Annotated in this window: 43 protein-coding genes and 1 pseudogene (1 of these 44 running past the window's edge); 19 read left to right on the plus strand and 25 right to left on the minus strand. The window is 68.2% G+C overall.

Annotated elements, in window-relative coordinates:
- Positions 1 to 1,262: 1,262 nt before the first annotated feature.
- Entirely contained in the window at positions 1,263 to 3,035 is a 1,773-nt protein-coding gene (locus tag ACWGN5_RS17320) for a hypothetical protein (RefSeq protein ID WP_453515810.1), read from the minus strand.
- Positions 3,036 to 3,715: 680 nt separating this feature from the next.
- Here ACWGN5_RS17320 and ACWGN5_RS17325 point away from each other — a divergent pair.
- Complete coding sequence (locus ACWGN5_RS17325) at positions 3,716 to 5,014, plus strand: hypothetical protein (RefSeq protein WP_453515813.1); 1,299 nt, start codon at positions 3,716 to 3,718, stop codon at positions 5,012 to 5,014.
- Between the two features lie 539 nt (positions 5,015 to 5,553).
- Here the strand turns inward: ACWGN5_RS17325 and ACWGN5_RS17330 are convergent.
- Together ACWGN5_RS17330 and ACWGN5_RS17335 are read right to left on the minus strand one after the other, a co-directional pair.
- A complete protein-coding gene (locus ACWGN5_RS17330) occupies positions 5,554 to 5,958 on the minus strand; it encodes a DUF4265 domain-containing protein (protein WP_453515815.1) in 405 nt (134 codons plus the stop codon).
- Between the two features lie 131 nt (positions 5,959 to 6,089).
- Positions 6,090 to 6,886, minus strand: a pseudogene (locus ACWGN5_RS17335) (IS5 family transposase); the annotation flags it as partial.
- Between the two features lie 224 nt (positions 6,887 to 7,110).
- Here ACWGN5_RS17335 and ACWGN5_RS17340 point away from each other — a divergent pair.
- Together ACWGN5_RS17340 and ACWGN5_RS17345 are read left to right on the plus strand one after the other, a co-directional pair.
- A complete protein-coding gene (locus tag ACWGN5_RS17340; protein WP_453515818.1) occupies positions 7,111 to 9,075 on the plus strand; it encodes an ATP-dependent nuclease in 1,965 nt (654 codons plus the stop codon).
- Positions 9,072 to 10,907 carry a UvrD-helicase domain-containing protein gene (locus ACWGN5_RS17345; protein ID WP_453515821.1) on the plus strand — a complete coding sequence of 612 codons (1,836 nt, stop codon included), beginning with the start codon at positions 9,072 to 9,074 and terminating at the stop codon, positions 10,905 to 10,907. The genes ACWGN5_RS17340 and ACWGN5_RS17345 overlap by 4 nt, the downstream gene beginning before the upstream one ends.
- Before the next feature lie 208 nt (positions 10,908 to 11,115).
- Here ACWGN5_RS17345 and ACWGN5_RS17350 read toward each other — a convergent pair whose 3' ends face one another.
- Positions 11,116 to 11,259 (minus strand): hypothetical protein, encoded by a 144-nt coding sequence (locus ACWGN5_RS17350; RefSeq protein ID WP_392864182.1) that lies wholly within the window; start codon positions 11,257 to 11,259, stop codon positions 11,116 to 11,118.
- 22 nt (positions 11,260 to 11,281) lie between these two features.
- Between ACWGN5_RS17350 and ACWGN5_RS17355 the strand changes: the two genes are divergently transcribed.
- Positions 11,282 to 13,408 (plus strand): hypothetical protein, encoded by a 2,127-nt coding sequence (locus ACWGN5_RS17355; RefSeq protein WP_453515824.1) that lies wholly within the window; start codon positions 11,282 to 11,284, stop codon positions 13,406 to 13,408.
- Positions 13,409 to 13,467: 59 nt separating this feature from the next.
- Here the strand turns inward: ACWGN5_RS17355 and ACWGN5_RS17360 are convergent, their stop codons facing one another.
- From ACWGN5_RS17360 to ACWGN5_RS17375, 4 genes are all read right to left on the minus strand, one after another.
- Positions 13,468 to 14,598 carry an AAA family ATPase gene (locus tag ACWGN5_RS17360; RefSeq protein ID WP_453515826.1) on the minus strand — a complete coding sequence of 377 codons (1,131 nt, stop codon included), beginning with the start codon at positions 14,596 to 14,598 and terminating at the stop codon, positions 13,468 to 13,470.
- Positions 14,595 to 16,916, minus strand: coding sequence for a transposase (locus ACWGN5_RS17365; protein ID WP_453515828.1), 2,322 nt, complete (start codon positions 16,914 to 16,916; stop codon positions 14,595 to 14,597). Before ACWGN5_RS17365 ends, ACWGN5_RS17360 begins: the two co-directional genes overlap by 4 nt.
- Positions 16,913 to 17,551, minus strand: a complete 639-nt coding sequence (locus tag ACWGN5_RS17370) for a TnsA-like heteromeric transposase endonuclease subunit (RefSeq protein WP_453515830.1) — start codon at positions 17,549 to 17,551, stop codon at positions 16,913 to 16,915. The genes ACWGN5_RS17365 and ACWGN5_RS17370 overlap by 4 nt, the downstream gene beginning before the upstream one ends.
- A gap of 250 nt (positions 17,552 to 17,801) precedes the next feature.
- Positions 17,802 to 18,827, minus strand: coding sequence for a TniQ family protein (locus ACWGN5_RS17375; protein WP_453515833.1), 1,026 nt, complete (start codon positions 18,825 to 18,827; stop codon positions 17,802 to 17,804).
- Between the two features lie 154 nt (positions 18,828 to 18,981).
- Here ACWGN5_RS17375 and ACWGN5_RS17380 point away from each other — a divergent pair, with 154 nt between their 5' ends.
- From ACWGN5_RS17380 to ACWGN5_RS17405, 6 genes are all read left to right on the plus strand, one after another.
- Positions 18,982 to 21,315 carry a Helicase associated domain protein gene (locus ACWGN5_RS17380; RefSeq protein WP_453515835.1) on the plus strand — a complete coding sequence of 778 codons (2,334 nt, stop codon included), beginning with the start codon at positions 18,982 to 18,984 and terminating at the stop codon, positions 21,313 to 21,315.
- Between the two features lie 399 nt (positions 21,316 to 21,714).
- Complete coding sequence (locus tag ACWGN5_RS17385) at positions 21,715 to 23,226, plus strand: DUF2397 family protein (protein WP_453515838.1); 1,512 nt, start codon at positions 21,715 to 21,717, stop codon at positions 23,224 to 23,226.
- A complete protein-coding gene (locus tag ACWGN5_RS17390; protein WP_453515841.1) occupies positions 23,223 to 24,515 on the plus strand; it encodes a DUF2398 family protein in 1,293 nt (430 codons plus the stop codon). Before ACWGN5_RS17385 ends, ACWGN5_RS17390 begins: the two co-directional genes overlap by 4 nt.
- Positions 24,512 to 29,812 carry an SbcC/MukB-like Walker B domain-containing protein gene (locus ACWGN5_RS17395; RefSeq protein WP_453515843.1) on the plus strand — a complete coding sequence of 1,767 codons (5,301 nt, stop codon included), beginning with the start codon at positions 24,512 to 24,514 and terminating at the stop codon, positions 29,810 to 29,812. Before ACWGN5_RS17390 ends, ACWGN5_RS17395 begins: the two co-directional genes overlap by 4 nt.
- A complete protein-coding gene (locus ACWGN5_RS17400; RefSeq protein ID WP_453515844.1) occupies positions 29,812 to 31,083 on the plus strand; it encodes a TIGR02679 domain-containing protein in 1,272 nt (423 codons plus the stop codon). Before ACWGN5_RS17395 ends, ACWGN5_RS17400 begins: the two co-directional genes overlap by 1 nt.
- 297 nt (positions 31,084 to 31,380) lie before the next feature.
- The gene (locus ACWGN5_RS17405; RefSeq protein ID WP_453515847.1) at positions 31,381 to 32,355 is read left to right on the plus strand and encodes a hypothetical protein; all 975 of its coding nucleotides are present in this window, start codon (positions 31,381 to 31,383) and stop codon (positions 32,353 to 32,355) included.
- A gap of 823 nt (positions 32,356 to 33,178) precedes the next feature.
- On the opposite strand, the gene ACWGN5_RS17410 is transcribed toward ACWGN5_RS17405, so the two are convergent.
- Together ACWGN5_RS17410 and ACWGN5_RS17415 are read right to left on the minus strand one after the other, a co-directional pair.
- Positions 33,179 to 33,919 (minus strand): hypothetical protein, encoded by a 741-nt coding sequence (locus tag ACWGN5_RS17410; RefSeq protein ID WP_453515849.1) that lies wholly within the window; start codon positions 33,917 to 33,919, stop codon positions 33,179 to 33,181.
- A gap of 74 nt (positions 33,920 to 33,993) precedes the next feature.
- Positions 33,994 to 34,926 carry an oxidoreductase gene (locus tag ACWGN5_RS17415; RefSeq protein WP_453515852.1) on the minus strand — a complete coding sequence of 311 codons (933 nt, stop codon included), beginning with the start codon at positions 34,924 to 34,926 and terminating at the stop codon, positions 33,994 to 33,996.
- A 234-nt stretch (positions 34,927 to 35,160) separates the two neighbouring features.
- Here ACWGN5_RS17415 and ACWGN5_RS17420 point away from each other — a divergent pair, with 234 nt between their 5' ends.
- The 4 genes from ACWGN5_RS17420 (at position 35,161) to ACWGN5_RS17435 (ending at position 38,506) form a co-directional block, all read left to right on the plus strand.
- Complete coding sequence (locus ACWGN5_RS17420; RefSeq protein WP_453515854.1) at positions 35,161 to 36,201, plus strand: alcohol dehydrogenase catalytic domain-containing protein; 1,041 nt, start codon at positions 35,161 to 35,163, stop codon at positions 36,199 to 36,201.
- A 32-nt stretch (positions 36,202 to 36,233) separates the two neighbouring features.
- Entirely contained in the window at positions 36,234 to 37,076 is an 843-nt protein-coding gene (locus tag ACWGN5_RS17425; RefSeq protein ID WP_453515857.1) for a helix-turn-helix transcriptional regulator, read from the plus strand.
- A 44-nt stretch (positions 37,077 to 37,120) separates the two neighbouring features.
- Entirely contained in the window at positions 37,121 to 37,813 is a 693-nt protein-coding gene (locus tag ACWGN5_RS17430) for a PaaI family thioesterase (RefSeq protein ID WP_453515858.1), read from the plus strand.
- 264 nt (positions 37,814 to 38,077) lie between these two features.
- Positions 38,078 to 38,506, plus strand: a complete 429-nt coding sequence (locus ACWGN5_RS17435) for an ATP-binding protein (RefSeq protein WP_453515861.1) — start codon at positions 38,078 to 38,080, stop codon at positions 38,504 to 38,506.
- 442 nt (positions 38,507 to 38,948) lie between these two features.
- Here the strand turns inward: ACWGN5_RS17435 and ACWGN5_RS17440 are convergent, their stop codons facing one another.
- Together ACWGN5_RS17440 and ACWGN5_RS17445 are read right to left on the minus strand one after the other, a co-directional pair.
- Positions 38,949 to 39,623 (minus strand): TetR/AcrR family transcriptional regulator, encoded by a 675-nt coding sequence (locus ACWGN5_RS17440; RefSeq protein WP_453515864.1) that lies wholly within the window; start codon positions 39,621 to 39,623, stop codon positions 38,949 to 38,951.
- Positions 39,620 to 40,252, minus strand: coding sequence for a GTP cyclohydrolase II (locus ACWGN5_RS17445; RefSeq protein WP_453515865.1), 633 nt, complete (start codon positions 40,250 to 40,252; stop codon positions 39,620 to 39,622). The genes ACWGN5_RS17440 and ACWGN5_RS17445 overlap by 4 nt, the downstream gene beginning before the upstream one ends.
- Positions 40,253 to 40,605: 353 nt before the next feature.
- Between ACWGN5_RS17445 and ACWGN5_RS17450 the strand changes: the two genes are divergently transcribed.
- The gene (locus ACWGN5_RS17450; RefSeq protein ID WP_453515867.1) at positions 40,606 to 41,067 is read left to right on the plus strand and encodes a hypothetical protein; all 462 of its coding nucleotides are present in this window, start codon (positions 40,606 to 40,608) and stop codon (positions 41,065 to 41,067) included.
- A gap of 115 nt (positions 41,068 to 41,182) precedes the next feature.
- Positions 41,183 to 41,434 (plus strand): amidohydrolase family protein, encoded by a 252-nt coding sequence (locus ACWGN5_RS17455; RefSeq protein ID WP_453515871.1) that lies wholly within the window; start codon positions 41,183 to 41,185, stop codon positions 41,432 to 41,434.
- Between the two features lie 419 nt (positions 41,435 to 41,853).
- Here ACWGN5_RS17455 and ACWGN5_RS17460 read toward each other — a convergent pair whose 3' ends face one another.
- From ACWGN5_RS17460 to ACWGN5_RS17470, 3 genes are all read right to left on the minus strand, one after another.
- Complete coding sequence (locus tag ACWGN5_RS17460; protein WP_453515874.1) at positions 41,854 to 43,548, minus strand: amidohydrolase; 1,695 nt, start codon at positions 43,546 to 43,548, stop codon at positions 41,854 to 41,856.
- Positions 43,549 to 43,713: 165 nt separating this feature from the next.
- Positions 43,714 to 44,478, minus strand: a complete 765-nt coding sequence (locus ACWGN5_RS17465; protein WP_453515876.1) for an SDR family NAD(P)-dependent oxidoreductase — start codon at positions 44,476 to 44,478, stop codon at positions 43,714 to 43,716.
- Positions 44,479 to 45,211: 733 nt separating this feature from the next.
- Entirely contained in the window at positions 45,212 to 45,748 is a 537-nt protein-coding gene (locus tag ACWGN5_RS17470; RefSeq protein ID WP_453515878.1) for a hypothetical protein, read from the minus strand.
- A 645-nt stretch (positions 45,749 to 46,393) separates the two neighbouring features.
- Here ACWGN5_RS17470 and ACWGN5_RS17475 point away from each other — a divergent pair.
- The 3 genes from ACWGN5_RS17475 (at position 46,394) to ACWGN5_RS17485 (ending at position 49,213) form a co-directional block, all read left to right on the plus strand.
- Complete coding sequence (locus tag ACWGN5_RS17475; protein WP_453515880.1) at positions 46,394 to 46,657, plus strand: helix-turn-helix transcriptional regulator; 264 nt, start codon at positions 46,394 to 46,396, stop codon at positions 46,655 to 46,657.
- Positions 46,658 to 46,814: 157 nt separating this feature from the next.
- On the plus strand, positions 46,815 to 47,675 hold the full coding sequence (locus ACWGN5_RS17480; protein ID WP_453515882.1) for a DUF6083 domain-containing protein: 861 nt from the start codon (positions 46,815 to 46,817) through the stop codon (positions 47,673 to 47,675).
- A 134-nt stretch (positions 47,676 to 47,809) separates the two neighbouring features.
- Complete coding sequence (locus ACWGN5_RS17485) at positions 47,810 to 49,213, plus strand: UvrD-helicase domain-containing protein (protein ID WP_453515883.1); 1,404 nt, start codon at positions 47,810 to 47,812, stop codon at positions 49,211 to 49,213.
- Positions 49,214 to 49,326: 113 nt separating this feature from the next.
- On the opposite strand, the gene paaE is transcribed toward ACWGN5_RS17485, so the two are convergent.
- The 10 genes from paaE to paaN form a co-directional block, all read right to left on the minus strand.
- Complete coding sequence (gene paaE, locus ACWGN5_RS17490; protein WP_453515884.1) at positions 49,327 to 50,445, minus strand: 1,2-phenylacetyl-CoA epoxidase subunit PaaE; 1,119 nt, start codon at positions 50,443 to 50,445, stop codon at positions 49,327 to 49,329.
- Positions 50,445 to 50,960 carry a 1,2-phenylacetyl-CoA epoxidase subunit PaaD gene (paaD, locus tag ACWGN5_RS17495; protein WP_453515886.1) on the minus strand — a complete coding sequence of 172 codons (516 nt, stop codon included), beginning with the start codon at positions 50,958 to 50,960 and terminating at the stop codon, positions 50,445 to 50,447. The genes paaE and paaD overlap by 1 nt, the downstream gene beginning before the upstream one ends.
- Entirely contained in the window at positions 50,954 to 51,784 is an 831-nt protein-coding gene (gene paaC / locus ACWGN5_RS17500; protein ID WP_453515888.1) for a 1,2-phenylacetyl-CoA epoxidase subunit PaaC, read from the minus strand. The genes paaD and paaC overlap by 7 nt, the downstream gene beginning before the upstream one ends.
- 8 nt (positions 51,785 to 51,792) lie before the next feature.
- The gene (gene paaB, locus ACWGN5_RS17505; protein WP_453515891.1) at positions 51,793 to 52,095 is read right to left on the minus strand and encodes a 1,2-phenylacetyl-CoA epoxidase subunit PaaB; all 303 of its coding nucleotides are present in this window, start codon (positions 52,093 to 52,095) and stop codon (positions 51,793 to 51,795) included.
- Positions 52,092 to 53,075, minus strand: a complete 984-nt coding sequence (gene paaA, locus ACWGN5_RS17510) for a 1,2-phenylacetyl-CoA epoxidase subunit PaaA (protein WP_453515894.1) — start codon at positions 53,073 to 53,075, stop codon at positions 52,092 to 52,094. The genes paaB and paaA overlap by 4 nt, the downstream gene beginning before the upstream one ends.
- A gap of 77 nt (positions 53,076 to 53,152) precedes the next feature.
- On the minus strand, positions 53,153 to 53,983 hold the full coding sequence (locus ACWGN5_RS17515; protein WP_453515896.1) for an enoyl-CoA hydratase/isomerase family protein: 831 nt from the start codon (positions 53,981 to 53,983) through the stop codon (positions 53,153 to 53,155).
- Positions 53,974 to 54,858, minus strand: coding sequence for a 3-hydroxyacyl-CoA dehydrogenase family protein (locus ACWGN5_RS17520; RefSeq protein ID WP_453515898.1), 885 nt, complete (start codon positions 54,856 to 54,858; stop codon positions 53,974 to 53,976). The genes ACWGN5_RS17515 and ACWGN5_RS17520 overlap by 10 nt, the downstream gene beginning before the upstream one ends.
- On the minus strand, positions 54,855 to 55,595 hold the full coding sequence (locus ACWGN5_RS17525) for an enoyl-CoA hydratase/isomerase family protein (RefSeq protein WP_453515899.1): 741 nt from the start codon (positions 55,593 to 55,595) through the stop codon (positions 54,855 to 54,857). The genes ACWGN5_RS17520 and ACWGN5_RS17525 overlap by 4 nt, the downstream gene beginning before the upstream one ends.
- A gap of 5 nt (positions 55,596 to 55,600) precedes the next feature.
- Positions 55,601 to 56,824 (minus strand): thiolase family protein, encoded by a 1,224-nt coding sequence (locus ACWGN5_RS17530; protein WP_453515900.1) that lies wholly within the window; start codon positions 56,822 to 56,824, stop codon positions 55,601 to 55,603.
- Positions 56,817 to 57,671, minus strand: the 3' portion of a protein-coding gene (gene paaN, locus ACWGN5_RS17535) for a phenylacetic acid degradation protein PaaN (RefSeq protein ID WP_453515902.1). It continues 858 nt past the right edge of the window; 855 of the gene's 1,713 nt are visible here — the last part of the coding sequence; the start codon falls outside the window, past its right edge — the gene reads right to left on this strand; the stop codon is at positions 56,817 to 56,819. The genes ACWGN5_RS17530 and paaN overlap by 8 nt, the downstream gene beginning before the upstream one ends.

The raw sequence follows: 57,671 nt of genomic DNA on the forward strand, positions 1-57,671 counted from the left end.
GTGTTTACGGCACGCCACAACAGGGCCGAGTGACGCTCTGACTCGGTCAGCCAGCCATACCAGGATCGCCTGTCGACGGGTGACCACTCCCAGGACACGATCTTGACGGTCGACACGCTCCACCAGTTCATCCACGAAACACACTCTGGCAGAACCCACTGACAACGCCGCTTCTCGGCGAACCGTTCTCGGAACTCGACAACATTCTGGACCGCTTGATCAACATCTGTTGCCCGAACTCGGCGTCAACCGTTCCTGCGTTACACCAACGAAGCCAGCCGCTCCCTGGGGACCCCACCGACCGTGGCAATCCAAATGGAACGACGCCGCGGATGGCCCTTCCGGTACCCGCGGCGTCGCTGCACCCCAGCCCCACCATCACCTGCTCCCTGCGTCTGTGGGGGATGTGTACTCGGGTCGCTTCGGTCGCTGTGTTGCGTGGGGTGTGGTGAGTGCTGCCGGGGTGCTGACATGTCCTGCGGTCCACTTACCACTGTGAGTTCTTGTCTCTTGCCGGACAGTCGCAGTAGGTCTGATCTGCTGTTCCGTGATTTGAGTTGGACAGTTGAGGTGGGGTGGGGGACGCGTCTGACCAGGGGATCTTTGGGCAGTACCTGTAGCTGGAGGGATCTGACCTGCGGCTCCGTTGAAAGGACGGGATTTTCGAAAGTGTCGCGGGAATCCCATGGGGTCGCCTACCTGTTTGAGCAGGTCAGAGGCGTAGTGAGGGGTGGTCGAGTCTACTGCTCAGGTGGCGGCACTCCTCTTCTCCGGGAGCCGGCCGCCGCCCTAGGGTCTGGCGGACTCTTTTGGGGGCAGGCGCGAGGCCCTGAAGAACGCTGCCCTGAGAATGCGGCGGATGAAGGTCCTCCATGCATCCCACTCGCCCCCGTTCCGGACGAGCCAGGCATCAGTACGCTGAAGTGGGCGAATTCTCCATAAGCTGTTCCTGGACGAGTTCGCTCCTTACCCATCAGCCTCGATATCCGCGACGCTACACCGCGTTACGTGTACTGGCTGGAACGGCAGTATCGTCGCAGGCGCGCCTGGACCGGTACTTCAGTGACTCACGGCCCGTGAAGCGGCGCTGCTGGTCACAGCCCCTCGTCGATGGCTACGACCAGCACGATGGCGCGTGACCCTTCGCGGGAGCAGCTGAAGACACCAGGCTCCGACCCGCTCTCGCGGTGAGCCCGGGTGCCGACAGGCCAGCTTTCCGGTCGGGGTCCCAGCGCTGCATCTCGGCTGCCGGTCAAGGCGGATCAGTCCAGACCGTGCACCGGCCGGGCTGTGTTGTGAACTTCCAACGCGCGATGCATCAGGCCTATCGAGTACTCCCGGCCTTCGTCGCTTCCCTGGGTCAGCATCAGGCCGGACCTGCCAATCAGGGTGGCGCTGCCCAGGCAGGCTGCGTCCAGTGCCAAGGCAAGCATCTCGGGGGAGATGTCGCCGCCGGACAGGACTTGGTCACGGTAACGGGTCATGTGCATGAGGCCGATGGGTGTGCTGTGCGTGACCTGACTCAGGAGCGAGTAGGCCGCAGGCAGCCAGCCCGGCTCGGGGAAGTTCGCCCCCATGAGCAGAAGCATTTTCTCGACAGACGGCAGCCTCTTGCGGCCCTTGGTGATCGTCTGCGGCACCTCGATGACGTGGTCGGGCATCTTCAACAACCGGGTGGCGGCCGCAAGGGCTACTCCGTTGCCTGTGAACGCGGCGATCGTGCTCTTCTTCTTGGCTCGGAACTCGTCGAAGTACTGGGTGGACCGCTGGACGAATGCGTCCTCGTCCTGGGGGTCCTGGGTCAGCCAGGTGAACCGGGCGGCCTCTTCCAGAAGCATCCGGGCGGCGAAGACCGCCGTGACAGCGGCCCCTTCCTCGAAGGTGTCCATCACGGTCGCGAAGGTGGAGCGGGCCCCGTAGTGCGTGAGAGCGTTCGCCAGCTTGGGATTGCCGTGAGCCCACGGGCTGATGATCCAGCTGTGCACGAAATCTTCGTACTGTCGGGTCGCGGCGACGACCCGACCGGCATCGAGGACGTCCGGGAGTATGTCGTGGTGTGCCACCAGGACATCAGGACGAAGACGCCGCGTCCGCGTCTTCACCCTGACTTTCGAAGCGTCCCTCGTCGCAGGCTTGGGATCGCCCAGACCGTGCACCGCGCTCGCCGCGGTGACGACATCCTCGGTCAGCCGCATCAGCGTGCCCAGAAATCCTGCCTGTTCGACCTCCGGCGGCCAGCACTCTGGTACAGCCGCGCACGTACCCAGAAGCGTCACCGTGACGCCCACGGCGGCGACGTGCATAAAGAGAGCCTCGTGATCGGCCCGCAGATCATGCCCAACAGCCCCGCCGGCAGCCACACTGCTCTGCAGCCCCAACAGATTGCCGTGACCGGCGTGCGCGAGCACCATCACCGCTCCGCGCAGTCCGGGCATCGCCAGCATGCCCCGGGCAGCCTGCAGTAGGTCCTCGATTCGGCCTCCGAGCAGCGAAGCCGCGCCCGCCCGTGTGGGCGAGGAGGCGAGGAAGAGGTCCAAGAGCTCTGCCGTATCCGGAAGCGAGGGCGCGGCCAGCGCCGCTAGGGACGAGCCCGTCAGGTCAGTGACGTCGTACAACGGAACGAACCATCGGGCCAGGTTCGGGCAGCTCGCCTCGTGGTCGGCCAGAGTCCCGCAGATCCGGTCACGCTCCTCGAGCATGCTGCCCACCAGACCCGGCCGCCTCTCGGAGGGGGACTCGGCGATCCACTGCCAGAGCAGACCGTCGTCGAACAGGCTGCGGGCTATAGCTCCCACGACAGTGCCGCCGATGCCCGAACCCAGCAACGAATCGGCACAGGCGTACCGCCAGCGGGCGTGGGGAAACGCCGCCTCCGCAAGGAACTGGTCAGCCGGCCCACCGAAGTGGAAGACCGCAGACAACGTGTCCAGATGCAACCGCAACGCTCGCGTCGCTGCTCGCAGGGATGCAACGGATTCAGTGACCTCCCGCCCATCAGGCCACGTGCCCTCGGCCCCAGACCACTCCTCGCTCATCCCCGCCCCCACCTGCCAGACTCGTGTCTCCGCGATTGTCTCGCAGGAGCACATCCCGGAAGGAGCCCCGTGCCCCGTGCCCGTCACGTCGATTCGCTACGCGCTTTCGGCGCCGCCATCACCTCCGACGGCCGACCATCACCGTGCAGGGCCCTCCGCCCTCACCGCAACCCACGTCGCGGGCGAGGGCATCCGCACCGTCGCCGCCCTGCTGACCGCAGCCCTCGCCGGCCGATGGCAACTCGACCATCCAGGGCCTCTACCACCTCCAACGCGGATACAGCGCCCTGCTGCCCAAGCTCGCTGCGCTGGACGCCGAGCTGACACAGCACTAGGAACCACGGGAGCACACCCAAGCGCGACCGCTGACCGCGGTCGCGTTCAGGCGGGCACCGGTATCCGCCAGAAACGGCCCAGCGCCAGACGCAGGGACAGTCCGGGGCGCCGAGTGCGAGACCCGATGCAGCCACACGCAGACCGCCCTGACCACGCCCCCAGGCACCGAGTACCAGTGCAGCGCTCCGCGCCCGTTCCGATGTGGGAAAACCGCTGCCCACGGGTGAGGTAGACAGCTAGTTTCGGGTCCTATGAGCAAGGAACCTGTCCTTCGCGAGGCCGTGCTGTCCTGGCTCGAGCACGCGGGCGGCGTGTCGCCGAAATCGCAGTCCCCCGGGATGTTGATGCTTCAGCCTCACTGGAAGGACGTGGTGGCGGCAACGGCCGCCGCAGCGCCCAGGGACGAGCACCCCGACCTCTACACCCTGGGCAAAGGAGACGGGACTCTGAACCAGTGGACGCTGCTGGTGGAGTCAGGCCTGGCGTACGCGGCAGGCTTGATAGCCGTAGACGCGCCGCTCTCCCCGGCCGAGGTCGCAGACGACTTCGTCGCCTTCTGCACCGGCCCGGCACCGGTCGCCGAGCGATGGCTGCTCCTCAACGGCACCTTTCCCCAAGGAACGCGCATCCCGCTGGGGCAGTACACCCTGCAGACCTTCACCGCAGATGAGCTCCTCAAGACAGTCCCGATGCCTGCCCTGCACAGCATCCAGCCCTGGAGCCACGCTCTCGACCTCATCACCGGCGCACCGTTCCTCCACCTCCCGGAACCCGGCCACAAGGTCACCCGCCCACCGGACCGGTCCGACGCCACCAGCCCGCATCCGGAAGCCCAGCACTGGCAAGCCCTCCTTCCCCTGATGCTGTGGGACGAGGAACTCCTCCAGGTGGACTCCGTCTTCACCGTCGCGCGCGGACGCTACTTCGACCTCAACCACCAAGACGTGCCGACACGTCAGGACCAGCACACAGGAGATGCAGAAACCGAGGTCCGCGCCACCGGCGACTACCGAGTCCAGGCCGCAGATCTGCCCGCCCTGACCGCCTTCTGCACCACGATCTCGGCGAAGATCGACGCCGTCATGGCCGGCAGGACCCATAGCCGGAGCATCCCCAAAGAACGCGCCCAGCGCCTTCAGGACGCCGCCACACGCCTTCTGGACGCCTACCAGCGCACCCGCCACCATGACAGCGTTGGGGAGACGGACTACGGCAAGCTGCTCCTCGACTACGTGATCTGCCTGGAACTCCTGCTCCGCAGCTCAAACGACAGAGGAGGCAGAGGGATCTCCAGCACCCTCCAGAACCGTGCCTCCGTACTATTCCTCAGCCCCGAGGAACAGAACCACGCCCGCGCCCTCACCAGGGAGGCCTACAACGCCCGCTCCTGCTACGCACACGGCAGAGCGATCAAGGAACAGACGGAGAAGGAACAGCAGGAGAAGCTGCAGGCCGTCAGACTCCTGACCCAGAAGGTCATACTCCGCTGGCTCATCCTGACGCCTTCCGGCCCCGAAGACCTCGCACCCCTACTCGACGCCGCCCCGGGCCCCGGCCGTGAAGAACACATCGACCAGCCCCTGCGCATCTTCTTCACCACCACCCCGCCCCGCAGACGCCCGGCCGACATCGCCCCCGCCTAACCCGTGGGAAGGCACAGGGCCATAAGCGAGTGCCTCGCCTACCAGGAACGTGCACCGGGCCGTGCCGTCGCCCGGACCCCACACCGTGGCTGGGAGGCCGGAGCCCCCGCACGTGCCATGTGTCCGTCCCTGCTCAGCACGCAGCAGCCACACAGGGACCGGAGGTCCTACGTGCCGCTCACCCGTGATGCCCTGCGTGGTGGAGAAGCACCGAAGCGCCCGACAGCGGCCGGCGCAGACCACTACGTGCCGCTCGGCAGGACGCGCACCGCCCGTCGCCGCCGCTGCATCCCCGCCCGCGCCGGGGACAGCCCTGACGGCCAAGGCCCCCACCCGGGCCTGCGGTATCCCCCCGCACGACTGCGGGCAAGCGCGGGATACATGGAGAGACAACCGCCATGCCACGCAACCAGTCCCGTCCCGCCCAGCGGGTCCGTCGCGCCCAGGTAGGGAACTGCCCGGCTGGTCAGGTCGCCATTGGCGCGGTCGCTCAGAAGTGCCCTTTTGCCTAAGAACTCCTAACGAAATGATCTTTCAGGTCAGGCGTCGATCTCCCAGTGGAGGGTGCCGGCCTGGGCAAGGGGTTCCAATGCCTCGACGAAGGGCGCCTCGTCCGAGCCAGGCGGGAGGTCCACGGCCAGGTAGGTGCCCTGGAGCCACTCATGTGGCAGGCCGGCGTGGACGGTCTTGCCGTGCAGGAGCTCGTGCACCTGGTCTCGGTCTGCGTGTTCCACGGCGAGTGCGACGCGAAGGGTCCGGTGGCCGGACTTGCGCACCACTCTGGTCACCAGGTGGTTGCTGTCGATGGTCACCACGTCGCGGTAGCAGATTCCGTAGGTGAAGAAGGGCAGACAGGCCACCTCGAACGTGTCCTCGGTGAGCCGGCGGGTCCACAGCTGCTCGCGCCAGCCGTCCTGCCGGTCCGACAGGTCGGCGTGGATCATGTAGTTGGTGGGGCCCCGGCCGATCGGGTCCTCGTGCGTGATGATGGTGATGGGGTGCCTCCCGGAGCTGGATCCCGACTCCGAGATCCTGCAACAGCTGCCTCGGCCTCGATGCAGCGGGGCGCGTTCAGACGTCGCCAGCAGATCAGTGCGCATCCGAGGGCGAGGAAGGCTTCGTGGATGTCGTCGCGGATCTCCCAGCGGATCCGCAGGCGCCGGAACCAGTGCAGATGGGCGAACGCGCGCTCCACGACCCAGCGCTGAGCGCCCAGTCCGGAGCCGTGCTCGGTGCCCCGCCGGGCGACCAGCGGCTTCACGCCGAGGCCCCGGACCAGGCGCCGGTACTTGTCGTGGTCGTACCCGCGGTCAGCGAGAACGACATCGGGGCGCCGCCGTGGACGGCCACGCTTGCCCCGCACGGGCGGCACCGCTTCCAAGAGCGGGATGAGCTGGGTGACGTCGTTGCGGTTCCCGCCGGTCAGCGTGACGGCGAGCGGGATGCCGGTGGCGTCGGTGATCAGGTGGTGTTTGCTGCCCGTCCTGCCCCGGTCGACAGGGCTTCGTCCCGTCTTGGGGCCCTTTTTAACGCCCGGATGTGGGAGCCGTCGACCGCCGCCCGGGAGAAGTCCAGCAGGTTCGCCCTGCGGAGTTCGGCCAGGAGGACCTCGTGGAGCCGGGGCCAGACGCCGGCCTCGGTCCACTCGGCCAGGCGGCGCCAGCACGTCATGCCCGAGCCGAAGCCGAGCTCCTGCGGGAGGTGTTCCCAGGCGATCCCGGTGTGCAGCACGAACAGAATGCCCTGGAACACCAGCCGGTCCGGGTGCCGCTTGCGCCCGGGATAGCGAGTGCGGCGCTCCACCTTCGGTAGCAGCGGTTCGATCACCGCCCACAGCTCGTCCTCGACATGCCACGGCTTTGGCCGAGCCACCCCACACCCCCGGATCGTCACTCCCGGAGCGATCCAACCACCTCGAAGATCATTTCGTTAGGAGTTCTAAGGCGCAGCAGGGGCGCTCCTGCCGGGCTGGCGCCCTTCTTCTCGGCGTTGCCGAACTCGGTGCCGTGCGGTCACGTCATATGTCTGCGGCGATTGGGCTGGAGGGAGCGTCGTGTCTGGATAGCCTTGGGCCGGGGAACCTGAGGGGGTGTGGGGTGTATCTGGGGCGGGTGCGTGCCAAGGGCTTCAAGTCGCTCTTGGACACCGACGTTGCGCTGCGGCCGGGCGTCACGGTGGTGGTGGGGGAGAACAACGCGGGGAAGTCCAACTTCATCGATGTCCTGCGGCTGCTGACTGATCCGTTGGATGACCGGCGTACGCGCTGGTGGGACGCCGAGGACGTTCATCCGTGGGTTGATTCGGCCGAACTGGTCGCTCTGTACGCGGGTCTCTCGCCCGAGGAAGCCGGGACGCATCTACAGGCGCTGATCTCGCCGGCGGACGACTCAAGCGTGCCTATCGGGCGTAATGCTCGCTACACGGCGCGGTTCACTCGTCCTGCGCCTGGGGCCCGGGCACAGCGGCCCGTGTGGTCGGCCGGACGCTTGCCGGATGATCCCGAGCCCGAAGCACGCCGCACCATCCGCCATGTCTATCTGCCGCCCATGCGTAATGCGCAGCAGGAGCTGGCTTCCAGCGCGGGCAACAGGCTCCGGCTGATTCTCGCGGCAGAGCTCGGCGCCAAGGAAGCGATCAAAGCCTTCGAGGAGGAGCAGGCAGAGCACTTCCGAGGCCTGGAGTCCCATACGAAGATCCAGGCTGCTCGCAAGCGGATCAACGAGCCCTTGGAGCTGCTGACGGCGGGAGCGCACCCCCAGCACATGGGGCTGTCCTTCGCCGAACCCAGCCTTGTCTCCATCGCGCGAGCCCTGCGTACCCGCATGGGCGACGAAGGCCTGGACGCGGAGGACATCGGCCGCTCGGGCCTTGGCTACGCCAACCTGCTGTACATCGCCACTGTGCTTGCCGAGCTTGATGCTGCCCAAGAAGCGGACCTGACACTGTTCCTGGTGGAAGAGCCCGAAGCGCACCTCCATCCTCAGCTCCAGATCCTTCTGCTGGAGCACCTGCGCGCGCAGGCTTTACGGTCGCAGAGCGCCCCGCCACGTACAGACGGAGCCCCTCAGGGACACATTCAGGTCGTGATCACCACCCACTCGCCCGTGCTGGCGGCCGCGACCACAGTGCGGGACCTGGTGGTGCTCAAGCGATGCCGTACGCCGGCGCCGGCCTCGTGGCAGGAGCCAGCTCTCCCCGAGACCGAAGAAGAGATGCCGGGGAAGCGGAAGAAGCCGATGTTCGCGTTCACCACGGCCGCGGTCCCCGTGAACGAGATCCCTTTCGCAGATCATGAGACCGCCAAGCTCGACCGCTATCTGGACATCACCAAATCGGCCATGCTGTTCGGATCCCGAGTGATCCTGGTCGAGGGACTTGCGGAAGCTCTCCTCATTCCGGCCTTCGCCGACATCGTTCTATCCTCCCTTCCCGAGGCCGAGCAGCGCCGGGCGAAAGCCGTCTTCCGCGGCACGTGCATCGTGGCGGTCGACGGCGTGGACTTCACCCCCTACCTGCGTGTGCTCCTGGCGAAAGCCGGCGACGCACGGATCGCCGACCGTGTCGTCGTGATCACCGATCAGGACCCCGGAAAGAAGACCGCTGAGACCACCGACGACTCCCATGCGGCCGCGGATCTTGAAGCTCCCGACCCCGAAGGCGCGGCAGCAGTCCGCTTCAACCGTGCGTCCTGGCTGAGGGAAAACCTCCTGCAATGGCGAGTACCACAGCAGTTGTTCCACATCGCGGAAAGCAAGCCGACCCTTGAGCCGGAGCTCATGAGGCCTGACGGAAACCAGGAACTGCTGGCCGACATCTTCTTCGACCTCAGGCCCAAGTCCCAGCACCACTGGAAGGCCATCACCGAGGCCGCCACGACGGACGAGAGGGCCGACGCCTTCGGCGCTCTGTTCGCCAAGGGCACCGGCATCGGTCTGCCGAAGGGGGATTACGCCTACCGGCTGGCCGAGCGACTCACCCAACACCCAGGCAGGTTCAAGGTTCCCGATCACCTTGCAACCGCTATTCGCTGGATCAGCGGAGTAGACGGAACCGAAGCGTGAACGACATCGACGAACAGCGCGAACACGCACGCAACCAACAGCAGCAGGCCGTCCATGCTGGGGCACCCGTCTTCATCCGGGCGTGCCCGGGAGCCGGGAAGACCCGGACCCTGATCGACCGGCACTGCAACACACCAACCGGTCACCGGCGCAGCGGACGCGCCCTGCTCTCCTTCACCAACGTCGCAGCGGACGAACTACGCAACCGCTGCACAGGAGAAGCCAACCGCGCGGACCTGACCGCGTACCCCCACTACATCGGCACCTTCGACAGCTTCCTGTGGCGATACCTCGTCCGCCCGCACCTGCCGGCCACCCCGGCATGGCAGCACATCCTGTCCTGGGACCACATCCCCTCAGCCCGCGTCCGCCCCCGCGACATCCCTCTCTCCTCCTTCGACTTCAGCTACGACCCCGCCACACGCCAGACCAGCGTGCAGTGGCCCAACGCCGCAACGCACCTGCAGAACTCGACCCTCACAGAGGACGACTACCTGGCCCGGGCGAAAGCGACCCGCGACCGGCTGTGGCAGGTCAACGGCTACATGACGGGACTCGAAGTACGCATCGCCGCACTGGAACATGCAAGCGACCCCTCCTGCACCGAGCTCCTGAAGCACCGGTTCTTCGAGATCGTCGTCGACGAAGCGCAGGACTGCTCCGCCCTCGACCTGCTCATCCTCGCCCGCCTCCACCATGCAGGCATCCCGTTGGTGATCGTCGCCGACACCGACCAGGGCATCTACGAATGGAACGACGCCCGCCCGGAAGAACTGCACACCTTCACCCAGCACATCCCCGAGCATCTTGAGCTGACCGGCAACTGGCGCAGCAGCACTGCCATATGCCGACTGGCCGCCACACTCCGGCCACCAGAGCGCACCACACCAGACGTAGCAGTGGGGGAGTACCACGACAACAACCTCCCGCTGCTCCTGCTGCCCTACGGCAGACACCGCAACGAGATCTCCCACTTCACCGACATATCCACCGTTGGCGAGGCATTCACCGCCTGGGCCGCCACCTGGGACATTGACGCAGACAACTGCCTCGCTCTGGCCTACAAGAACAGCGCCATCCCCAAAGCGCGCACCCAGCCCGCTCCCGAATACCCCAGGGAGCCCAACACCAGGGCGCTGGCCTGGGCAGCCGCCGTTTTCACCGCGGCCGACGTCTCCACCTCGGCGCGCACCCACGCCCTGTCGATAGCCACCACGTTCCTCCGCGACCACTGGTACCCCGACGAGCCGGGAACGCTGAATGAACTCCTCACACGACACAACCTCACAGCAGCCCTGTTCCGTCGGCGCGCCGCATCCTTCCTCGCAGAGCTGCCTCCGGTGGACCACACGCCAGCCCGGGACTGGCGCAAGGCCGCCCGCAAGGTCCTACAGACTCAGACGGCCCCCACCCGTACCGATGGCCAGCAGCCGACAGCCAGCCGCATCCCGCTTGCCATGGGAAACCTGGACGAACCAATCTCTCGTCTCATCGGAATGATCCCCCGCCAGGACAACGCCCCTTCAGACCCCGCCATCCGGTCTTCCACCATCCACCGCGCGAAGGGCAGCCAGGCACAAGCCGTCCTCGTCCACCTCCCCAAGGCGCAGGACATCAACGAACTCATCACAGCCTGGACAGCCCCGCACACCAGCACAGCGACAAACGAACTGCTGCGCACCTACTACGTCGCCTTCACCCGAGCCCAGCGCCTCCTGTCCCTCACCTATCCGTACTCCAAGCATGCAGACATCACGCGGCTTCTACAGAACAACAAGATCGAATACCAGCTGGAGACCACACTGCCGCAGGACCGGCCCTTCCTCTTCTGAAGCCGCCCTGACTTGCTCTGCCAGACGGACAGGCCCCGGGCCGGGGAATACGTGGGGCGCACGCCCCACCCGGATCGACAGGAACAACGACTCCCGAGGCCGCTCGGTCGCACGGCGATGTCCCGGGCTGATCCGCCCGGATCGGCAGGCCTTGGATGAGAGACACTGGGCGGGTGTCTGAGCAGTCTTTTGCCTTTCTGCCTCTGTCCTACGCGGCCAGGCCGCCCAGGGTGGTCCTGGTGGCGCCCCACGATGATGACAACTGGGTGGCTTGGGCCGCGGCGGGTCTGGCACGGCTGTCCAGGGTGTGGGGGTGCAGCGGCAGCGTGGTCATCCCGTCTGTCGCCGTCACGCACCCGGCTGTGGAGCGTTGCTTGACGCGTTTCAATCCTGATCACGTGCTCGCCTACGTGCCGTCGTGGGCTACGGCCGACGGGGTGCGGCCGGGCACCATCGATGGGCTGATAGCTGGTCGAGCAGCCGAGGCTGCTGGCGAGCAGTTCGAGGAGATGCTGCGTAAGGAACCGTGGAACGCGCCCATCGTTCAGGAGGCCGAGGCAGCGGCCGACGAACTGCGAGAGCTGTGTGGTACGAACAGGCGCGACGAGCATGTGCAGAGCAGCCACCTGTTCGACGCCGACGTGCACGACCTCACGCCACTGTCTGCGGTCACGAAGGCAACGGCCGTCGGTGTCCCTCGGCGTCTGGTGACGACGGTGGACGCCCTCGCCTATGCGATGCACGTGGGTATCGGTGAATCCGAAGTGGAAGGCCAGATCACGGCCGTCCAGTGGCAGGAGGCCGCCGCCCGCGGCAATGAGTCGCCTATGCTCTCGCAGCTGCATCCAGGTGTACTTGGGGATTCTTGTCCCGCCCGCTCGCAGGAGGCGGCGCTGTGCGTCTCGGTCTCAAGAGCGTTCCAGCGACGGGAGCCCGTTGTCGTTCTGGGGGACCGCCCGGAGGACTTTGCCCTTGCTGAAGTGCTGCGCCAGATCCGTGGCGTGGTGACGTGGATTCCGTGGGCTGAGTCTGGCCTGTACGACATGTGCTTGTTCTCGCCGCGTAAGCGCGTGCTGGTGACGAGCGCGTCGCTGACCGTTGACGAGACTCGACAGCAGATCGAGGAGAGGTGGCACAAGCGCTCCTTCAGGTCGATTCCACCGGAGGAGGAAGAACGTCCCTTCGAAGCAGTGCACCCTGACGCCATCGACATTGACCACCCGTTGATGGTGGTCCTGAAGGACAGCTGGGACCAACCGCGTTCACTGCCCGTCACCAGGGAACCTGATGGCACCCTTCAGGCATCTCTCTCGTTGGCCGCGGAAGTCCCGAACGGTCTGCATCCCGACAGGCACCGCTGGCAGGTCACCCTCACCGCCCCCAGCCACCCCGTGCCGCCCCTTCCTGTACTGGGTTCGCACGCCGTGATTGCCGCAGGGCAGAACCCGTGGGAGACCTTTGTTCGAGCTGCGGACGGGGGAGTCACCTACTGGTCGCATCGTTTCGACTTTGTCCCCAGCGGGGCTTCCCTGGCAGGTTCCCTCGCCTCCCCACGGCTGGCTTGGCCGGGTATCAAGAGCACGCTGAAGGTCGCCGCATCTGCCCAAGGTGCAGACGTCCGCCCGAGTCCAGCAGGGAAGCGGGCAGCCATCACCGAACGCCTCCTTGGTTCCAGGACAGCGCTGGAAGATCTTGCTGCCAGCCCTGGGTGGGCCCTGCTGCGCATGTTCATGTCTCCAGCCGTCCCCGGGGGCTGCCCGGTGGGCAGCTGGTGGAAGCTCAAGTCGGCAACGGTGCTGTCCTGGGAGGCCATCGCCGGCCTCGATGACCGTGGATGGGAGCCGACGGCGCGGCGAGAGCAGGTGGATCAGTGGACGTCCCAGGGCGTACTGCGCCGCGGGCTGATCCTGGGCTGCGTCCACTGCCCGATCCTCGAGTTCTATCCTCTGTCGGAGATCAGCCAGAGCTATCTGTGCCGGCGCTGCGGGGGGACCAACCGGCTGACATCTGGCCGCTGGAGACCTGCGGCACCAGAGCCTCGATGGTTCTACGACCTGCATCCGGCAGTCATGGAACTCGTGGTGAACGACGGGGACGTCCCCCTTCTGGCCACACGGTTCCTCCACGGCGAGCCCTGGGCGCGTCAGGCACTGGTCTGCGAGGAGTTCGAGCTCCTTGTGGACGGCAATCCCTGTGTCGAGATGGACTTCGCGCTCGCCACCGCCCAGGGACTGTGGCTGGGGGAGGCCAAGAAGAATGACTCGCTCGCAAACACCCACAGAAAGCGGAAGGAGGAGGCTGCCAAGCTTCTTCAGGGGTGCGCCTTGGCCGGCGCGGCCGGCCTGGTCCTGGCCACGGTGCAGGAGCAGTGGGCGCAGACGACTGTGGATGCTGTAAGGGCTGAGGTTCTAGGACGCCGCAAGGCGAACAAGCCCGTGCCCAAGGTCAGCCTCCTGACAGGTCTTGGGACGTCACCGAAACTGATCCCTCTCATCCTGTGACGACGTGCTCGCGACCTTCCTTTCATAGCCGGTAGCTTCACAGTGCGCCGTACCTCACCTCAGTGCCCGCGGCCGATGTGGATGGCGTCGAGTTCGGTGCGGGTGATGTTCTCGGTTCCGGTCAGGATCGCGAGGGTGGCTGCTTGGCAGATCAGTTGGGACAGGGCGAGGAAGTATCCGCCGGTGCGGTTGTGAAGGTACTCGTGGTGCTCGGTCAGGGCGTGTTTGGTCAGGTTGTGCAGGCTGAGGTGTTTCTCGTACCCGGCCAGGACCTGCAGCCATGAGTCCTTGTCCTGGGCGCTGAAGGGGATGGGGTCGAGCCAGGTGATGGGCAGCAGGGAGTGCGCCTGCTCCTCCTGTGGCGCGTCCTGTTGGCCGGTGCCGCGGTGGCCGCGGCGTGTGAGGTGCCTTTGTACGACGACTTGATGCCGGTCGGCGATCGCGCGGGCTTCGTAGACGATGTCGCTGGCACCGGTGCCGCAGAAGATCGTGGTGATTCCGAGCCGGTTGCGCAGATAGTCGAAGTAGTGCAGGACCGGGGCGAGCTGGTGGGGCTGGACGCGCTGGATGTCGTCGACGAGCAGCAGGCGGGTGAGTGCGTTCTCCAGCACGTAGTTGACCGGCGCCGTCAGGTCGGGATAGCTGCGCCAGCGCAGCAGGTCGTTCTCGTTGAGAGGCTCGGTGTTGAGGCCGAGGAAGCAGGCGATCTCCCACACCCAGTTGATCTTGCTGTCGGTGTCGGCCGGCGCGAGGATGTGGACGACCGGGATCTGTGTGCCCAGCTCGCCTTCCGTGCGGTCCTCGATGTCCCGCTGGACCGTGCGGCCGATGGCGCGCAGCAGCAAGGACTTGCCAGTGCCGCTCATTCCGTCGATCACCCGGTCCAGGACCCCCTCACGGCGGTCTCCATTCACCATCACTGCTCGAAACGCCGCCAGCAGAACCTCGTCGTAGCCCTGGTGCGCCACCAGCTTCAGATGTGCGTGGTAAGGCAGGCGAGGGTCGCCGAGGCGTTCCTCCTTAGTCGACAGCGGGGGATGGGCGGCCAGGTCGGGCTGGACGATGTCTTCACGCGCGAAGCTGTTCCACCCCTGCCGGCGGTAGATCCATTCCGGGCGCATCGGCGCCAGCTGCGCCCGGTGCAGAGCCCGTTCCTCCTGCTTTTTCTGCAGCGCCGTGGTGGCCTTCACATCTCTCCTTCAACGCTCTCGGGCATTCCAGGCAGGCCGAGTTCGGCACCGGGGAACGGATCTTCGTCAGCGTCAGCGTCAGCGTCAACGTCGTCGTCGGTCGGGGTGTCGCCGAACAGGGCGGCCAGCCCCTCCCTGTCGGAAGCCGGGGGGAGGCCGCGGGCCGGTGCGGCGGTCAGACGCGCCGGGATCGGCAGGGATTCGTAGGGAGTGATCGCGTCCAGGTCGATCTCACCGATGCCGGCGTACGGGTCGACTGCAGGCTCGTGGACGTTCAGCTCGGGGCCCTGGAAGGGGATCCACGGCCCGGTGCGGGTGTGGCGCGGGGGAGCGGTGCGGGTACGACGGCGCCGCTCCTTCACGGCGAGGGCGATCGCGGCCTGGTGCTCTTTGCGGCCGCCGTCGGCCAGGACCACGGCGGTGGCCTCCTCCCAGTGATCCACGGTCCAGTGGATGTCGGTGAGCAGCCGCCGGTGGATGAAGTCCGCCTTGATCCACCGTCCCGGGCCACGGTGGTCGTACAGCCAGGCGATGTCGGGGCGGTAGGGGTTGAAGCGTGCTTCCCACCGGCCGCCCTTGCCCGGGCCGGCCAGCCCGGAGGACAGGCCTGCCAGCAGCCTCAGCTCACCCGCCTCGTTCTGGTAGGTGCGGTTTTCGATGTCGAAGCCCTTGTCGTTGACCGTCACCCAGGCCGGCAGCAGCAGCTGACGGTTGTCCGCCGGTGACAGGGGCCTGGGCCGGTAGCCGGCGCCGGGCACCAGCGCCGCGTACATCTCGTTCGGGGACAGCGTCACGCCCGGCAGCTCCGGGTGCTGCAGCCCTTCGTGGGGCAGCTGCTGATGGTCCAGGGCCACCCACTCGTGCGCCATGTGCTGGACCTCGTTGATGGTCCACAGCGGCTGGCGCTCGATACCCCGCCCGCGTACCGCGTGACTGCGGCCGGTCCAGCCGGCGACGTACTGGCTGAAGGAGTCGGCGAACGAGGAGAAGACCCGCTCGACGATCGGCTTGTCGTCGGGCTGCTCCTTGCGTGCATAGAGGAGGGTGATGCCGAGGAAGTTGCAGACGTCCTCGAAGTGCTGGCTCAGATACTGACTGCCCTGGTCGACGATGATCGTCCTGGGGTGGATCACCGGGCGGGCCGCGGCGGCCTCGGTGAAGCGGGGGTCCGCTTCACGCAGCTTGATGAACGGCAGCGCCGAGACACTGGCCGCGGTCAGCGGGTCCCAGCCGGGCAGCGTCGGCATGGGCGCGTAGGCCTGGGCGAGCAGGAGGACCAGGTCGAACGTGCGTGTCGCCCGGCCGCCGACCCGCTGCCCGGGTCTTCCCTCGCCCGTGACGACAGGCACGATCATCAGCGCGACGATGCTGCGGGTCGCGACGTCGATCAGGATCGTCATCTCCGCCGACACCACCTCCCCGTCATCGCCCAGGACCTTGATCCGCAGGGGAGTGGTGTCGATCTGCATGATCTGCCCGGGCCGCACCGCGTACGAGGGGGTGTAGGGCTTCTTGGGCTTGCTCGCCTGGGAGGCCCGCTGCCGGGTCGTGCCGAGCAGGATGGCCGACAGGCCGAGCTCGTGCATCCGCTTGTAGAACGTCGAGCGTGGCAGCCGCAGCCGCTTCGCCTCCTGCGGATCCTCGAGCTCTTTCGCGTACCGGGCCTCGACGCGTTCCTCGACCAGATCGAATGCCCGCCCGATCCTCCCGCCCGACTGGCGCGCCAGGATCGCGGTCACCTCCTGCATGATCTCCAGCAGCCGCAGGTCGGTCCTCCCTCCCGGCGAGGGCGCCCGCCCCTTGCGCCCGTCGATGATGAGGACCAGCGGGTTCTCATCCGCCCGCTTCCACCGGCGCCGCTTGTCGTCCAGCGTGCGCCAGCTGATGCTGATGTCCAACTCGTCGAGCTCGGCCGCCTTACGTTTCAGCCGCTGCTCCATCGTGGTGGACGCCGGGTCGTAACCCGCCCGCGGAACACGCCGGCCGGGCCGGATCCCGGTCTCGACCTCCTTCATGTGCCGGTGCCACATCAGCGCCTGCTTGCGGTCCTCCTTGCCGACGACCAACAACTGTCCGAGGGGAGGCAGCCTGGTCCGTTCGACGGCATTTCCCGCCTCGTCCAGGACGGCGAAGTCCGCCGACCCCACCATTTCCGCGTACGAGGCTTCCACCAGCGCAGCAGGCTCCCGCAGGGGCTGGAGCGTGACGTGGGGGCCGGCGAAGGCGATCACACGGAACTCCCGCCCCCGCCAGCGCACCCGGTCTTCCAGGCTGACCCGGTCGCTCTCGAACCAACCCCACAGCTTCCGCTGAGTCACGCCGCCCCCTCCGCCGCCCACACCACCGGGCCCCGAGGCAGTGGCTGGTCCCAGTCGAACAGCAGCCGTCGCTGCCACATCAGCCCATACACAAGATCAACAGCGACCAGTACCGGCACTCCGCACGCACCGGCACCCTCGAACAGAGGCCGCCCGCGCCGAAAAGCATTGAGAATGGCCTGCTCCTGTTCAGGGTCCACCCGGTCCGCAAATCGGTAGTCAGCCAGCCACATCAGGTTCTCCAACCGGGTACCCCGCGGGACGGACCGAATCCGAACCTGCCAGCCCGCGGACTGTACGACCTCGTCGAGCGCCGCCAGGCGCTCATGCCACTGCGGCCCGATGCCGCGCGCCGGCCGCACGATCACGGCACACCGAGAACCGTCCCGCATCCTTGCGACGAAGTCCGGCCGCCACCGGTGCCGGGTGCGCCCTGACTTCCAGTGGAGCTCCACTGGTTCCCCGCTGAAGCGGACAACCTCGGGGTCGAAGTCCATCTCCACCGCCACCCGCAGCCGGCGCAGCGACCCGCACACCACCTTCGACCGTGCCGACGACGGCCATGCCGTGATTTTTCCCTGCCGCCCGTGATACGCCACTGGATCCGTCGGCGGCTGTCTCTCCTCGAGTGCCACACCTGCCAGGGCAACCGCAGTTGAGACGGTCAACTCACCCCACTCATCAAGGTGCCAGGCCCGCACGTCCCGCATATCCCTCCCCATCCCGGCCCTCGCCCGCTTCGCAGAGCCACCCGGCGCGCTGCCTTTCGAGCCCTGTCCCAGTGGGGTGACCGCGCACGCTGGCTCAGCACGTCACAGCCCGCCTCCGTGGGGCCGGTTTCCCGGGGAGGCGGGGCGCACCTTGGGCCGGCGGCCGAGTACCAGGTCACGACAAGCACGAGCGCTGTTCCAACGGCCCACTCGTCGAGGCGAGTCGGCGGTGGCCCGGGGTAAGCGGCAACCGTCCCCGCCTGGACCGGGCGGCCGGCTCTGCTTCCGGGTCCGCTGGTAGCCGGTGGCGGTGCAGCCAGTCCAGCAGCGGCCCTTTGCCTGCCTGGACGTCCAGCTCCCACGACACCATCAGTGCCTCGGCCTTGCCGAGCCACCGGCCGCGGGCTTCGGTGTCGCGGAGGTCCGACTGCTCGAACTCGACCATCAGCTGCGCAAGGCGTGCCGCTTCCGGGTAGATCACCAGTGGCATCACCCGGGTGCTGCGGTCCTCCAGTTCGCACGCCCACGCCCGGTGGACCCAGCGCAGCACCGTGGGCATCGCCCGCCACCATTCCGCCGCCACCTGGAAGGCGTCGGCGAACAGCTCCTCACCCGACCCGCCGAACTGCCTCTGCAGCCGGCCACGCTCCAGATGCGCCTCGACGACCTCGGGGAGCTCCGTCAGGGACAGCCCGTCCAGCGGCTCCGTCCGCGAGTCGTCACACCACCGTCCGTGCCGGGTGCACACCCGCCAGCTGTCCGACAGCAGCCACCAGGCCGGCTCCCTGACCCCGCGGGCCTCCGCACACCTCGTGCAGCAGCGCACCAGGTGGCCCTCCGGCGGCTGCCAGGGCCACTTCCACACCGCGTCCCCGTCACCGGGCAGCCGGTGGCGCGGCGCCAGCCCGGGCAGGGCCCGTCGCAGCACGGCCGCCGGCTGACCGGCCAGCATGGCCAGATACTCAAGGCCCGGCCCGTTCACGTACATCTCCGTGCACTGGGGGTACTTCGCCACGCGGGCCGCATCGTCCGACGATGATCCCGTGCCCTGGCCCACACGGTGAAGGAAGTCCCAGAGTTCCAGCCCGTTGGCGTGCGCCAGCCGGTTCACGAACGACCCCGTCGACTCACCGGGCAGAGGCAGCACACGCATCGGCAGGGGCTGACGAGGACCGTAGAGCCCCGGCATCTGCAGCACCACGCCGTACCCCTCTTCTGCGACCGCCCCGCACGCTTGCGCCCTATCGTCGCCAGCCGCCGCACAGCCCGGTCAAGAGCCCGTAACTCCTTCGGGTGAATCCGGCGGCAACACCCCGACAACCTCCACGGCACGGGTCTGAACCTTGATCCGCAACGTGACGATCCGCTGCCGGGAGGGCATCGTGGCCACGCTGACGAGCAACGGCCTCAGAACACCGCTACGCGGCCACCAGACACTCGCCGTCGACGCCTGCGTCCACGAGTTCACCGATGGCGCGCCCCGAGTCAGCGTCGTCATGGCCACCGGCACGGGCAAGACCCTCGTTGCCCTCAACACCGTCCAGGAGACCGCCCCCCAGGGCAACGCGCTGATCGTGATGCCCACCCTGGACCTTCTCGAGCAGACGGCCGCTGTCTGGCAGAGCGAAGACCGCCAGGGGATCTACCTGGGCTACTGCTCGCGTGAGGACACCCACGTCCGCTCCCTGCGCGGAGTTCTCACCATGGTCCACGACCCGGGCGAACTCGCCCGCCGCGCTTCGCTGACCGACGGCCCGGTGAACGTCTTCTGCACCTACCAGTCACTGAACCACCTGGCCCAGGCCCACCGCGATCACCACCTGCCGCGCTGGGGCATCGTCATCTCCGACGAGGCCCACCGCACCGCCGGCAACCGCCACAAAGCCTGGGGCGTCATCCACGACAACGATCTCCTGCCCGCCCGCCACCGGCTCTACATGACCGCCACCCCGCGCATCTTCGACGAGAAAGCCGGCTCCCAGGTCTCAGTCGGCTGCGAAGTGGCCTCCATGGATGACCACAGCCTCTACGGCCCCGTCGTCTACCGCATCTCCCTCGCCGAAGCGATCGACCAGGGCCTGCTCGCGGACTACCGCATCGTCGCGGTCGAGATCAGCGACGCCGAACTGCACCGCGTCCTCAGATACGCCTCCATCGCATCCGTCGGCGCCGAAGCCCTGCGTGTGGCAGCCGCCCAGATCGCCCTGCTGCGCGCCCAGGAGCGATACGACCTGCGGCGGACCCTGACCTTCCACCGCCTCATCGTCTCCGCCGGCATGTTCGCCGAGACCCTTCACGAAACAGCAGCGCTCATGCCCTCCGGGACACAGGCGCCTCTCCTCGTCGGCACCGTCAACGCCGACCAGGCCCCCGCTGTCCGCAGGAAGATGATCGAGACCTTCGGGTCCGTCCCGATCAACAGCCCCAGCCCCGACGCCGCACCCCAAAGAGCGGTCCTGACCAACTGCCGCTGCCTGGGCGAGGGCATCGACCTCCCCAGCACCGACTCGATCCTCTTCGCCGACTCCAAGCAGAACTCTCTCGACATCACCCAGGCCGTCGGCCGCGCACTGCGCCAGAACCCCGGCGACAACAAGATCTCCACCATCATCGTCCCCGTCTTCATGGAACCCGGACAGGAACTGGAGGAGGGAGTCAAAGGAACCCGCTACCGCCTCCTCTACCAGGTCCTCATCGCCCTGAGCACCTACGACGAGCACGTCATCCACCGTGTCGACTGGGCCCTCTACCGCGACTACGAGGACAACCCGGGAGTCGCCGCCCGGCCTGAACGCGCCGACGAGATCATCCCCCTGCTCGACCTCCAGGCCACCGGAGCACCCAACCGGGTATGGCAGATCGGATTCGAAAGCGCCCAGCGCTTCCTCGACACCTACGGCCACCTCGACGTCCCCAGCCGCTACCTCGGCCCCGACCGCTTCTACCTCGGCTGGTGGCTCGGCCAGCAGCGCTCCTTGCGCATCAACCGCATGCTCCTGCCCGAACGCATCGACCAGCTCGACACCCTCGGCATGATCTGGCCCCACCCTCCTCACAGCATCGAGCACAAGCTGCAGATCGCCCGCGACTACAAAGACCGCCACGGCCACCTCGCCCCGCACCCCGAGGAATCCTTCGGCGGCATCCGCCTCGGCCGCTGGATCGCAGACCGCCGCCGAGAAGCAAACAAACGCACCCTGCCCTACGGCTACCAGCGCGCCCTCAACGAGATCTACCCCTGGTGGAGCACCCACTGGCCAAAACACTGGCACCACACCTACGCCCAGGCCCTTACAGCCGCCCGCGCCGGCAACCTGCCCTTCCCCGACCTGCGCCCCGACACCGACGACACCCCCCTCACCCGCTGGCTCGACCAACAGATCGACGCTCTGCCCACCCTCCACCCGGACCAGCACGAACTCCTCGGCGCCCTCCCGCTGCGCCACCCCCTGGCCCTGCTCCTGCGCCGCCCCCGCGGACACGCGGCATGGGCTTTCACCAGAGGACTGCTCGCGGCACGCGCCTTCTGGCGCAGCCACCAGCACCTCGATGTCCCCTACGACTACCTCTGCCCCGACACCGGACTCCATCTGGCGTCCTGGATCGCCGCCAAACGCCGCGACCCACTGCGGCTCACTCCCGAACAACGCCACGCACTCGAAGCCCTCGACTTCCGCTGGATTCGCTGACCGTGCCGCCGACCCCCGGTCTCCGTACCAGAGGGCATCAAGTGCCGGTGTCGGGCCGACGGTTCGGGCAACGAGCATCACCTGCCGTTCCGTGGTCCCAGGTCGGGATCGCCGCCGGGTCACCCGGCCCAGGGGCAGCACTCCCGGCCTTCAAGGAGGACCGCCGCCCCAGGCCCTTCCCGGTCCTGACCGAGCCGACAGTCTTACTGCACACCTGCCATACCGAAATTCGCCAAAATGATCTAGATTCGGTGTTGAGTTCTATTTGACGTGAATGTCAGACCCTCCCTCTATCGTCCCTGATGTCGCTGCCCGGGCTTCCCGGCAGGGGCTGCCCCGCCCTGCCCGGCCGCCGACGGCAGCCCGGCAAGGGACGTGAACGAAGGGAAGGAAGAACGTGTGGCAGAGGACTGGTGGACCGTCCTGGAAACCGACCTCTTCGACGTCTTCACGGACGAAAGGCAGGCAGGAAAGCAACGCCTGACCGGCGCCGTCCTGGCCGCTCTGCTGGTGGCGAGCAGCCGTGGCCCCATGTGGGCGCTGGCAGACATCAGAAAGTTGCTCGCCGAGGTCGGCTACGAGCACTCCGCCAGCAACGAAGACCTGAGCGACGTCCTTGAAGCCCTCAAGCACCACGGATACGTCACGCCGAGCGTGGACCACAGTGCAGCCGTGGAGAGTCTCAGCGACGGACGCCGCCGCCGGGAGGCATGGGCCCTTACACGGCAAGGCCGAGTGGTCGTCGCAGGCCTCCGCGACATCACCCGCCGCTTGAACAGGACCCTGCGGCTTCCCCCGCGCCTGCTCGACGCCATCGAGCAGACACTCCAGACCTTGCTCCACCACTACCACCACGACGTCGAAATGCTCGACCCCACCCTCGACCAGATCCGCTCTCACCTGGAACAACTCCAAGAAGCAGGAGGGGACTTCTACAGCGCGGTCGGCGCCCTAGCCCAAAACGACGTCACCGACGACACCGTCTTCGCCACCAGCCGCGCCCACATCCTCCGCGCCCTGCAGCACTTCGCCCGGCGAACCGAACAATCCCTCACCCAGGTCAAGGCCGCCTTCGACGCCCTGACAGACATCGGCCGGCACAACCTCCTGCACCGTGCCGTCTCCGGCGCGGGCATCCTCGACCCGGCAGAACAGCAGGCATGGACCAACGACAGGGAACAGGACCTGGCCGACCTCGAAGCCTGGTTCGTCCCCAACGGCTCCATCGAACGCCTCGTCCACGCCGCCGCCGACGCCATCCACGCCCTCCTGGGAGCCATCGACCGCCGCTTCTACGCCAGCGCCCGCGGCAGCGACGTCGGCGAAGACTTCCGCCAGCTTGCACGCATGTTGCACGCCCAGCCCACCGAAGCAGGCACGCAGAAAGTGTTCGCCGCCGCCTTCGGCGTCTGGCCCGCCCGGCACGCGGTGGAGAGCATCGAAGAGGACCTCGCCCCCCACCACGCCGCAGACGCCGCGACCAGCCACCCCATCAACGTGGTCCTGCGGCCCCACGACCGAGGGACGCGATCCGCCGGCGCACCCCACAAGGTCGCCGACCTCGCCGTACAGCGGCAGGCCGCCGAAGCCGCCGAACAGGCCGACATCGCCAGAATCCAACACGTCGCCGCTTCACTGGCCACCCCCGGACCAGTCCCGCTGACCCACTTCACCGGCCTTGACGCCAACCACACCGGAGTTCTCATCGACCTCGTCGAAGAAGCCCTCAACAACTTCGACGATCAGACCGGGACAGGAACAGCCGCCACCCTGGGCGCCGAACTGACCCTGCGGATCGGCCATCCGCAACGCGCCGTCAGCGTCGCTTTCGAGGAAGGAACACTCACCATCCACGACTTCCTCGTACACATCCAAGCCACCGGAGAGCACCGAAGCGGGGAAGCCGCATGAGCACCCCCCGCCCAGACGAACTGCCCCTCAGCAGCGAAGCCGAGACCGTCGTGGCAGGCCTGCTCCACCACCAGTTCCTCACCGAAGAGTCCGATCCCGAACCGTTCCGCCTCGCCTGCCACCACCGGCACGAGATCACCCACTGGTTCAGCCACAACCCCGGCTGGCGCTTCCACACCGACCGCCAGGCCGGTATGTGCCGCCTCTACAAGCGCAGCCTCGACCCACCCGCCGGCCGCGGCCCCCTCCTGCACCGCAGCAAGCCCTCCGCGCGCCTGCCCATCTCCCCCCTCGTGCAGGTACTGGCCGCCCTGATCTGCGAACAGATGTGGCGTGCCACCCAGACCACTTTCAACCAGCTCCAACGCGCCGTCATCCAGGCATGCGGCACCGAATCCGCGACGGGCCGCCTGCCACGGTTCCAGCCGGTCGCCCCCGCCGGACACAAACAGTCCACCGCAGCCGCACACCGCATGGCCTTCATCGACGCCCTGCGACTCCTGCAGTCCTGGCACATCCTCGCCTTCGGCCAGCCCCTGAACATCCTCGAACAGGACCTCGGCGCGGACCTGGACATCAGCGCCCGCCGCGAACGCCTCGCCATGCTGATCGCCAGCCCGCCGCCCTCCCTGCTCACCGTCGACCTGGACGACCCGGAAAGCCACGTCGCCGCCCTGTGCCCGGACCAGACCCCACCACCCCGCGACGCCACCTCGCTCGACACGGCACGACACCACCGCCACACAGCACTGCGCGCCGTCCTGGACGACCCCGGCCTCGCTTTCGACCCCGACAGCGGACCCGGCCGCTACCTGGCGACAGACAACGGCCGCGAGCACGCACTGACAACAGCTGCGACAGCAGGCCTCACCTGCACAGTCCGACGCGACTGGTGGATGATCACCGATCCGGCCGGCCACACCACCGACGCCACATTCCCCCGCAGCCGCACCGTCGAACAGCAAGCAGCCCTGGTGCTCCTGGACACCCTCAAGCGCCGAGGAAACCCCATGGCCTGGTTCGGCCTCCACTGGGCCGCCGAAGCACTCGACGGACACCTCAGACAGCGCCCGTGGTGGGCCCGCGCCTACCAGAACCCCGGGAAAGCCAAAGACCTCGCCACCGCGGCCGTGCTCCACCTGACCTCCGCAGGCCTCTGCGCCGCCGACCCGCCACCGGGCACCGGATGGCAGCCGACACCCGCGATCCACCTGTGGCAGCCCAGCATCACCGACGCACCCCGGCCCCACACCACAACACCGACACCTCAGGAAGACACCCCGGCATGACCGACCCCACCGCCCCAGGCCACCACAACCTCCCCGATCTTGCCGGACCCTTCACCAAGACACCGACCCTCGACCCCCACCCCACCGCCCACGGGCGATGGCAGCCGACCAGGGCCGGAGCGGTCAACTCGTGGCTGTGGGCCAGAGAGGAGTTCGCCTACCTCAACGGCAATCTCGCCCTGGTCGGCCAGAACGGCTCGGGAAAGTCGCTGAGCAGCTCCGTGCTGTGCCCCACCTTCGTCGACGGCAATGTCACCGCCAAAGGCCTCTCCGCAGCCGCGGAAGCCGGAGGAACCCTGACCAACATCCACACCCTCGGCAGGCCAGGACCACCCAAGAGCGGTACCTGGTGGCAGGAGTACGGACGAACCGACCCCACCAGCCCCGCCCCCACCACCCGCTGGCTCACAGCAGGCCTGTGGCTGCACAGCGGCGGAGGCCAGCGCACCAGCCTGGAACGTGCCTGGTTCCTCGTACCCGCCCGCGTCCACGCCCAGATCATCCTCGAACGCGACGGCATGCCCGTCACCATCGCCGACCTCGCCGCCCAACTCGCCGCACACGACGGTCTGCTGTTCACCTCATCCACCCGCCTGGAACAGCAGTGCCGCGACCACGCCTCCGTCCTGCGAAAGGAAGAGGACTACGCCCAAGCCGTCCGCGAACAGCTCTACCAGCCGCTCGACACCACCCAGACCGACGCCCTCGCCACGGTCCTGCGAGCCCTGCGCAGCGTCCAGGCCGGGGACAAGATCAGCCCGCGGGTGATGGAGGAGACCCTCACCTCCGCCCTGCCCGCCCTCGAGACCCGACGCATCCAGAACCTGGCCGACGCCCTGAGCAAAGCCGAACAGCTCCGGGCCCACCTGCAAGCCGCTCACACCGAACACGACATCCTCTCCGGCATCCGCAGCACCTACCGCCGATACGTCGCCGCAGCCGCCACCACCACCGCCACCGCCTACACCACCCTTCACGCCCTCCACACGGACGCACACACCGCCCACCGCACAGCCCTGCGCGAGCAGGACCAAGCGCACGAACACCACGAGAAGACCGGCAGCGCCCTGCACGAGGCACAGGCACAGACAGAGCGGCTGGAAGAGACGGTCCGCAGGATCCGAAAGCGGCTCGACGGCCACCCGGGATCGAACCTCACCGACCTCGGCGACCACGCCCAAGAGGCCGACGAACGCGCCGCCCAGAGCCATACTCACGCCGAAGAAGCACGAACCGTCTTTCACCAGCATCAGGCCCGCCACCGTGCCGACAGCCACGACGCCGAAACAGCCATGGCGGCCTGGAGAGGCACCACGAGCCGCCTGGGCGCCCTCGCCCGTGACCTGAGGGCCGAGCCGTTCTACCAACCCCTCGCCGCAGCCCTCACAAAAACCCTCCACCACGACAGCGACACCGCAAAGACAGCCCGTGAGCCCGCCGCGATCTGGGCCCGCGCACAGGCCGAGGCAGCCGAGAGCGTCCACAGCGCGCTGAACCACCTCGCACGGGAACAGGAAAGCCACCTCGAGGCCCAAGACCTCTACGAGGGCAAGCGGCAGCACGCCGCCGAAGCAGCCCATCACTTCCAGGACGCGACCGAGACCCTGGAACAGACCGAAGACACCGTCCGGGAAGCACTGACCCGCTACAGCCGGCAACTCAAACGACTGCCCCCACTTCCGCCAGAACTCTGCAACGCCACCCCGCTCAACCCCGCCGCCATCCGAGCCTGGGCCGACGATCAGACCGCTGGCATCCTCGCCGGCCTCGACATCCGAGCCCGCGAGGAACGCGCAGTCCAACGAAGCAGCGCCGCCGAACAAGCACAGGCCCGCACCACAGAAGCCGCCGAGCTAACCCAAGAAGCCATGCGGCAATCACGACGCATGGCAGACACACTGACCGCGAAAGCCGACACCCTCACCGACGCCCCCGCCTCCCTGCACACCCTCGCCGACGCATCCCGCACAGCAGGCACCCAGACCCACGCCGCCATCCCCGACACCGCCGAACAGGACACCCTCCTCGACTCCCTCGAGCAGACCGCCCATCACGACCTCACACAACGCCGGCTCCTCCTCCAGCACGCCGCACGCGACCTGACCGCCGCCACCCACGCACAAGACCAGGCCATCACCTCACTCACCCACGCCCGAAACACCCAGGCCGCCGCCCACACCGCCCAACAAACAGCACGCACCAGGCGAAGCAGTGCCGACCAGCAAGCACACACCTGGGCCCGGAACGTCCACGCATGGGCAGCCAGCCTGAAAGTCCTCGATGCCAGCCGCCTTCGTCTGCCCCACCTCACCGACACCACCCCCGACCTCACCGCGGCTCACCACCTGACACAGGACACCGCGGCAGCCCACCGCCGCGCCGTCGAATCCCTCACCGGACGCCTTGCAAAAGCCGAACTGCGCCTCAGGGCCGACCGCGCACATCTCGAGGACCTCGACGCCGAGATCCGGCACGCCCACACGACGAGCCCCCCTCCCGCATCAGCCGACTGGAGATCGTCCAGGCAAGGCAGGCCCGGCGCACCCTTGTGGCAAGTCGTCGAATTCGCCCCACACATCACGCCCGAGGAGGCCGGCGCACTGGAAGGCGCCCTGCTCGCAGCCGGACTGCTGGACGCGTGGGTCTCACCCACAGGCGAACTCGCATCCGGCGACACCACCCTGCTGCCCACCGCCGAGGGGCACGGCCCGACCCTGGCAGACGTCCTGCAGCCCGACGCCCACACGCCACTCGCCAAGACTCTCGTGCACCGCCTCCTCGCAGGCATCCCGCTTCTGAAGCCCGGCGAGAAGCCCGAGCCCGGGCAGACCGCCGTCTGCCTGGACGGAACCGCATACCTCGGACCCCTGGCCGCCGCATCACCAACCACCTGGAGCGCCCGCCACATCGGCTCCGCGGCCCGAGCACGCGCCCGCCTGCAGCGACTCGCCGAACTGAACGAAAAACGAGAGCACGCCACCACAGCGCTCACCGCGTCCCAGGAGCTGGTCAACCAGCTCAACAGCAGCCTTGCCGCCGCCGACCAGGAACAGACCAGCCCCGACCCGACCCCATGGCTCCGGGCCGAGGAAGCAGCCGCCACCAGCGCCCTCGAGGCCGAGATCAAAACAGCGGCCGCAGCAGACGCGGGGAAGACCGCCGAAGCCGCAGAAGAACACCGCAAGGCCACCACTCGCACGGCCCGCAGAGCCTGCGACAGCGCTCGCATCCAGACGAACCAGCAAGCCGCGGAAGACACACAGCATCTCTGCAACGAGCTGACCGGACACATCGGCGGCGCGGCAACCGCAGCAAGGACCGCGCACACGGCCGCCCGCACACTGAGCCAGACGCGCGAACACGCCGCGCAGGCCCGCGCGCAGGCCGCCCAAGCCGAACACGAACTGGCCACGGCCCGGCAAGCCGTAGCCGAGACGGAGCAGGACCGCAACGGCCTTCCCCGTGAACTCGGCCTCGTCCCTCCCGCGCAGGAAGCGGCCGCACACGCCCATCAGCAGGCCCAGGAAGCCGCTCATCAGGCCCACGACGCCGAGGAGGCACTCAGCCGCCACACGAGCCGGCTCACCCACGCCAAAGCCGACGCGGCCGCCCAGGCCCGCCGCGCCCCTGTCGAGCTCCCCGTGAAAACCGAAGACCTCGCCAGATACCGCGACAACCTGAGAGCCTTCACAGCGGCCCTCGAGGAGTGGACAGCCACAGCCCTGCAGGCACACTTCACCGCCCGCACCGCAGCCGGCAGCCTCCAGCATGCCCACACCGCCGAACAACAGCTGGAGCGGCTTGTCCGGCGCTCCACCGCCGATCAGCAGGCTGCCCGCCAGGCGCGCTACCGGTTCGACGAGGAAACTCGCCAGCACGGGCGCCCCTACCAGGAGATGTCCGCCGAACTGGAGAGCCGTCTGGGAGAACAGCGCGACGCCCACACCTGCCTGGACAAAGCCCGAAAGACCCGGGAAGACGCACTCATCGACCTTCTGCGCAAGCAGGACGCGACCCGCGCGTGCCAGGAACACCTCACCACCGCAGCCGAGGACCAAAAGGCCGGCCTCACCCGCCTGCAGGAACTGTTCGACCATGGCCTCGTCGCCGAGCTGGCGGACAGCGAAACCCTGCACAGGCCAGAGCAGCCCGGCGAAGCACTGAAGATCGCGACGGCGCTCATGCAACAGCGCGGCCTCGACAGAACTCCGGACCGCGTCCAGGCCGCAGAAGCCGAGAACAAGGCCAAGGCGCAGCTCGACGGCCGCATCCGCCACGAGGTCAGCCGCCTGCTGCAGATCAACCGCCACGTCACCGCTGAAGACATCCCTGACACCACCTGGAGGCGGATCACCGTCACCCAACTGGGACACACCGGTGAAGCCGGCACCGCCCGCAACCTCACACAGTCACTCAAAGAGATCCTGGCCGAGCTCACGCGCATCATCACCCGGCTCGAAAGCGACTTCGACGAGCAGGTCCAAAACGAGGTCAAGGGTGTTGTCTTCTCCGAACTCAGGCGGGACATCAACCTCCGCATCGACATGGCCACCCGCATCGTCGACGACATCACCACAACGCTCGACGGCGTCCGCACCGGCGTGGCCAACGTCGGAATCCGCCTCTCCTGGAAGCCCAAGAACGACCCGATCGCCCGCGAAGCCCTCCACCTCATCCAGGACGCAGACCTCACAGGAAACTTCAACCGCATGTACGACTTCTTCATCGAGCTTCTGAAGACCGAAGAAGGCGCCCACCCCACATGGGCGAAGAGAGTCGAAAGCGTCTTCAACTACCGGAACTGGTTCGCCTGGGAGATTGCCCTGACGCACAAAGAGTTCCGCGACGATCCCTCCAGCGACACCGAGGTCTTCCGCACCCTGACCACCCGCAGCAACCCCCTCGCCACCCTGTCCGGGGGAGAGAAGCGACTCGTCACGATGCTGCCGCTCCTCGCAGCAGCGCACGCCTTCTACTCGACCGAGGGCTACACAGGACCGCGCATGATCTTCATCGACGAACTCAACGCAGCCCTCGACTCCAAGAACCTGCGCAAACTACTGGAACTCCTGCAGACCTGGCAGTTCGACGCAATCGTCACCCTCCCCTCCATGCGCCCACTCCTGGTCGCCGAGACACCGGGCATCGCAATCCACCACATCCACAAAACCGACACAGCCCGCTACAGCATCCCCAGCATCTGGACCGGCTCAGGCGCCCCCCGCACCATCCGCATCCACGCAGACGTCCCCGCTCCGCGGTCACACCAGACGCCCCAGACCGAGACGAGCACCTGATGCCCAGCGACCTGCAGGACCCAGCCATCCGCCCCCTGTGGCAGTCCCTCGCCGACCGCCTGGCCCGCGGATGCGACCCCGCAGCCATCAAGACCACGACCGTCCACCTGACCCGCGACGCCCAGGCCCTCATCGCCGGATGGCTGGCCCACTCGGCGCCCGGCGGACGCCGCCGCCCCCTGCAGACCAACAGCAACGGCACCACCATCCCCGTCCCCCGCCTCCTCACCGCACTCGGATACACCCCCCACGACCTGCGAACCCTCATCGAAAACGCAGGAATCGACATCCCCGACACCGCCGGCACACGTACAGCAGCCCACCTGCGGCGCACCGCCATCGACACATACGCCGCATGCCACCTGCCAGACACCCCCCTGCTCAACGCGCGTCTGCGGTCCTACGGAATCAGCGAAGAAACCATCGAAGAGCGCCGCTTCCTCATCGACTGCCTGGCACGCGTGCGGACACTCCTGCCCCTGCCCCGACCCCTGCCCCTCGCCATCCTGGCCGACCGCTGCACCGGCGACCCCCACTACTTCGACCTCAACGACAACGGCCGCGGAGCGCTGCTCATCCTCCTGGCCCGCGACCTCCTCCACGCCCAACACCCCGACACCCCCGCCGACGAGCGAAAACTCCTGACGCGCCTCGGCATCGTCGCCGACCGCCTGTCCCAAACCGTCCTCCTGCTCAACGTCAAGGCGACAGGCAACGGCCCCACCGACAGAGCGCTCAACCTCGCCTGGAAAGACCGTCGCCCCCTTCACCTCACACTCCACGACCTCACAGCCCACCCGCCGGCACTCGACGCCGACCAGAACCTGCTCGTCGTCGAGAACACGTCACTCATCGACGAAGCTCTCGAACGCCACGTGACCAGACCACTCGCCTGCACGAGAGGGAACCTGAGCGCAGTCGACCACACGCTGCTCGCCCTCGCCCAAGACACCGGCCTGACTATCGAGTACGCCGGCGACCACGACCCCTGGGGACACGCCATCGCCGACACGGTTCGCCGCCGCTACCAAGCCACCCCGGTCGCGATGGACGCCGCCGCCCACCGCGCCGCCATCGACGCAGAACCCGACTGGCGCCGCAGCGCACGCCTGCGATGCGAACCGGCCGACGCCGAGCCTCTGCAGGACAGGATCTACCAAGAGAACAGCGCCCTCATCGACATCTTGCTGGGCCCCGACAGGGACCTTTGGCCCCATGCGGCTCGACCGCACAGCGGACCACCCGGAGGAGTCGGCCGCGGCTCACCCTGAGCAGGCGACAGGGGCTGTGCACCCTCGGTTCCCCACCGCAGCTGTCTGCGAACCCAAGGAACCGGGGTGCCCGCCCCGCTGCCATGAAGAGGCCAAGATGTCGCTGAAAGCCAAGGTCACGCATAGGCATGGGCCGCAGCAGCACTGCGCACCAGGAAGGTCCGGCCTGCAAGCATGCGGGCCGAGATTGGAGAGATGGCAGATGAAGAGGAGGAATTTTAGCGGACAGATCTCCATTCACGGAGCGACTGCTTCGATCACCCCAGGCGGTGCGGCACGCCGTCCTACGGTGGGCCGGTGATGAACGGAATCATGCAATACATCCCGGTTGGCTACATGGGCCGTCTTGGGATCCAGGTCGACAAGTACTACGGGCGACCGATGGACACCATCGCGCTGCAAAACACCGACAGGGTGCACAGCGACCTTCGATGCCCCAGCGTGGCCAACCGCAAAGAACCAACCGGAAAGCGCCGTGCCCTGTTCGACACGGACACCGCATCGCGTATGTGCGTCTGCTGTCTAGTGGAGGCCGACGACCCGCGCGAGGAGGGGCTGCACGATGCCGTCATCGACCTGGTGTCCCTCCGTGAGCTGCTCGACGAAGAAGTCGAGGAAGAGCAGAACCGTGAAGACCCCCAGCACGTGCCCGACTACCTGGGAGGGAACTTCAACCCGTACCACTGGCGCACCATCCAGTCCGACCTGGCCAAGACCGTCAACAGCCTTCAAGCCCACCCCTGGCTGCAACATTGGGCATCTGCAGACTTGATCCGTGCCGCGACATACGCGGAGCGCCGATGCACGGAACGCAGAGGGCTCATCAATCTGGCCGTGATGGAGCGAACCGCAACAGCCCTGAATGACCTCAGGCGGTCCAAGTCCCAACTGGCACGGGCGTGGTCGAGCTGGCGGTCCAGAGAGGACTGCTCCCTTCCCAGCCCGGACGGCGAGCACTACGAGAGAATCGCTCGGCTGCACCACTCAGACGCAGAAGCCACGTCGGCCGAAACGAATGTGACGATCAGTGTGCGGCTGCCGCCCATGCGACTCGACTCGGACGGGCTCTATATCGGGGACACGCTGTCGAACTGGGAGCAGGACGCAATCGCTGCCTACAAGACAGCCGCCGACTGGGATTCGGGCACCGTCACGCTGACGGCCTCACCCGTCGTCGCTCGCGAACTGCTGTGCCCGGCCAGGAACCTCGACCTTGCCGCAGTCGTGCAAGCCGGCAGCCGTCCTCGCCCACAGGTTCGGCCTGAACCCTGAATCAGGCCTGGCGGCCCGACGCGGTGCGCCTGTCAACGTGTACCGCCCCGCTTGGACGTACCGCCGTTACAGAACAGGAAACCGCTCTGCGGCCGGATGGCGAAGAGCGCCGATGCCAACGGTCACGTCACATGAGCGCCTGCCGGCCCCGAGACCGCTCTGCGGTCATCATCTGAAAACCGCTGCCGCTGAAGCGCCATCCCTCGAGCTGCCCAGAGTGCGTCGTCGGGGAGGGCCATGAATGGAGGTGCCAGTGGCGCAGGGCGTACAGACGTCCCAGGCCGGATGCATCGGCCGTGCGCGTGCGATGAGGACCATGCCTCGCCGATCGCGGGGCTTTTCGGTGGCTCACCTTTGAAGATGTGGATCGAGATTCTCGGCCCGCTGACGGCGTCGAAGACGTACAGCTTGCTGTCTCGTGCTTCGTAGCAGGCGAAGCCTGGCTGCAGTGTGGAAATTCGCATAATTCCCAGCCCCAACTTCATGAGCGTCCCCATGGGGAGCGCGGAGCTGCTTCGCTGTGACCAAGGGGACGTCGCAACTTCCTGGGCCGCCCGGTAACCAGCCGGTCTTCAGAGACGGGGCGGGCCGTCAAGGATGAGCGCAGCTCATCGCGGTAGCGACGCCGTCAGGCGTCCTTGATAGGCCGACGCGGCCCGCACACTCCGAGACTGGGCGGCCCATCCTCGACACCTTCGTCACCCGGTGGGTTCCCTGGTGACGAAGAAGCTCGGGTCGGGGAACTACTTGAACGTCAATGCGGCGAGTTCATCGAGCGGCAGCGCGGCCACCTCTGCGATGCTGCAGCCGCCGACGGTGACGGTCAGGGCGCCCGGCGAGAGCCGGCGCCCCGGCAGACTCCGCAGGGCACCTCGCGCATATAACCGGCGAACCGGCTCTGGGCGGCCCCGGACTCGGCGCCTTCGACGTATCGGCGCTCAATGTGCGGGATGACTCCTTCGTAGCGGGACAGGTGCGAACGCTCGCGGCCGAAACGGTTCCGGTAGGAGAGGCGCAGTTGGCGATCCGCCCCGGTCAGTACCATCTGTTTCACCTCAGCAGGAAGCTGACGCCAGGAGGTGGCGGTGCTGAAGCCGGCGTCGGCGGCCAGGGCTTCGAGGAGGCGGGCGAAGTACTCGGCGCCGCTGGTGTTGGTCCACGGGGCGATGGCGCCCTCGGCCAGGAACTTGGTGTCGTCCGGGACAACGAGTGCGGAGTCCACTTCCATCGCCGAGCCGAGGCCGGTGCAGGCGGGGCAGGCGCCCCAGGGAGCGTTGAAGGAGAACAGCCTTGGCTCCAGTGACTCCAGGCCGATGCTGTGGGAGCGAGGGCAGGCCATTGCCTCGGAGAAGACCGACTCACGCCCCGGATACTCTGGTTCACGGTCCACGAACTCGACCCGCAGGACACCGCCGCCGAGCCCCAGTGCGGTTTCCACAGACTCCGTCAGCCGCTGGCGGACACCGTCCTTGACGGCCGTCCGGTCCACCACCACGTCGATGGAATGTTTCTTCCGTTTGTCGAGCGCGGGCGCCGAGGCAAGCGCGAAGACTGTTCCGGACACCGCGGCGGAAGGCGGGCCAAGTGGCTGCCGCCCGCTCACAGGGCTGGTGAGCAGCCGGACGGAGCAGGCCGTGGTCAATGGAAGTCGTAGCGGACCTGGGTGAGTTCTTCGGATACGGTCCACAGGCGGTCGGCGGTCTTGAGGTCCTGGGCGGCTTTGTCGGGCTGGACGAGGGTGGGGTGGCCGCGGAGTTCGCCGCGGCCGTCTGGGCCTGCGAACTGGCCGCCTTGGATGCCGGGGGCGGTCGCGGCGTAGAGCTGGTTCCAGGCACCGTGCTCGACGGGCTGGGCCATGAGCGGGTTGGCGATTTTGGCGAAGGCGAAGCGGAGCAGTCCGGTAGGACCGCTGGACTGGAGGTTGGTGCTGGAGTAACCGGGGTGGGCCAGCACGCTGCGGACGGTGGAGCCGACGGCGCGGAGGCGGCGGTCGAGTTCGAGGCCGAAGAGGGTGTTGGCGAGCTTGGACTGGGAGTAGTAGGCGCGAGGGGAGTAGGCGCGCTCGCCCGTCAGGTCGTCGAAGAAGATCGTGCCGCCGCGGTGCTCGACGGAGCTGATCGTCACCACGCGTGCGTCGCGGCCTGCGGAGGCGGACTGCTCCAGGCGGCAGAGGAGGAGGCCGGTGAGGGCGAAGTGGCCGAGGTGGTTGGTGGCGAACTGCAGCTCGTGGCCCTGGCGGGTGAGGGTGCGCGGCGGCCACATGATGCCGGCGTTGTTGACCAGGAAGTCCACCGGCATGCCGTCGTCGAGGATCGAGCGGGCGAAGGCGCGGACGGAGTCGAGGTCGGACAGGTCGAGGAGACGCAGCTCGACGCGGGCGTTCGGCTGTTCGGCGAGGATCTGGTCCATGGCGGCTGTGCCGCGGGTGTGGTCCCGGGCGGTCAGGATGACGTGGGCGCCGTGACGGGCGAGCTCGCGGGCGGTCTGGAAGCCGAGGCCGCTGTTGGCGCCGGTGACGAGGGCGGTCCGGCCGGTCTGGTCGGGGATCTGGGCGCTGGTCCACTTGGACACGGGAAGCTCCTGAACATGGGGAGGACGCGGCAGGGGACCGCTGGTGGTCGAGATGGCGCCGGCTCGCTGTCGGAGCCGGTCGCTGGCCCCAGCCTCGTCCGGACGGGCGGCTCTATCCACGGCGCGGTTATCGTCGGACTGGCAGACCGTGGATAACCGCGCGTAACCGGTCAAGACTGGAGAAGCCAGCGCATGGGCGTCCCCCGCTCCGTGCGGCTACGAAGGGTTACCTCCATGTCTGCTTCCCCCATCACCGCCACGACCGTTCGCGCCGTCCAGATCGCCGCTCCGGGCCAGGCACCCGAACTCGCCGAGGTCCCGGTCCGCGCCCCCGCCCCCGGCGCCGTACGGATCACCGTTGAGGCGTGCGGCGTGTGCCACTCCGACCTCCTGGTCGGAGCCGGTCTTCTGCCGGGCACGACCTTCCCCGTCACGCCCGGGCACGAGATCGCCGGCCGGATCGATGCCCTCGGCAAGGGCGTGGAGGGCTGGCATGTCGGCGACCGGGTCGCCGTCGGCTGGTACGGCGGAAGCTGCGGGCGGTGTGACGCCTGCTGTGACGGCGACGCGATCCTGTGCCGGCAGCTTCAGGTCCCCGGAGCGGCCTACCCGGGCGGTTACGCCGACTCGATCGTCGTCCCGGCCATGGCGCTGGCCGCGATCCCCGACGAGCTGACTGCTGTCGAGGCCGCCCCGCTGGCCTGCGCGGGCGTCACCGTCTTCAACGCGTTGCGCCGCTCCGCCGCCCGCCCAGGCGATACCGTCGCCGTTCTCGGCCTTGGCGGGCTCGGGCACCTGGGCGTGCAGTTCGCCCGCGCCATGGGCTTCCGTACGGTCGCCATCGCCCGCGGTCAGGAGAAGAAGGACCTGGCCCAGCAGCTCGGTGCCGCCCACTACGTCGACAGCACCGAGGGCGAAGTCGCCGGGCAGCTCCAGGTGCTCGGCGGTGCCAAGGTCGTCCTGGCCACGGTCACCGACGCCGGCGCCATGTCCGCCACCGTCGACGGACTGGCCCGGCGCGGCGAACTGATCATCGTCGGGGTCTCGCCCGACCAGCTCCAGGTCAGCGGCCTGCAGCTGATGAACGGCGACCGCAGGATCTACGCCCACTCCTCCGGCGCCGCCCTCGACACCCAGGACACCCTGCGCTTCGCCGCGCAGACCGGCGTGCGCGCCTGGACCGAGGAGCTGCCGCTGGAGGACACCGCCGCTGCGGTGGAGCGGATGACGAGCGGCAAGGCCCGCTTCCGCATGGTCGTCACCACCGGCCGCTGACGCTCTCCTCCCCGTACGACGGAGTACGAACGATGACCGATCGCGCCGAACTCGGCCGCTTCCTGCGGGCCCGCCGCGAATCCCTCAGGCCGGCCGACGTCGGGCTTGTGCCCGGCGGTCGCCGCCGCACCCCCGGGCTGCGCCGGGAGGAGGTGGCGATGCTGGCGAACATCTCCACCGACTACTACGAGCGCCTCGAACAGGCCCGCGGCGTCAACCCCTCCGAGGCGCTGCTCGCCGCCCTCGCCCGGGCCCTGCGCCTGTCCACCGACGAACGCGACCACCTCTACGCGGTCGTCGGCTACCAGCCGCCGCAGGGCCCGTCCAGCGAGGGGTACGCCGACCCCGGCCTGATGCACATCCTGGACGCTCTCAAGGACACCCCGGCCCAGATCGTCGACGAGCTCGGCACCGTCGTCATACAGAACCCGATGGCCGCCGCCCTTCTGGGGCCGCTGACCGGACGGCCGGGCCGTGAGAGCAACGGCGCCTGGGCCTGGTTCACCCGGCCCGAGGTACGCCGTATCTACGCTGAGGAGGAGCATGAAGCGATCAGCCGCGTCATCGTCGCCGACCTGCGCGCGGCGGTCTACCGGCACGGCCACCACCCCGCCGGGCAGTCCCTCGTCGACGAACTGCTCAAGAAGAGCCCTGAGTTCGAGGCGCTTTGGGAGCTGGGCGAGGTGGCCACCGTCCGTTCCACCCGCAAGACGATCCTTCACCCGCGGGCCGGTCGCCTCGATCTGCAGTGCGACGTCGTGCTCAGCCCGAACACCGGCAACCGCCTCTTTCTCTACCGCCCCCAGCCCGGCACCGACGCCGCCGAACGCCTCGCGTTCCTCCACGTCGTAGGCAACCAGACCTTCACCGGCTGACCGCGCGCGGAGCAGTACGTACGGCCCACCGGAAGGGATCCCTCGTGACCGCACCCCCACACGCCCAGACCGGCACCACGACAGACACGACCGAGCAGACGCGCACCTACACCTGGTACGACCCCGGCCCCGCCCTCGACACCGCCCAGGACCTGTCGGGCATGGAGTTCCTGCGCACGCTCCGGCGCCACGGCCGGACCGCCCCCATGAACACGACCGTCGGCATCGCCCTGCTCACCGTCGAGCCGGGGGAGGTCACGCTTACGTTCCAGCCGCTGGATTGGCACAACAACATCATCGGCATCGTCCACGGCGGCATGATCTGCACTCTCGCGGACACCGCGATGGCCATGGCCGTGCTCTCCCGCCTGCCGGCCGGGCTGTTCCCGACGACCACCGACAACCAGACCCGCTTCTACCGGCCTGTCACCGCCGACACCGGGACCGTCCGGTGCCTGGGCACCGTCCAGCACCTCGGCCGCCGCACCGCTGCCGTCCGGGCCGAAGTCCGCGACACCCAGGGACGCCTGGTGGCAGAGGCCACCACCGCCATCGTGCCCCGCCCCGGTGCCGACGACTCCGTACCCCCGCCCCATATCGCAGCCCGTGCAGGAGGACGCGTGCCGCAGTCCCTGTCCGACCAGTCGCACCACGACACCGCCCCCGAATCCGCCGCCATCGCGCCGGCCATGGCCGCCCGCTGGGGAAGCCTGCCAGATCAGTACAGCCGCCGCTGATGACGGCGAGCCCCGGACGCCAAGCGGCCCAATCGCGGGCTCAGCGATGCCACCGATCCTGCCGTGGTGGGGCGGCCGCAATCGAGGATGACCTCACGCTGTGCACGGCGATTGGCCGTGCCCCGGGGAACCGAGGTGACCGTGCTGGGAGCGACGTGGCCGCCAACGGAGAAATCTAACCGCCTTCTGGCAATCGGCTAATCGGGCGGCTGGACTCTTCGCGGGGCGGAGTAGCGTGAGAAGGCGGAGTGAGAAGGCGCAGACATGCCAGCGGTCGAATTGAGGATCAGCCCCAGACCCGAACACGTGCGTACCGCTCGCCTCGTTGCTACAGCAGTGGCCAGGAGCGTGGGGGTTCACGAATCCCTGCTCGAGGAGATTCGTCTTGTCGTCGGAGAGGTGTGCTCGCTGGTGGTTGGCCTGCATCAAGGGGCAGGCCTCGAAGCTCCCGTTCTGGTGGCTCTGACCTCAGAGGAAGGGCAGCTCCTCGTCGAGGTTACGGCGGACAGACGCGTGCAGGTGCCTGGCCCGCCGAAGTCAGCTCCGGACGAAGGGGCCCCTTCCTACGAGCCTGATGTCCTGGCTCTCACCCTGATCAAGGGCTTGGCCAGTGATGTGGAGTTCGTCGAAACTCCCCACGGCACCCTTGTCCGCATGCGCTGGCCTGCGTCTCCTCCCTCGACGTCACCCTGAGCAGGATCAGGGGCCTGCCGGCAGGACGGGCTTTCTGTGCTGTCCCGCGCAGGGCCCCGGCGGGGTGGCTGCATGCTCGGCCGCATGGGGTGAGGGCGAGGACTCCGTGGCCCGCGGTGCTTGTGTTCGCTCCCAGTACCCAGGCAGGCCGGCAGCTGCGTTGCGATGACGCCTGGGGAGCAGGTGCCGGGGACCTGGAGCTCATCCCTTGACTGGCGGCATCGGGTGGCGTGCACCTCGGAATCCGTGGCGTACGCGTCATCGAAGGCGTCTCCAGAGAATCCGTCCTGGTGCGCGACGAGGTAGCCGGATTCGGCCGGGTGCCATGGGTTCATCGTCGCCTTTCTCTGCGGCGTCGTACGCGGCGTAGTGGCGTACGATTTCGCCGCCTTCAGCGATGCACTAGCCAGTCCCGTCGTCATCGCAGCTTCCGTACCAGGAGCTAGACCCATCGCCGATCTGCAGACGCCTGCGCGCCAGTATCCCCCGGCGCCGAAACGCCGGGGGTTCGCCCGCTGAGTGCGGGCAACAGGACCTGCTCCAGGTAGTCACTTATGAAGCCCGTCCCTGAGGGCTCGCCCCTGATCAACGGGTGCGCGAGCATTGCCCCGATGAGCGTGTGCGGCACGAACACCAATGCGGGACTGTCGGGCGGGATTTCACCTCTCGCCACTGCCCGTCGGAGGATTCCCGCGAGGCCGGCCGCAGGGGTGTCGGCGAACATCACCCGCATGGCCCGGCGGGGCGCCGGGTCAACGCCGGCTGCATTCGTTATGCCGCGCAGCAGGGCGGTGTTGCGGGCCAGAGTTGCCTCATCGAGGCGACATGCCACCGCGCGCAGGTCTCCGCGGAGCGACCCGGTGTCGATGTCGTCGAGTCCGACCAGCGGGCGGTGGCGCAGGGCAGCGGCCACCAGTTCCGCCTTGCCGGACCAGTGCCGGTACACGGTGGCCTTGCTCATGCCGGCCCGCGCTGCGACGGCATCGACGGTGAGGCACTCGTACCCGTTCTCGCCCAGCAGGTCGAGAACGACCTCGTACAGTTCGGCCTTGCGTCCGGGCGTCAGCCGCCCGCGCCGGCTCGCGCCCGCATCCTGCGCCCCCGGGGGAGCGGTCATGCGGCAGGCAGGTCGAGGGTGTGGTGGGTGTGCTCGGCCTTGGCGTGCAGGTAGCGCACGTTGGCGGCGGACAGGTGGACGCCGGTGGGGACACGCTCGGCGACCTCGACGCCCAGGGCCGTCAGTTGATCTGCCTTGTCGGGGTTGTTGGACAGCAGGCGGATGCGGGCGGGCCCGAGCGTGTGCAGCATCTGCGCGGCCGCAGTGTAGTCACGCTCGTCGTCGCCGTGACCGAGCGCCCGGTTGGCGGCGTACGTGTCGAGGCCCTGGTCCTGGAGGGCGTACGCGTCGAGCTTGGCGTACAGGCCGATGCCACGTCCCTCTTGGCGCAGGTAGAGCAGGAAGCCGCCTGCCGTACTGATCCGCTCGGCGGCCTCGCGCAGCTGGGGTCCGCAGTCGCAGCGCTCGGAGCCGAAGACGTCGCCGGTGAGGCACTCGGAGTGCGGGCGTACCAGGGGCAGGTCCGCCTTCTCGTAGTCGCCGAGGCCGAAGGCGAGGTGTTCCTTGCCGTCGGCGAGGCCGGTGAAGGTGAAGACGTCGGCGGTGGTCGACCAGCCGTCGGGGAAGCGCAAGGGAACGCGCACCCGGGTGCGGATCGGTGCGGGGGCGAGGGCGTTGTCAGGCGTCATGGGAGTCCATTCGATCGCGTGCTCGAGCGACGGATGGAGACGCTGCATGTTGAAGATTCAACCCATCGCTCACGCGTGACCGTATCCCGTGAATGTTGAGACTTCAAGCTTATGGGCTGGTCTGATCGATCACTTTGGGGCCGGAGGCGATGGGCCGAAACCGGCGGCGGTGACAAGCGCCGCCTTGCGGCGCGACCGGCAATGCCGGTGCCGGGCGAGGCGGTCGGCGGCTTCGGACGCGGCCGAAGCGGTCCCTGACCCTCGGCTCTGCGTTTTGGAGCCCGGGTGTCGGCCCGCTGCCCGACCAGCCGACGGCGATCTGCGGAGGCGGAAGAAGGGACTCAAGCGCCCGGGTGCTCCGCATTGCGGCCGCGCTCGGTGTTCCCGCCACCAGGTTGGTGGCGGAACGCGAGCAGGTGATGGCCGTGCAGCGAGCCGACGAGGTCGTCTGGGAGCAGTGCGACAAATACGAGGCCAGGTTCCCGGACCACATCGATGGTTCGGGCGTCATCGAGAACTACGTGGTGCGTATCAGCGCTGACGCGGCCGGCAGCAAGGTGTCCGAACCGCATCCGGTAGGCACCCTGGAGCACCTGTACGTGACCAGCGGGCAGGTGCGGGTGGGGCCTGTCGACAGCCCGGTGGAGCTCTCGACGGGAGACTTCGCCAGGTATCCGGGTGCCTTGGTCTGCCGCCGGAGGAGCCCCGACAGGGTGGGACGCCCTGCCGTGCGTCAGGCCGCCGGCGGTCCGCCTCGTTCGGATGCCGCGATGTGCCGCGGGCGGGCCGAGGCGACTGTGCGGGCCGCCTCGTAGGCCACGCGGCGCAGGGCGGGCGCGTAGCGAGCGGCGTCGAAGCAATGGTCGGCGCCTGCGATGGAGAGGGCTGCCACCGGCCGCCCGCCCGGGCCCGTGATTGGTGGGCAAGGGGATGCGGTCCAACGACGGCCCGGCGCAGAAGATCGGCCGGCAGGAGGCCTACGCGATGTGCGGCCGCAACGCGGCCGAGGTGCTCGGCTGGCCCGGGATCGGCGACCTCCACCCCGGCAGCCACGCCGACGTGGTCCTCCTCGACCGCGATCCGGTCACCTGCCCCCTTGAAGACCTGCCTGACACACAGGTCACCGCGGCGATCCTCGGTGGCAGGGTCATCTCCGGTGTCCTGCCCGGCGAGGACGCATAGCAGCAGCGGCCACGATTCGTTCCTGCGAGGGGCGCTGAGCCCGTGACGCCCCTCGCAGGAGCTTGGGTAACGGCCTGCTGGCACAGGGCCATGAGGCCAGCAGGCGCATGGTCGTGGAAGCACTTCGCCGGTGTTCCAATACCGCCACCTCGGCTCCCTCGCCTCTCCCGACACCCTCCTGCACCAGCCGCTTCCTCGAGCGCACAGCCGACGCCTCTGCACCGAGAGAGCAGTCAACTGCCCCTTCCCATGGTGCGCGGCCGACGTACATGACGCAGCCGACGGGTCCCGGTCCTGCGCCCGATGGACGGCGGTGCAAAGGCTCGCCCATTGGTTCGAACGTCAGGAAGACGAATGACGGTTGAGGCGCAGGGCCATGGGGTGGGGCCAGCGCGCACGGGCCCCACCCTGCCGTTGGTTCACGCGCCTGCGGCGGCTGCCGCAGGGCTGTTGTCGCGCTCGAACACCCGGCGCCCCTCGAACCACGTCTCCAGGACCGTGGTGGCATGGATCTGGTCGGTGGCGACGTCGAAGAGGTTGCGGTCGAGGACGATGAAGTCCGCCGACAACCCCGCCTTGATACGGCCGGTCACCTCGCTGAGCCCCATGGCCTGGGCGGGGTTGGAGGTGAAGGCTGCGATCGTCTGGGCGATGGTGAGGGCCTGCGACTCGTTGAGCGCACCGCTGACGGAAGGGTCGGGGTTGCGCCGGGTGACCATGGTCTCGAAACCGAGCCAGGGGTCGGGAGAGGGCAGGCCGGCCGGCCAGTCGGATCCGGCGGCCACCAGTGCACCGTCTTCCAGGAGGTCCTTGAAAGGCCAGCTGCGCGCGGTGGTCTCAGCCGGGATCTGCTGGTCGATGCTGGCCTGGAGGACGCTGGGGTACCAGATGTACGGCGAGGCATCGGCGACGACGTTGAGCGCGGCGAATCGGGGAATGTCCGTGGGATCGATGTACACGGGGTGGGCGATGTGGAAGATCGGTCCGTCGCCGCGTTCCTTGCGGATCTGTTCGATGGCGTCGAGGGCCTGGCGGACCGAGCCGTCACCTGTGGCGTGGAGCTTTGCGCTCAGACCGCGCGCGGTGATGTCACGAAGGGTCTCCACGAGCTCGGTCGTGTCCCACAGCAGGTCGCCGCGGAAGTCGGGATCCTCGGTGTGGTCGTGACAGATGTAGGGCGAGAGCATGGCGGTGGTACGGGTCATGGGCACGCCGTCGAGCATGAACTTGACGAAGTCGGGCCGGACATGGCGGCTTCGGGCCGCCTTTCCGGCCTCGTACAGCTCGGGGCCGGTGAAGCCGCGGTCGAGGAAGGTCCTGGCGGGCATCGAGTTGACGACCCAGGCGTTCAGCTCGCCCGCCTCTTCCAGGGAGGCGAGGGCCTTGAACAGGTAGGCCATGCTTCCGGCGTCCTGGACGCTGGTGATCCCGAACGAGTTGAGCTGTGCGATGGACGTCGAAACCGAGACACGGTCGTGGTTGTCGAGGTCCGGGATCGAGGCGAACCGCAGCTCCTCGGCCGTGATGGAGGTGAGTTCACGCAGGACGCCGGTGAGGCGGCCCTGGGTGTCGCGGACGTACTGGCCACCTTCCGGATCGGCCGTCTTGTCGTCCACGTTCAGGAGCTTCAGGGTGGCGGAGCTGACCCACCGGTTGTGCATCGAGTCGTCACGCAGGAGGACAGGCCGGCCACCGGAGGCCTCGTCGAGTTCGGCGAGCGCTCCGATGTCGTAGGTGACCTCGTCCAGGACGGTTGCGCCGATGATGCCGCCGACGATCCACTCGTCGGGGCCCAGCTGGGATGCGCGGTCACGGACCTTCTGGAGGATGTCCTGCTTGGAGTCGGTGGGCAGAAGCGACAGCTCCCAGGCGGTGATGGCTCCACCGAGGCCGATGTGGGCGTGTACGTCGCACAGCCCGGGCATGACGAACCGGCCGCCCAGGCGCTGGGTCTGGGTGGCGGGGCCGGCGAGCGCGGCGATCTCCTCGCTGGTGCCCACGGCCGTGATCCTGCCATCGGTCACAGCGAAGGCATCGGCCCACTCGTTGCCGCTGTCGGCGGTGTACACACGGGCGTCAACGACGACGAGATCGGGCGAGACGGTTTCAGACATGGGGTTCTCCTGGTGAACATGTGACAGCAGCGACTTCCGTGGTGCGGGCACGGAAGCGGTGGTGATCTGCGAGCCGGCATCGGCGGGAAACCCGGCCGCTCCTGTGGCCGGCATCCGCTTCGGGGCTTCGGAGACGAAGGCGCGTGGCGCCACGCAACGGGCCGGTCAGGCAGGGAAGTTCGACCGGGCGGTGTACCCGAAGTCGGAGAGAAGATTGACGCCGTTCACGGCAGCAGAGCGCTCAGAAGCCAGGTAGAGGACGCTCCACGCGACGTCGTCAGCTGACTGAACCGGGAAATCGACCCCGTCGAAGTCCTCGACTTCCATGCCTCGGCGGGACATGGGAGTGTCGACGATCGACGGACAGACACTGTTGACCCGGATTCCGTGCGCCTCGAACAGTTCGACGGACAGAGCGCGGGTGAGCTGCACGAGTGCGCCCTTGGAGGCGTTGTACGCGAGCATGCCGGGCGCGGCGACGAAACCGGAATCGGACCCGATGATGATCACTGATGCGTTGCGAGACGCCGACAGATAGGGAAGGGACCGCTTCACGGCGTTGAAGACACCGACGACGTTGACGTTGAGTACGTGCTGGAAACTCTCGGCGGTGACTTCCGCGACGCTCGCGCCCATCTCGCCCTCGACGCCGGCACTGGCGACGACTGCGTCGATGCCACCGAGATCGTTCGCGAGCCCGTCGATGGCCGCGGTGAGCGCCTTGTCGTCGGCTACGTCGGCGACCCGCCACAGGATCTTGTCCGCGTGGTCTGCCAGTTCGCCCTCCAAGGCCCGTCGGATGGTCTCCTCGGAGCGGCTCACGACGCCGACCGCTGCGCCGTTCTCGGCGAATGCCCGTACGGCTGCCGCCCCGATCCCGGAGGCACCGCCAGTGACGATGACACGGGCAGGAAGATCGGTTCGATTCATCTCATTCTCTTTCTGCACAGGAGTCCAGGCGTCGCCGATCTATTCGGCGAGGCGGAACGGAAGCCGTGGTGTGTTCGACCTCGGTGCCGAGACCGGGTCGTGGAGACTGGAGGTCGAGGGGGATCGAGTGTTCAGGTGGCCCGCAGGGGCCGCGAGGTCACCGAGCGGATGATCTTCCCTGTCTCGGAAGGATGGGACCGCTTCTCGCTGTCTGGGTGCCGAGCCTGTCTTGCTCGCCCGGTCTTGCGCCGTGGCGCATGTGCGGTTGGATCTCCCGCTCATGTGAGTGTGGAGTTCTGTGTCGCAAGGCGGCATACCTTGCCGAAGGATCTGGTGCCGGGACGGTACGTCCGGCTCACGGTGCCGCGCGGTGCGGGCCCGTGAGTACCTCTCCGTCGATGTTCACGATGGCCACTGGTCCGCCGCGTGAGCGAACGCCTGTCATCTTGTCCCCCTTTCGCGTGGCGGGACTCTCCAGTGAGGCGGTCGGCCTCCCGCGCAGCTTACGGTGCGTTCATAAACTTGTCACTAGGTGAATTAACTTCATCAGGCGTACGCTCTGCGGGTGCCGAAAGAGGGTAAACCGGCCAAATGGTCGAAAGTTTCGATTTCGTTTCATTTGATGTTGAACGTTCGGCGGGGTGGACTGTCTGGTCTCAGCCGGTGGCCATCAGGGCGCAGCGAGGCGGTCCGCCTATGGCTGCTCGGCCTTTCCGGCGGGTCCGGCCGTTGTTCACGCGAGTTGCCAGCCGGCCTCGTCTCCCGTGGGCGTCAAGGACCAACTGGACACGATGCCTACTGAGGCCAGGTGGTCGAGCTCGGACAGCAGGACCGTAGTGGGCAGGCCGCACATGCGGCCGAGCTGTCTGCTGTCGGCGGATCCTGTGCGTGACGGTTCCTGCGTGAAGCCGCGGAGCGCCAGGGTGAGGAGCTGGCCGGCCGGTCCAAGTCCCCGGACGCGTCCCTGCCGGGCTGCCCGCAGGGCCCAGTCGGCGGCGCCCGAACGCCTGCTGCGTCCGGGGATTCCGACGACGGGGTCGGTGAGCCACCCCGCGTAGGGAGCTGCATGGTCCGGAGGTGAGGTGATCCATCGGGCGTTGACGAGCTCTTCCCAGGCGGCCTGCGCACGCTGGATGCGCATGCCTCGCACCAGCCCAGGCCGCATCCAGGCGTAGCCGGCGGCGGTGGCGCGAAGAACCGACTGGAGCGCGAGGAGGCGAGCGCCGGGGCTGACGTCCTGGGAAAGCGAGGCGGCGAGATAGCTCAGCATCTGCCCCGCCAGCTCTGCGTCGCCCCCGGGCGGGCGGGTGCGCCGCCTGATTGTCCGAGAGGGCGGAGAAGAGTGTGGGGCCACGTGGACCGTCCTGGTCTCGGGCACGACGGAGGCGTTCTTCATCCCGCGGGCGCAGGCGGTGCACGCATCTGTGAGCCGCCACAGTCTTCCTCCTCGTTCGCATGCCAGAACGAGAAGGAGAGGGCCGTCGCAGCCCCGGTGCCGGGGATGCCAGCGGCACCCGCGCTCGTGACACTGGCAAGTCCTCAGGTAGGGAGGGAGATAGGAGCCCCTGGCATGGCGGGCCAGGTGCTCCAGTGCCGCGGAGCGGGCGCTGCGCCCACGGAGCACCTTCGGTGCGGCGGAGCACTGGGCGCAGACGAGCAAGGGGCCTTGCGGCTGAAGCCGCAGCTCGACGGTCCAGGTCCGTGAGATCTGCGGACGGCGCATGGTGCACAGCCTCATGGGCCGTGGGCTCCCTTCTGTCTGCTCCTCCATCGCCCAGCCATCGGAGGCGACGCGGTGAGGTGGTGGCGGCACACCGTAGTGCAGACCTCTGCCCTTTGCGCGGCGGCTTCACCCGCCCAAATAGGGCAGACATCTGCACTGACAGGGCAAGTAGCTGACCCTTCGGATGGACGGGTGACGATCTTGCCGCCCGAGCCGAACTTCGAAGCGCTGCGCCTTCGGCTCGCGCGGCTGAGGGGCGACCGGAACTGGTCCTACGACGACCTCGCCGAGCGGACCGGCAAGTCCAGGCGCACGCTCATCGAAATCGAGCAGGGCCGCACCATCGGATCTCTCGACACCTGGCACGCGCTCGGCCATGCCTTCGGTGTCCCCCTCGCGGAACTCTTCGCCGCACTCTGCGAAGGACACGCACCGCCAGGAGGAACCGCCGAATAGTCCTGCTTCCCGGCCTCGATGGACCACCCGAACCGGGCGTCAGAACCGAACGACAGGCCTATGGGTAGAGCGTGTGTGCCCGTTGATTGGGCTGCTCGGGCGAAGTAGCGGCCACGATCATCACAGGACAGGCGTGTCGCCTGGAACCTTCACGCTCATGCGCTTCACCCACACCACCAGCCGCCACTGGGACGGCACCCCCAACGCGCCCCACCGCCGGCGCGCACTGACCGTCGCCCCCGACAGCCCCAACCGCCTACTGCGTATCGCCCAAGGCTCCCGCTGCCAGGACTGCGGCAACCGGATCGACTGCCACATCACCATCAGCCACCAGCGCATCGGCCTGCACCCCGTCGAAGTGCCCGCCGCAATCGTCCCCGCCGAACACCGCTGGCACCTCGCCTCGGGCATCGCCCTCCCGGCCGGCGACGGCAGCCCCTGGTGCCGGCTCGCCCACGCCACCCTGTGCCCAGCCCATGGTGAACCCGGCTCGCTCCCGTCCACCCTCGACGAGATCAGGCGATGCCTCGCCCTGCACACCCGCCGCCTTACCGACACCGGGGCGTTCACCCCCGCGCGCGGACCTGAGACCACTCATCGCGACGACGCGCCCTGTGCGCCCGCCCGCCCTGTCGCCCAGTTCCTCTACGGCCGATACGTTGCCGCTGCGCGGGTCGAAGAGATCCGGTGCGTCGCCCAGACCGTGCGCCGCCACCACTGCACCAACCCTGTCCTCGCTCCCGGATCAACCCAAGGGCGCTGGACTCTCATGGCATTCGCCCCGCACCGCCGCGGCACACGAAGAGTCGACCCGTCCACCGCCGAATTCGCCGTATACGACCTGAGCCACCTCACCTACAGCGAACAAGTGCGCTGGCGTACTCAGCGCTGCCCCACACACGCGGCAACCAGCGGAGCCCCCGACCTCGCCCTGGCCGACTGGGAGCCCTTCGACCCGCTCCGCCACCACAAGTTCCTCGCCACCCGACTGCCAGGAAACAGCCACCGAAGCAAGTGACAGCCACCCCGCACGAAAAACCCAGTCGTGCGCCCTTGCTACCCCATCCGCGTTCGACCCGGAGCACAGCCACATTGTTCACGCCCACCGACGAACAAGCCCACGCAGCCGACCAATTCAGCGCCCACCAGCACATGGCCGTCCAAGCAGGAGCCGGAACAGGAAAGACCTCCACCCTTGCGCTGCTCGCACACAGCACCAAACGCCGCGGCCGCTACCTCGCCTACAACCGCGCCATCGCCCAGGAAGCCGCCACCCGATTCCCTCCCACCGTCACCTGCAAGACCGCCCACTCACTCGCCTACGCCGCCCTCGGCCACCGCTATGCCCACCGGCTCGGTGCCCCCCGCCGCCCCGCCTGGCAGACCGGACAAGACCTCGGCATCACCAAACCCGCCCGCATCGCCTGCCACACCCTCAGCCCCACCACTCTGTCCAACACCGTCCTGCGGACCGTGACCCGCTTCTGCCACTCCGCAGACACCACTCTCAGCCGTAGCCACGTCCCACCCTTGCGAGGCATCGACAGCACCGAACACCAAGAGGAGTTCGCCGGCTTCGTCGTCCCCTACGCCGAAAAGGCGTGGGCCGACCTGCAGAACCCCGAGGACGGTGCCGTCCGTTTCGACCCCGACCACTTCCTCAAGATCTGGTCACTGACGAATCCGAGGATCCACGCCGACTTCCTCCTGCTGGACGAAGCCCAGGACACCAACCCCGTAGTCGAGCACATCTTCAACAGCCAGCGTGACCACGCCCAGCTCGTCATGGTCGGCGACTCCGCTCAGGCCATCTACCACTGGCGCGGCGCCAAAGACGTCATGACCTGCTTCGAAGGAACCCACCTCGCTCTCTCCCACTCCTTCCGCTTCGGCCCCGCGCTCGCCGCCGAAGCAAACCGATGGCTCACCATCGCCGACGCACCGCTTCGCCTCACCGGCAGTTCCACCACGCCCACCGAACTGGGCCCCCTCACCACTCCGGAAGCGATCTTGTGCCGGACGAACGTCGGAGCCATGAAGAACGTCATAGAGCTCCTTGCCGCAGGTAACCGCGTCGCCCTCGTCGGCGGAGGCGACAGCCTCCGCTCCCTCGCTCTCGCCGCCCAGCAGCTTCAGGAAGGCCGCTCGACCAACCACCCTGAACTTGTCCTCTTCCCCACATGGGGAGCCGTCCAGGACTACGCCGCGTACGACCCCTCCGGACGCGACCTGCAGCCCCTGGTCGACCTCGTCGACACCCACGGAGTCCCGGCGATCCTTGCAGCAGTCAGCCGCCTCACCCAGGAACAGCACGCTCAGGTCACAGTCTCCACCGCCCACAAAGCCAAGGGGCGGGAATGGGCCCGGGTGCAGATCGCCGACGACTTTCCCCCGCCGAAAGACACCGACGCCAAGGACGCCAGCGGCCATCTCATCCCCGGGCCGATCGACCCCGGGGAGGCCCGCCTCGCCTACGTTGCTGTCACTCGCGCTCGCCGGCGCCTTGACCGTGGTGGCCTGTCGTGGATCGAACACCACCCAGACGGAACCTCCTAGCGGGTACACCCCGCGGGCGCCGTCACACCGCCGATCAGTCTCCGGCACGGCGCCCGCGGCCCGTGAAGCGCTCGAGACGCCGGCGAGGAGAGCTGGATCCGTCGGGAACGCCCTCAGCTGTCGAAGTCCACGGTCACGGTGTCGGAAACGGGGAAGGTCTGGCACGTCAGCACGTAGCCGGCGTCGACCTCAGCGGGTTCGAGCGCAAAGTTGCGACGCATGTCGGCCTTGCCGTCCGTGACTAGGGCGCGGCAGGTCCCGCACACGCCGCCCTTGCAGGCGAAGGGCATGTCAGGGCGGATACGCGCAGCCGAGTCCAGGATGGCGGCGTCACGCGAGAGCCCAGAGGTGGTGGAACGTCCGTCGAGAACGATGGTGACCTGACTGACCGGCCCGTCAGCCTGTGCTTCTTCGCGCCGGACGACGCGCGCCGGCTCGTCGTCGGCGAAGAACAGCTCCTGGTGCACCCGGTCGCCGGGCACGCCCAGCTCGGAAAGGACCCCCTGCGCGTCACGGACCATGCCGTGCGGGCCGCACAGCCACCAGTGGTCCGCGTCCTCCACGTCGACCAGTCCGTCGATGAGCGTCCCGAGCCGGTCGCGGTCGAGACGGCCAGAGAGCAGATCGGCCTCCCGCGGCTCACGAGACAGGACGTGCGCGAGCTGGAAGCGCGTGGGGTAGAGGTCCTTCAGGTCCGACAGCTCGTCGGCGAACATCACCGAGTCGGTGCGGCGATTTCCGTAGAACAGCGTGACCCGAGAGCGCTCGTCCGCGGCCAGCACCGACTCGGCGATGGAGAGCATCGGCGTGATGCCCGAGCCGGCGGCGATGAGGACGTGGTGGCCGGGCGCGGCCAGATCAGGCGTGAACGCACCGGTGGGGACCATCACCTTGATCGTGTCGCCCGGCCGTACATCGCGGACCAGCCAGGAGGAGAACAGGCCCTCGGGAACCTCGCGCACACCGATCCGGGGCGGCGCGCCGACAGGGGAGCAGATGGAGTACGAGCGCCGCTCATCGCGGCCGTCGACCAGGCGGCGCACGGTGAGTGACTGGCCGGGCTGATGAGCGAAATCCTCCGCCAGGGCGTCGGGGATCGTGAAGCTGACGGCAACCGCGTCGTCGCACAGCCGCTGAATCGCGGCGACCTGCAACGGGTGGAAGGCCGGGCGGCGGCGCGTGCGGGGCGCCGAGGCGGGGGCACCGGCGGTCGGAGCCAACAGGTCTTCCATCAGATCTCCTTGACGTGCTCGTAAGGCTCGCGGCAAGTCCGGCAACGCCGCAGCGCCTTGCAGGAGGTGGCGGCGAACCGCGAGGTCTCCTCGGTGTCAGTCGAACCGCAGCGCGGACACGGCACCGCGGGCCGGGTGGCAGACAGCGTCAGCAGCATCGGGCCGGACCCGTGGCGCGGCGCCGGGCCCGGAGGGGCGATACCGTGCTCGGCGAGCTTGTCGCGTCCGGCGGGCGTGATCCAGTCCGTGGTCCACGGAGGGTCGAGCACCGTGCGGACCACCACGCGCTCGAAGCCGGCTGCCTTCAGACGAGCATCGACGTCGGCGCGCATTTCCGCCATGGCCGGGCAGCCCGAGTAGGTGGGCGTCAGGCTCGCGACGACAGTCCCGTCCGCGTCGACGGTGACCTCCCGCAGCACGCCCAGGTCTGCAAGGGTGAGCATGGGCAGTTCGGGGTCCGGCACCTGCTCGGCGATGGACCGGGCATGGGTTTCGTCCAGGAGGGTGGTCACCATGTCGCCTCCGGGTGTGCGCGAGCCACGCTCTGCAGCTCGGTCAGCAGGGGAGCCAGGTGCTCTGTGCGGTCCCCGTCGCGCCCGGAACCGGGCAGCGGCTTGCCAGAGGGCATCGGCAGTCCGGCCGCTTCGGTGACCTGCCGCAGCACTGCCAAGACCTCGTCCCTGACGTCGTAGGCCGTGAACAGCTCGCCCAGGTAGGGGCCGATGTGCCGCAGGGCTGCCTGCGCCCGGCCGTGGGATTCCTCCGTGCCGTCGCCCAGGCGAACGACCCACTCGGCCGCGTACTGGCGGTGGTACGCCAGTTCCTTCACACCCTTCGCCGCGATGGCAGCGAGCACCGGGTCCGGGGATGCCGTGAGCTTCTCGAACTGCGCGAGCCGCCAGCTGGAAAGCACCAGGAGCCGCACGATGGAGAACGCGAAGTCACCATTGGGCAGTTCGGCCAGGCGCACGTTCCGGAAGTCTTCCGCGTCGCGGAAGTAGGCGTACGAGTCCTCGCCCCGACCCGTCCCGTCGATCTGGCCGCAGCGCGCGTACAGCAGGCGGGCCTGGCCGATCAGGTCGAGGCCGATGTTGGCGAGCGCCACCTCCTCCTCCAGCTCCGGGGCACGGGTAGTCCATTCGGCCAGGCGCTGGGCGGACACCAGGGCGTCGTCACCGAGTGCCAGACAGCACGCAGCCACCTCCCCGGTGTCGACACCCTCGGGCACCGAGGTGTCCACGCCGTGCAGCGGGTCCTCGAAACCCGTACCGAAGGCCCAGCGGGCGTCGCTGTCCCCGTGCCCTTCGGCCAGGGACAGGTAGACGTGATCGTCGGTCATTCCTGCTCCTAGATGTGCGGGACGTCGTCGGGGATGTCGTAGAACGTCGGGTGCCGGTAGACCTTGTCGACGCTGGGGTTGAAGAAGGGATCCTTCTCGTCACGCGTGGACGCGGCGATGTGATCCGAGCGCACGGCCCACAGACTCACTCCCTCATTGCGACGCGTGTACAGGTCGCGGGCGTGGGTGAGCGCCATCCGGTCATCGGCAGCACGCAGCGAGCCCACATGCACGTGATTGAGGCCCCGCTTGCTGCGCACGAAGACCTCGTACAGCGGCCAGTCGTGCCTCGTTCCATCCGCCCCGTTCATGCCACTGCTCCCTTCTGAGCCGCCGCACGCTTGGCCGCGTGGACGCTCGCTGCCTCGCGCACCCAGGCGCCCTCTTCGTGTGCGGCCCGGCGCCGCTCCACGCGCTCTTCGTTGCACGGCCCGTCGCCGGCGATGACCTGCTTGAACTCGGACCAGTCGGGCGTGCCGAAGTCGTGGTGTCCGCGCTCGGCGTTCCAGCGCAGCTGCGGGTCGGGAAGCGTCACGCCGAGCTTCTTCGCCTGCGGGACCGACATGTCCACGAAGCGCTGGCGCAGCTCGTCATTGCTGTGCCGCTTGATCTTCCAGGCCATCGAGGCGGCCGAGTTGGGGGAGTCCTCGTCGGGCGGGCCGAACATCATCAGCGACGGCCACCACCAGCGGTTCACGGCGTCCTGCACCATCTCCCGCTGCGCATCGGTGCCGCGCATCATCGTCATCAGCAGCTCGAATCCCTGCCGCTGGTGGAAGGACTCCTCCTTGCAGATCCGCACCATCGCCCGGGCGTACGGCCCGTACGAGCTGCGGCACAGCGGCACCTGGTTGCAGATTGCCGCACCGTCCACGAACCAGCCGATCACGCCGACGTCGGCGAAGCTCAGGCTCGGGTAGTTGAAGATCGAGGAGTACTTCTGGCGCCCCTCGATGAGCTTGTCCGTGAGCTCGGAGCGGTCCGCGCCGAGGGACTCGGCCGCGGAGTACAGGTACAGGCCGTGGCCGGCCTCGTCCTGCACCTTCGCGAAAAGGATCGCCTTGCGGCGCAGCGACGGTGCGCGAGTGATCCAATCGCCCTCCGGCTGCATGCCGATGATCTCCGAGTGCGCGTGCTGCGCGATCTGGCGGATCAGCGTCTTCCTGTACGGCTCCGGCATCCAGTCACGCGGCTCGATCCGCTGGTCCTTCGCGATCGTCGCGTCGAAATGCGCCTGGAGCTCCGGCCCGGCGCAGCCTGCGGCTGACCATGCGGAGTCTGTCGTGGTCATCTGCCACTCTCCCTACCGACCGTTCGTTCGGTCAATGATGCGAGTATTCCCCTGCTCCGGCAAGTGCCGGTCAGTGATCAGCGTCCGGAGAAGGACGGCTTCCTTCCGGCGAGGAAGGACCGCACTGCCTTCCTGTGGTCCTCGGTCGTGCCCAGACGCTCCTGAGCTGCCGCCTCGCGATCCAGCACCGTGGCGAGGCTCTTGCCGGCCGCATTCCGCAACAGCGCCTTGACCTCGCCGTATGCGGCGGTGGGGCCCGCGGCCAGTCGGCGGGCAAGATCCAGGCCCTCCGCGGCGGCGCCGCCGTCCGGCACGACCCGATGGACAAGTCCCCACTGCCGGGCTTCCTCGGCACTGAAGCGGTCCCCGAGGAGCATCAGGGCGGCTGCGCGCGATGGGCCGACAGCCTGCGCCAGTGTGCTGCTCAGGCCGCTGTCTGCAGCCAGCCCGATCCCGGTGAACGCTGTCGAGAAGTGAGCCCTTGCTGCCGCGACCCGCACATCGGCGCAGAGCGCGATCCCCAGCCCGGCACCGACACAGGCACCCTCGATGGCGACGACGACCGGCTGTGGGAGCTCGTGCAGCGCCTCCACCAGCGGGTTGTACTCGTCGCGCACGATCTCGAAGGCCGAGGCCGGTCTGCTCTCAAGGGCTTGGGCGTGCTCCTTGAGATCCTGCCCGACACAGAAGTTGCGGCCCTGGGCGGTGAGCAGCACCGCCCGGACCTGTTCCTTCTCGTTGTGCACCCGGCGTACGGCGGCGAGCAGCCCGAACCGCAGAGCAACGTCGAGCGCGTTCCCGGCGGAGGGCCTGCGCAGTTCGATGCAGGCGACGCCCTCGTCCAGGGTGTATCCCACGCTGCCGCGTGATTCCCCGGTCGCAACCGATTCGGTCGTGGTCACTGCCATCGATAGAACCCTTGTCCTGTCTTGCGGCCCAGCTCGCCGCGGGCGACCTTCTCGCGCAGCAGCTGGGGCGGTGCGAAGCGCTCGCCGAGCGTGGCGTGCAGGTATTCGGCGATGGCCAGCCGTACGTCGAGTCCGACCAGGTCGGTCAGGCGCAGCGGTCCCATCGGATGCTTGTAGCCGAGCTGCATGGCGTCGTCGATGGCTTCCGGTTCCGCGACACCCTCCTCGACCATGCGGATCGCCTCCAGGCCGAGCGCGACGCCGAGGCGGCTGCTGGCGAAGCCGGGGGAGTCCTGGACGATGACGTCCTTCTTGCCGAGGGAGTGCGTCCAGTCGAGGGCGGCCTGCACGGTCTCGGCCGCGGTGTCGGGGGCGACGACGACCTCGACCAGCTCGGAGGCAGGTACGGGGTTGAAGAAGTGCATGCCCAGGAAGCGGCCCGGCAGCGCGAGGGTGGCCGCGAGGTCGGTGACCGACAGCGAGCTGGTGTTGGTGGCCAGCACCGTCGTCGCGCTCACTGACTTCTCGGCGTCGGCCAGGAGCCGGGCCTTGAGAGCGGCGTTCTCGGGTACGGCCTCCACGACCAGCCCTGCCTCCGCCGGCAGATCGCCCACCGCGTTCACCGTCGCCACCCGGGCCATCACCTGCTCCACGGGCTCGGCGAGTCCGCCTCGCTCGGTGGCCCGCTTCAGGCCGGTGGCGACGCGGTCCAGTGCGGCGGCCGCTGCCTGCTCGTCGCTCTCGACGATGGTCACGGACGAGCCGGCGGCTGCGAAGGACTGCGCGATGCCGGCGCCCATCCGGCCTCCGCCGATCACTGCGACGACCGCGGGCGGGGACGGCTGGGCAGGCGTCGATGTGGGTGCTGGGGTCATGCCCGGCTCCTCTTCTCCAGGAAGCGTGTCATGCGGTCCTTCTTGTCCGGGCCCTCGAAGAGCACCGCCTGCGCCAGATCGTCGGCGACCGGATGGGCGCCGGGGGAGTCGACCACCAGCTTCGTCAGACGCAGGGCCGTGGCCGATGAACGCGCCATGCGGTCGAGTAGGTCGTGGGCCGCGTCCAGCAGCTTCTCGGCCTCTACGACGTCGATGACGAGCCCTGAGGCGAGCGCCGCCTGGGCATCGAGGTTCCGCCCCGCAAGCAGTACCTGCTTGGCGACCGACTCGCCGACCAGCTCGGGCAGTCGCCAGCAGGCGCCCGCAGCGGCGAGGATGCCGAGCCCCGGCTCAGGGTTGCCGAAGACGGCATGGGGTCCGGCGATACGGATGTCGCAGGCGTAGGCCAGTTCCGCCCCACCGCCCAGAGCCCAGCCTTCGACGGCCGCGACCGTCGGCATCGGCAGTCGCCGGACTCGCTCGAACAGGCGACTGTTGATGCCCTGGAGAGCCTCGTCCCGGCCACGCCGCAGCAGCTCTGCGATGTCGGCGCCGCCCGCGAAGACGTTGCCGTGCCCCGTGAGAAGCAGCAGCCTCGGCTCGCGCTCCAGCAGGGCGCACACATCGTGAAGCTCGTCGATCATCTGCCCGCTGATGGCGTTGCGGGCCTCGGGCCGGTGCAGCGTGACGACCACACGGTCCTCACGCTCCTCCACCAGAAGAGTCTCGTACGTCATGCGCGTCACACCCGCTCCACCAGCATCGCGACGCCCTGGCCGACACCCACGCAGAGCGTGGCCAGGCCTCGGCGGGCATCCTCACGCTCGAGCCGTCCGAGCAGCGTCAGCAGGATGCGGGCGCCGGAAGCGCCAAGCGGATGACCGAGGGCGATGGCGCCGCCGTCAGCGTTGACCCTTTCCTCGTCGAGCTCGAGGCGGCGGATCACCGCCAGAGCCTGCGCGGCGAACGCCTCGTTGAGCTCGATGGCGTCCAGGTCCCCGACCTGCCACCCGGCACGGGCGAGGACCTTCTCCGTGGCCGGGACGGGGCCGAGACCCATGAGATTGGGCTGCACACCCGCTGAAGCGGACGTGATGATCCGGGCCCGCGGGGTGAGCCCGTAGCGCTCCACGGCCGCCGCGCTCGCCAGCACCAGGGCGGCGGCGCCGTCGGAGAGCGGCGAGGAGGAACCCGCGGTGACGATGCCGTCCTTGCGGAAGATGGTGCGCAGCGCACCGAGCTTGTCCAGCGTTGTTCCGGCACGCGGCCCTTCGTCGCGGGTCACCTCACCGTCTGCCACCGCAACGGGCACGATCTCCCTGTCGAAGCGGCCCGCGTTCTGGGCCGCGATGGCGCGCTGGTGGCTGCGCAGCGCGAACGCGTCCGACTCGGCACGGGTGATGCCGTCCAGGGCCGCGACCTCCTCGGCGGTTTCCCCCATCGAAAGGGTCACCTTCACGGTCTTCGGACCTGCACCTTCAGGGACGGCCCTGTCGCTGGCGGTGAACCGCGGGTTGGTGAAGCGCCAGCCCAGCGAGGTGTCGTGCGTCTGGCCCGGCTTGGCCCACGGGGTTCCGGGCTTCTCCATGACCCAGGGGGAGCGGGTCATGGACTCCACACCGCCGGCGATGACCAGCTCCGCCTCACCGGAGCGAATCGCCTGCGCCCCGCAGGCCACGGCGCTCAGCCCGGAGGCGCACAGCCGGTTGACGGTGTAGCCGGGAACGGTGTGGGGGAGCCCGGCGAGCAGCACCGCCATGCGTGCCACATCCCGGTTGTCCTCGCCGGCCTGGTTGGCGGCGCCCAGGATGACCTCCTCGACGGCCTCGGCCGGGATCCCCGAGCGGCGGACGGCCTCGCCGACGGCGAGGGCCGCGAGGTCATCGGGGCGTACGGAGGCCAGGGCGCCGCCGTAGCGGCCCTGGGGGGTGCGTGCTCCGTCGATCAGGTAGACCTCGTCAGGCATCGGTGGACTCCTCGGCGGGTACGGGCCGGCGTGACTGCAGCGTGGCGAAACGGCCGGTGACGAAGGCGGGGTCGGACAGCGTGGCGCTTGCTGCGGGGTTGGCCGCGCTGCCGTGGAAGTCGCTGAACGCGGCGGACTGGTTGACGAAGATCGCCCCCGTGAGGTTTTCCGACAGGTGCACGCCGGCATCCAGGGCCGCCGACTCGGCCGCCGCCAGCACGTCTTCGCTCGTGGAGTGGACGCCGGCCGTCAAAGCGCCGTGCCGACGCACCGTGTCACGGAAGATCTGCAGGCTGTGCTCGGTGGAATCGGTGCTGATGACAAAGGAGACGGGGCCGAACCACTCGCGGGAGTACGCCTCTTCGTCGGCCCTGGCGTCCAGGCGGGCAAGCAGCGGCGTGCGGACCACCGCCCCCGGGGAATCGGGGTGCTCGAGGGACGTGGAAGGACGCACCGTACGCCCCAGGGAGGCGGCCAGCTCCAGGCGCTCAAGCACGCCGTTGTTCACGACCGCCCCGAGAACGCCCGCCGCGCGTGCCGGATCGGCGAGCAACTTGTCCAGCGCGGCGGCGAGATCATCGGCGAACTCGTCAGCGGTCCGCACTCCCTGATCGGTGGCGATGCCCGTGAGGGGAATCAGCAGGTTCTGGGGAGTGGTGCACATCTGTCCGCTGTACAGGGACAGAGAGAAGGCCATGTTGCGCAGCAGGCCCTGGTAGTCGTCCGTGGAGTCCAGCACGACGGTGTTCAGCCCGGCCTTCTCCGTGTACACGGCAGCCTGGCGGGCGTTGGACTCCAGCCAGTTGCCGAACTCGGTGGATCCGGTGAAGTCGATGACCCGCACGTC

It is taken from the genome of Streptomyces sp. NPDC055815 (assembly GCF_053616475.1).

Coding starts and splice junctions, on each gene's coding strand:
- ACWGN5_RS17465 (WP_453515876.1), bottom strand. CDS start 44,478: ATGAATCGAACCGATCTTCCTGCCCGTGTCATCGTCACTGGCGGTGCC.
- ACWGN5_RS17460 (WP_453515874.1), bottom strand. CDS start 43,548: ATGTCTGAAACCGTCTCGCCCGATCTCGTCGTCGTTGACGCCCGTGTG.
- ACWGN5_RS17440 (WP_453515864.1), bottom strand. CDS start 39,623: ATGACCGCTCCCCCGGGGGCGCAGGATGCGGGCGCGAGCCGGCGCGGG.
- ACWGN5_RS17425 (WP_453515857.1), top strand. CDS start 36,234: ATGACCGATCGCGCCGAACTCGGCCGCTTCCTGCGGGCCCGCCGCGAA.
- ACWGN5_RS17455 (WP_453515871.1), top strand. CDS start 41,183: ATGCGGTCCAACGACGGCCCGGCGCAGAAGATCGGCCGGCAGGAGGCC.
- ACWGN5_RS17530 (WP_453515900.1), bottom strand. CDS start 56,824: ATGCCTGACGAGGTCTACCTGATCGACGGAGCACGCACCCCCCAGGGC.
- ACWGN5_RS17520 (WP_453515898.1), bottom strand. CDS start 54,858: ATGACCCCAGCACCCACATCGACGCCTGCCCAGCCGTCCCCGCCCGCG.
- ACWGN5_RS17480 (WP_453515882.1), top strand. CDS start 46,815: ATGCGCTTCACCCACACCACCAGCCGCCACTGGGACGGCACCCCCAAC.
- ACWGN5_RS17330 (WP_453515815.1), bottom strand. CDS start 5,958: ATGATCCACGCCGACCTGTCGGACCGGCAGGACGGCTGGCGCGAGCAG.
- ACWGN5_RS17485 (WP_453515883.1), top strand. CDS start 47,810: ATGGCCGTCCAAGCAGGAGCCGGAACAGGAAAGACCTCCACCCTTGCG.
- paaD (WP_453515886.1), bottom strand. CDS start 50,960: ATGGTGACCACCCTCCTGGACGAAACCCATGCCCGGTCCATCGCCGAG.
- ACWGN5_RS17325 (WP_453515813.1), top strand. CDS start 3,716: ATGCTTCAGCCTCACTGGAAGGACGTGGTGGCGGCAACGGCCGCCGCA.
- ACWGN5_RS17515 (WP_453515896.1), bottom strand. CDS start 53,983: ATGGCAGTGACCACGACCGAATCGGTTGCGACCGGGGAATCACGCGGC.
- paaB (WP_453515891.1), bottom strand. CDS start 52,095: ATGAACGGGGCGGATGGAACGAGGCACGACTGGCCGCTGTACGAGGTC.
- ACWGN5_RS17525 (WP_453515899.1), bottom strand. CDS start 55,595: ATGACGTACGAGACTCTTCTGGTGGAGGAGCGTGAGGACCGTGTGGTC.
- ACWGN5_RS17320 (WP_453515810.1), bottom strand. CDS start 3,035: ATGAGCGAGGAGTGGTCTGGGGCCGAGGGCACGTGGCCTGATGGGCGG.
- ACWGN5_RS17390 (WP_453515841.1), top strand. CDS start 23,223: ATGAGCACCCCCCGCCCAGACGAACTGCCCCTCAGCAGCGAAGCCGAG.
- paaC (WP_453515888.1), bottom strand. CDS start 51,784: ATGACCGACGATCACGTCTACCTGTCCCTGGCCGAAGGGCACGGGGAC.
- ACWGN5_RS17445 (WP_453515865.1), bottom strand. CDS start 40,252: ATGACGCCTGACAACGCCCTCGCCCCCGCACCGATCCGCACCCGGGTG.
- paaA (WP_453515894.1), bottom strand. CDS start 53,075: ATGACCACGACAGACTCCGCATGGTCAGCCGCAGGCTGCGCCGGGCCG.
- ACWGN5_RS17470 (WP_453515878.1), bottom strand. CDS start 45,748: ATGCTGAGCTATCTCGCCGCCTCGCTTTCCCAGGACGTCAGCCCCGGC.
- ACWGN5_RS17400 (WP_453515844.1), top strand. CDS start 29,812: ATGCCCAGCGACCTGCAGGACCCAGCCATCCGCCCCCTGTGGCAGTCC.
- ACWGN5_RS17435 (WP_453515861.1), top strand. CDS start 38,078: ATGCCAGCGGTCGAATTGAGGATCAGCCCCAGACCCGAACACGTGCGT.
- ACWGN5_RS17420 (WP_453515854.1), top strand. CDS start 35,161: ATGTCTGCTTCCCCCATCACCGCCACGACCGTTCGCGCCGTCCAGATC.
- paaE (WP_453515884.1), bottom strand. CDS start 50,445: ATGGAAGACCTGTTGGCTCCGACCGCCGGTGCCCCCGCCTCGGCGCCC.
- ACWGN5_RS17395 (WP_453515843.1), top strand. CDS start 24,512: ATGACCGACCCCACCGCCCCAGGCCACCACAACCTCCCCGATCTTGCC.